Annotated in this window: 56 protein-coding genes and 1 tRNA gene (1 of these 57 only partly in view); 33 read left to right on the top strand and 24 right to left on the bottom strand. The window is 63.5% G+C overall.

The annotated features are described in order from the left end of the window. The 4 genes from rpsK to KF719_RS02315 form a co-directional block, all read left to right on the top strand. Positions 1-50, top strand: the 3' portion of a protein-coding gene (gene rpsK, locus KF719_RS02330; RefSeq protein ID WP_293506764.1) for a 30S ribosomal protein S11. Its footprint begins 340 nt before the window's first position; only the last 50 of its 390 coding nucleotides appear in the window; its start codon lies beyond the left edge, outside the window; the stop codon is at positions 48-50. A gap of 151 nt (positions 51-201) precedes the next feature. Further along, the gene (locus KF719_RS02325) at positions 202-1,218 is read left to right on the top strand and encodes a DNA-directed RNA polymerase subunit alpha (RefSeq protein ID WP_293506763.1); all 1,017 of its coding nucleotides are present in this window, start codon (positions 202-204) and stop codon (positions 1,216-1,218) included. Between the two features lie 55 nt (positions 1,219-1,273). Next, on the top strand, positions 1,274-1,693 hold the full coding sequence (rplQ, locus tag KF719_RS02320; protein WP_293506762.1) for a 50S ribosomal protein L17: 420 nt from the start codon (positions 1,274-1,276) through the stop codon (positions 1,691-1,693). Between the two features lie 232 nt (positions 1,694-1,925). Continuing rightward, complete coding sequence (locus KF719_RS02315) at positions 1,926-3,335, top strand: DegQ family serine endoprotease (protein ID WP_293506761.1); 1,410 nt, start codon at positions 1,926-1,928, stop codon at positions 3,333-3,335. On the opposite strand, the gene bfr is transcribed toward KF719_RS02315, so the two are convergent. After that, a complete protein-coding gene (gene bfr, locus KF719_RS02310) occupies positions 3,332-3,814 on the bottom strand; it encodes a bacterioferritin (RefSeq protein WP_293506760.1) in 483 nt (160 codons plus the stop codon). The two genes, KF719_RS02315 and bfr, sit on opposite strands and share 4 nt — an antisense overlap. A gap of 133 nt (positions 3,815-3,947) precedes the next feature. After that, positions 3,948-4,154 carry a (2Fe-2S)-binding protein gene (locus tag KF719_RS02305; RefSeq protein WP_293506759.1) on the bottom strand — a complete coding sequence of 69 codons (207 nt, stop codon included), beginning with the start codon at positions 4,152-4,154 and terminating at the stop codon, positions 3,948-3,950. Positions 4,155-4,342: 188 nt separating this feature from the next. Here KF719_RS02305 and KF719_RS02300 point away from each other — a divergent pair, with 188 nt between their 5' ends. The 9 genes from KF719_RS02300 (at position 4,343) to KF719_RS02260 (ending at position 15,454) form a co-directional block, all read left to right on the top strand. Further along, positions 4,343-5,647 carry a replication-associated recombination protein A gene (locus KF719_RS02300; RefSeq protein ID WP_293506758.1) on the top strand — a complete coding sequence of 435 codons (1,305 nt, stop codon included), beginning with the start codon at positions 4,343-4,345 and terminating at the stop codon, positions 5,645-5,647. After that, on the top strand, positions 5,644-6,027 hold the full coding sequence (gene crcB / locus KF719_RS02295; protein ID WP_293506757.1) for a fluoride efflux transporter CrcB: 384 nt from the start codon (positions 5,644-5,646) through the stop codon (positions 6,025-6,027). Before KF719_RS02300 ends, crcB begins: the two co-directional genes overlap by 4 nt. Continuing rightward, the gene (locus KF719_RS02290; RefSeq protein WP_293506756.1) at positions 6,024-7,016 is read left to right on the top strand and encodes an RluA family pseudouridine synthase; all 993 of its coding nucleotides are present in this window, start codon (positions 6,024-6,026) and stop codon (positions 7,014-7,016) included. Before crcB ends, KF719_RS02290 begins: the two co-directional genes overlap by 4 nt. After that, positions 7,013-7,741, top strand: a complete 729-nt coding sequence (locus KF719_RS02285) for an HAD-IA family hydrolase (protein ID WP_293506755.1) — start codon at positions 7,013-7,015, stop codon at positions 7,739-7,741. Before KF719_RS02290 ends, KF719_RS02285 begins: the two co-directional genes overlap by 4 nt. Then, positions 7,738-9,516, top strand: coding sequence for an AsmA family protein (locus KF719_RS02280; RefSeq protein ID WP_293506753.1), 1,779 nt, complete (start codon positions 7,738-7,740; stop codon positions 9,514-9,516). The genes KF719_RS02285 and KF719_RS02280 overlap by 4 nt, the downstream gene beginning before the upstream one ends. Beyond that, complete coding sequence (locus KF719_RS02275) at positions 9,513-10,310, top strand: ATP12 family protein (protein WP_293506752.1); 798 nt, start codon at positions 9,513-9,515, stop codon at positions 10,308-10,310. Before KF719_RS02280 ends, KF719_RS02275 begins: the two co-directional genes overlap by 4 nt. Positions 10,311-10,458: 148 nt before the next feature. Beyond that, positions 10,459-11,991 (top strand): acyl-CoA carboxylase subunit beta, encoded by a 1,533-nt coding sequence (locus KF719_RS02270; RefSeq protein ID WP_293506750.1) that lies wholly within the window; start codon positions 10,459-10,461, stop codon positions 11,989-11,991. A 187-nt stretch (positions 11,992-12,178) separates the two neighbouring features. Then, the gene (gene accC / locus KF719_RS02265; RefSeq protein WP_293506748.1) at positions 12,179-14,194 is read left to right on the top strand and encodes an acetyl-CoA carboxylase biotin carboxylase subunit; all 2,016 of its coding nucleotides are present in this window, start codon (positions 12,179-12,181) and stop codon (positions 14,192-14,194) included. Between the two features lie 243 nt (positions 14,195-14,437). Further along, positions 14,438-15,454, top strand: a complete 1,017-nt coding sequence (locus KF719_RS02260; protein WP_293506746.1) for a polymer-forming cytoskeletal protein — start codon at positions 14,438-14,440, stop codon at positions 15,452-15,454. Between the two features lie 279 nt (positions 15,455-15,733). On the opposite strand, the gene lipB is transcribed toward KF719_RS02260, so the two are convergent. Continuing rightward, positions 15,734-16,411 carry a lipoyl(octanoyl) transferase LipB gene (gene lipB, locus KF719_RS02255; RefSeq protein WP_293506744.1) on the bottom strand — a complete coding sequence of 226 codons (678 nt, stop codon included), beginning with the start codon at positions 16,409-16,411 and terminating at the stop codon, positions 15,734-15,736. Between the two features lie 82 nt (positions 16,412-16,493). On the opposite strand from lipB, the gene KF719_RS02250 reads away from it, so the two are divergent. The 6 genes from KF719_RS02250 to KF719_RS02225 all read left to right on the top strand — a co-directional run bounded on the left by KF719_RS02250 (position 16,494) and on the right by KF719_RS02225 (position 21,049). Continuing rightward, positions 16,494-16,745 (top strand): FliM/FliN family flagellar motor switch protein, encoded by a 252-nt coding sequence (locus KF719_RS02250; protein WP_293506742.1) that lies wholly within the window; start codon positions 16,494-16,496, stop codon positions 16,743-16,745. Positions 16,746-16,928: 183 nt separating this feature from the next. Next, positions 16,929-17,477, top strand: a complete 549-nt coding sequence (locus KF719_RS02245) for an NAD(P)-dependent oxidoreductase (protein WP_293506740.1) — start codon at positions 16,929-16,931, stop codon at positions 17,475-17,477. Continuing rightward, positions 17,474-18,298, top strand: a complete 825-nt coding sequence (locus KF719_RS02240; RefSeq protein ID WP_293506739.1) for a phosphoadenylyl-sulfate reductase — start codon at positions 17,474-17,476, stop codon at positions 18,296-18,298. Before KF719_RS02245 ends, KF719_RS02240 begins: the two co-directional genes overlap by 4 nt. An 87-nt stretch (positions 18,299-18,385) precedes the next feature. Beyond that, positions 18,386-18,472, top strand: a tRNA-Leu gene (locus tag KF719_RS02235). A gap of 145 nt (positions 18,473-18,617) precedes the next feature. After that, complete coding sequence (gene mgtE, locus KF719_RS02230; protein WP_293506737.1) at positions 18,618-20,003, top strand: magnesium transporter; 1,386 nt, start codon at positions 18,618-18,620, stop codon at positions 20,001-20,003. Between the two features lie 29 nt (positions 20,004-20,032). Then, positions 20,033-21,049, top strand: a complete 1,017-nt coding sequence (locus KF719_RS02225) for a kelch repeat-containing protein (protein WP_293506735.1) — start codon at positions 20,033-20,035, stop codon at positions 21,047-21,049. A 7-nt stretch (positions 21,050-21,056) separates the two neighbouring features. On the opposite strand, the gene KF719_RS02220 is transcribed toward KF719_RS02225, so the two are convergent. Further along, positions 21,057-21,947: a phosphatase PAP2 family protein gene (locus tag KF719_RS02220; RefSeq protein ID WP_293506734.1), complete on the bottom strand. Its 891-nt coding sequence runs from the start codon at positions 21,945-21,947 to the stop codon at positions 21,057-21,059. 107 nt (positions 21,948-22,054) lie between these two features. Between KF719_RS02220 and KF719_RS02215 the strand changes: the two genes are divergently transcribed. Continuing rightward, positions 22,055-23,254: an acetyl-CoA C-acyltransferase gene (locus KF719_RS02215; RefSeq protein ID WP_293506732.1), complete on the top strand. Its 1,200-nt coding sequence runs from the start codon at positions 22,055-22,057 to the stop codon at positions 23,252-23,254. Here KF719_RS02215 and KF719_RS02210 read toward each other — a convergent pair. After that, positions 23,251-23,646 (bottom strand): nuclear transport factor 2 family protein, encoded by a 396-nt coding sequence (locus KF719_RS02210; protein ID WP_293506730.1) that lies wholly within the window; start codon positions 23,644-23,646, stop codon positions 23,251-23,253. The two genes, KF719_RS02215 and KF719_RS02210, sit on opposite strands and share 4 nt — an antisense overlap. 63 nt (positions 23,647-23,709) lie before the next feature. Between KF719_RS02210 and KF719_RS02205 the strand changes: the two genes are divergently transcribed. Together KF719_RS02205 and KF719_RS02200 are read left to right on the top strand one after the other, a co-directional pair. After that, complete coding sequence (locus tag KF719_RS02205; RefSeq protein WP_293506728.1) at positions 23,710-24,144, top strand: DUF1489 domain-containing protein; 435 nt, start codon at positions 23,710-23,712, stop codon at positions 24,142-24,144. A 75-nt stretch (positions 24,145-24,219) separates the two neighbouring features. Further along, entirely contained in the window at positions 24,220-25,116 is an 897-nt protein-coding gene (locus tag KF719_RS02200; protein ID WP_293506727.1) for an alpha/beta hydrolase, read from the top strand. 4 nt (positions 25,117-25,120) lie between these two features. Here the strand turns inward: KF719_RS02200 and panC are convergent, their stop codons facing one another. Genes panC through KF719_RS02180 form a run of 4 tightly spaced genes read right to left on the bottom strand, consistent with a single transcriptional unit; the run spans position 25,121 to position 29,922 of the window. Further along, a complete protein-coding gene (gene panC / locus KF719_RS02195) occupies positions 25,121-25,987 on the bottom strand; it encodes a pantoate--beta-alanine ligase (protein WP_293506725.1) in 867 nt (288 codons plus the stop codon). A gap of 1 nt (position 25,988) precedes the next feature. Then, entirely contained in the window at positions 25,989-27,167 is a 1,179-nt protein-coding gene (locus KF719_RS02190; RefSeq protein ID WP_293506723.1) for an iron-containing alcohol dehydrogenase, read from the bottom strand. Next, complete coding sequence (locus KF719_RS02185) at positions 27,164-28,558, bottom strand: aldehyde dehydrogenase family protein (protein ID WP_293506721.1); 1,395 nt, start codon at positions 28,556-28,558, stop codon at positions 27,164-27,166. Before KF719_RS02185 ends, KF719_RS02190 begins: the two co-directional genes overlap by 4 nt. Continuing rightward, positions 28,555-29,922: a glutamine synthetase family protein gene (locus KF719_RS02180; protein WP_293506719.1), complete on the bottom strand. Its 1,368-nt coding sequence runs from the start codon at positions 29,920-29,922 to the stop codon at positions 28,555-28,557. Before KF719_RS02180 ends, KF719_RS02185 begins: the two co-directional genes overlap by 4 nt. A 214-nt stretch (positions 29,923-30,136) precedes the next feature. Between KF719_RS02180 and KF719_RS02175 the strand changes: the two genes are divergently transcribed. Then, entirely contained in the window at positions 30,137-30,982 is an 846-nt protein-coding gene (locus KF719_RS02175; protein WP_293506718.1) for a division plane positioning ATPase MipZ, read from the top strand. Here KF719_RS02175 and KF719_RS02170 read toward each other — a convergent pair. Then, on the bottom strand, positions 30,979-32,544 hold the full coding sequence (locus KF719_RS02170; RefSeq protein WP_293506716.1) for a D-alanyl-D-alanine carboxypeptidase: 1,566 nt from the start codon (positions 32,542-32,544) through the stop codon (positions 30,979-30,981). The two genes, KF719_RS02175 and KF719_RS02170, sit on opposite strands and share 4 nt — an antisense overlap. A gap of 344 nt (positions 32,545-32,888) precedes the next feature. Between KF719_RS02170 and KF719_RS02165 the strand changes: the two genes are divergently transcribed. From KF719_RS02165 to KF719_RS02150, 4 genes are all read left to right on the top strand, one after another. Further along, positions 32,889-33,281 (top strand): DUF1499 domain-containing protein, encoded by a 393-nt coding sequence (locus KF719_RS02165; RefSeq protein ID WP_293506714.1) that lies wholly within the window; start codon positions 32,889-32,891, stop codon positions 33,279-33,281. 141 nt (positions 33,282-33,422) lie between these two features. Then, positions 33,423-33,755, top strand: coding sequence for an ATP-dependent Clp protease adapter ClpS (gene clpS, locus KF719_RS02160; protein WP_293506712.1), 333 nt, complete (start codon positions 33,423-33,425; stop codon positions 33,753-33,755). 37 nt (positions 33,756-33,792) lie between these two features. Further along, positions 33,793-36,186, top strand: coding sequence for an ATP-dependent Clp protease ATP-binding subunit ClpA (gene clpA, locus KF719_RS02155; RefSeq protein WP_293506710.1), 2,394 nt, complete (start codon positions 33,793-33,795; stop codon positions 36,184-36,186). Positions 36,187-36,305: 119 nt separating this feature from the next. Further along, complete coding sequence (locus tag KF719_RS02150; RefSeq protein WP_293506709.1) at positions 36,306-36,674, top strand: VOC family protein; 369 nt, start codon at positions 36,306-36,308, stop codon at positions 36,672-36,674. 63 nt (positions 36,675-36,737) lie between these two features. On the opposite strand, the gene KF719_RS02145 is transcribed toward KF719_RS02150, so the two are convergent. From KF719_RS02145 to KF719_RS02130, 4 genes are read right to left on the bottom strand one after another with little or no spacing between them, the layout of a single operon-like run. Further along, entirely contained in the window at positions 36,738-38,348 is a 1,611-nt protein-coding gene (locus KF719_RS02145) for an SMP-30/gluconolactonase/LRE family protein (protein ID WP_293506707.1), read from the bottom strand. Between the two features lie 42 nt (positions 38,349-38,390). Next, positions 38,391-38,819 carry an HIT domain-containing protein gene (locus tag KF719_RS02140; protein ID WP_293510560.1) on the bottom strand — a complete coding sequence of 143 codons (429 nt, stop codon included), beginning with the start codon at positions 38,817-38,819 and terminating at the stop codon, positions 38,391-38,393. Continuing rightward, positions 38,813-40,012 carry a GNAT family N-acetyltransferase gene (locus KF719_RS02135; RefSeq protein WP_293506705.1) on the bottom strand — a complete coding sequence of 400 codons (1,200 nt, stop codon included), beginning with the start codon at positions 40,010-40,012 and terminating at the stop codon, positions 38,813-38,815. The genes KF719_RS02140 and KF719_RS02135 overlap by 7 nt, the downstream gene beginning before the upstream one ends. A gap of 27 nt (positions 40,013-40,039) precedes the next feature. Further along, complete coding sequence (locus KF719_RS02130) at positions 40,040-40,507, bottom strand: RidA family protein (protein ID WP_293506703.1); 468 nt, start codon at positions 40,505-40,507, stop codon at positions 40,040-40,042. 107 nt (positions 40,508-40,614) lie between these two features. Here KF719_RS02130 and KF719_RS02125 point away from each other — a divergent pair, with 107 nt between their 5' ends. Continuing rightward, a complete protein-coding gene (locus KF719_RS02125) occupies positions 40,615-41,655 on the top strand; it encodes an agmatine deiminase family protein (RefSeq protein ID WP_293506702.1) in 1,041 nt (346 codons plus the stop codon). 5 nt (positions 41,656-41,660) lie between these two features. Here the strand turns inward: KF719_RS02125 and KF719_RS02120 are convergent, their stop codons facing one another. The 3 genes from KF719_RS02120 to KF719_RS02110 all read right to left on the bottom strand — a co-directional run bounded on the left by KF719_RS02120 (position 41,661) and on the right by KF719_RS02110 (position 44,413). Next, complete coding sequence (locus KF719_RS02120; protein ID WP_293506700.1) at positions 41,661-42,380, bottom strand: GGDEF domain-containing protein; 720 nt, start codon at positions 42,378-42,380, stop codon at positions 41,661-41,663. A gap of 177 nt (positions 42,381-42,557) precedes the next feature. Beyond that, a complete protein-coding gene (locus KF719_RS02115) occupies positions 42,558-43,451 on the bottom strand; it encodes a formylglycine-generating enzyme family protein (protein WP_293506698.1) in 894 nt (297 codons plus the stop codon). Then, positions 43,448-44,413: a D-glycerate dehydrogenase gene (locus tag KF719_RS02110; protein WP_293506696.1), complete on the bottom strand. Its 966-nt coding sequence runs from the start codon at positions 44,411-44,413 to the stop codon at positions 43,448-43,450. The genes KF719_RS02115 and KF719_RS02110 overlap by 4 nt, the downstream gene beginning before the upstream one ends. Positions 44,414-44,488: 75 nt before the next feature. Here KF719_RS02110 and KF719_RS02105 point away from each other — a divergent pair, with 75 nt between their 5' ends. Continuing rightward, positions 44,489-45,334, top strand: coding sequence for a cell envelope integrity EipB family protein (locus tag KF719_RS02105; RefSeq protein WP_293506694.1), 846 nt, complete (start codon positions 44,489-44,491; stop codon positions 45,332-45,334). Between the two features lie 81 nt (positions 45,335-45,415). On the opposite strand, the gene KF719_RS02100 is transcribed toward KF719_RS02105, so the two are convergent. Together KF719_RS02100 and KF719_RS02095 are read right to left on the bottom strand one after the other, a co-directional pair. After that, positions 45,416-46,675: a DNA polymerase IV gene (locus tag KF719_RS02100; protein ID WP_293506692.1), complete on the bottom strand. Its 1,260-nt coding sequence runs from the start codon at positions 46,673-46,675 to the stop codon at positions 45,416-45,418. Beyond that, positions 46,672-47,580 carry an ROK family protein gene (locus KF719_RS02095; RefSeq protein WP_293506690.1) on the bottom strand — a complete coding sequence of 303 codons (909 nt, stop codon included), beginning with the start codon at positions 47,578-47,580 and terminating at the stop codon, positions 46,672-46,674. The genes KF719_RS02100 and KF719_RS02095 overlap by 4 nt, the downstream gene beginning before the upstream one ends. 210 nt (positions 47,581-47,790) lie before the next feature. Here KF719_RS02095 and KF719_RS02090 point away from each other — a divergent pair, with 210 nt between their 5' ends. After that, a complete protein-coding gene (locus KF719_RS02090) occupies positions 47,791-48,969 on the top strand; it encodes a CapA family protein (protein WP_293506689.1) in 1,179 nt (392 codons plus the stop codon). Between the two features lie 69 nt (positions 48,970-49,038). Here the strand turns inward: KF719_RS02090 and KF719_RS02085 are convergent, their stop codons facing one another. Next, positions 49,039-49,485 (bottom strand): MarR family transcriptional regulator, encoded by a 447-nt coding sequence (locus KF719_RS02085; protein ID WP_293506687.1) that lies wholly within the window; start codon positions 49,483-49,485, stop codon positions 49,039-49,041. Between the two features lie 87 nt (positions 49,486-49,572). Between KF719_RS02085 and KF719_RS02080 the strand changes: the two genes are divergently transcribed. Beyond that, the gene (locus tag KF719_RS02080; protein WP_293506686.1) at positions 49,573-50,004 is read left to right on the top strand and encodes an ABA4-like family protein; all 432 of its coding nucleotides are present in this window, start codon (positions 49,573-49,575) and stop codon (positions 50,002-50,004) included. 132 nt (positions 50,005-50,136) lie between these two features. On the opposite strand, the gene KF719_RS02075 is transcribed toward KF719_RS02080, so the two are convergent. Next, positions 50,137-50,841 carry a hypothetical protein gene (locus KF719_RS02075; protein ID WP_293506684.1) on the bottom strand — a complete coding sequence of 235 codons (705 nt, stop codon included), beginning with the start codon at positions 50,839-50,841 and terminating at the stop codon, positions 50,137-50,139. Further along, positions 50,838-51,116, bottom strand: a complete 279-nt coding sequence (locus tag KF719_RS02070) for a DUF3572 domain-containing protein (RefSeq protein ID WP_293506682.1) — start codon at positions 51,114-51,116, stop codon at positions 50,838-50,840. Before KF719_RS02070 ends, KF719_RS02075 begins: the two co-directional genes overlap by 4 nt. A 221-nt stretch (positions 51,117-51,337) precedes the next feature. On the opposite strand from KF719_RS02070, the gene KF719_RS02065 reads away from it, so the two are divergent. Together KF719_RS02065 and KF719_RS02060 are read left to right on the top strand one after the other, a co-directional pair. Next, positions 51,338-51,703 (top strand): response regulator, encoded by a 366-nt coding sequence (locus tag KF719_RS02065; protein ID WP_293506680.1) that lies wholly within the window; start codon positions 51,338-51,340, stop codon positions 51,701-51,703. 30 nt (positions 51,704-51,733) lie between these two features. Beyond that, positions 51,734-53,107, top strand: a complete 1,374-nt coding sequence (locus tag KF719_RS02060; protein ID WP_293506677.1) for a PleD family two-component system response regulator — start codon at positions 51,734-51,736, stop codon at positions 53,105-53,107. A gap of 433 nt (positions 53,108-53,540) precedes the next feature. Here the strand turns inward: KF719_RS02060 and rpmG are convergent, their stop codons facing one another. Next, a complete protein-coding gene (gene rpmG / locus KF719_RS02055) occupies positions 53,541-53,708 on the bottom strand; it encodes a 50S ribosomal protein L33 (RefSeq protein WP_111883271.1) in 168 nt (55 codons plus the stop codon). 596 nt (positions 53,709-54,304) lie between these two features. Beyond that, complete coding sequence (locus KF719_RS02050; protein WP_293506673.1) at positions 54,305-55,318, bottom strand: P63C domain-containing protein; 1,014 nt, start codon at positions 55,316-55,318, stop codon at positions 54,305-54,307. Positions 55,319-55,391 lie beyond the last annotated feature (73 nt).

The following is a 55,391-nucleotide window of genomic DNA, read 5'->3' as shown; positions in this document are numbered from 1 at the left end:
CGCCGATCCCGCACAATGGCTGCCGCCCGCCCAAGCGGCGTCGCGTCTAGACCGGTATCCGGCCGGCTGCCCTCCGGGGTCTTTGCCGGCCACGTCCGCTCGCACGATTGAATGGTGGGGTGGACGTTAAAGAGATCAGGTGGCGGATGTCTCCCGCCCGGCGCCCGCAAGACGCGCCGCAAACGACACGAGGTTATCAACGTGATCCAGAAAAACTGGGAAGAGCTTATCAAACCGAACAAGCTCGAAATCAATCCGGGCCACGACGCGCAGCGTTTCGCGACCGTCGTTGCCGAGCCGCTGGAGCGCGGCTTTGGCCTGACGCTCGGCAATTCGCTGCGTCGTGTGCTGATGTCGTCGCTGCAGGGCGCGGCCGTCACCGCCGTCCAGATCGACGGCGTGCTGCATGAGTTCTCGTCGATCGCCGGCGTGCGCGAAGACGTGACCGACATCGTCCTCAATATCAAGCAGCTTGCGCTGCGCCTTCATGCCGAAGGCCCCAAGCGCATGTCGCTGTCGAAGAAGGGCCCGGGCGTCGTCACCGCCAGCGACATCGTGGCCGGTGCCGACATCGAAGTGCTCAATCCCGACCTCGTGCTCTGCACGCTCGACGAGGGCGCCGAAATCCGCATGGAATTCACGGTCGCGCTCGGCAAGGGCTATGTCGCGTCGGATCGCAACCGTCCGGAAGATGCGCCGATCGGCCTGATCCCGGTCGACAGTCTCTACAGCCCGGTGCGCCGCGTTTCCTACAAGGTGGAAAACACGCGCGAAGGCCAGATTCTCGATTACGACAAGCTGACCATGCAGATCGAGACCAACGGCGCGATCACGCCGGACGATGCGGTCGCCTATGCCGCGCGCATCCTGCAGGACCAGCTCCAGACCTTCGTCAATTTCGACGAGCCGGAGCAGAAGCATGTCGAGGAGAGCCGCCCCGAACTCGAATTCAACGCGGCGCTTCTGAAGAAGGTGGACGAGCTCGAGCTTTCGGTGCGCTCGGCCAACTGCCTGAAGAACGACAACATCGTCTATATCGGCGACCTGATCCAGAAGACGGAAGGCGAGATGCTCCGCACGCCGAACTTCGGCCGCAAGTCGCTGAACGAGATCAAGGAAGTGCTGGCGCAGATGGGGCTCCATCTCGGCATGGAAGTGCCGAACTGGCCGCCGGAGAATATCGAAGAGCTGGCCAAGCGCTACGAAGACCAGTACTGAGTTTTAAAGAAACGCCGCGTCCCGGAGACGCCGCAGGTAACGAGGAGAAGGGCACATGCGTCACGGTAATTCCGGCCGCAAGCTCAACAGGACGGCAAGCCACCGCAAGGCCATGCTGGCGAACATGGCGGTCGCGCTCATCAAGCATGAGCAGATCGTCACGACGCTGCCCAAGGCCAAGGAGCTTCGTCCCTATGTCGAAAAGCTGGTGACGCTGGGCAAGCGCGGCGACCTGCATGCGCGCCGTCAGGCCTATGCGGCGCTGCCGGACAAGGTCTGGGCGGCGAAGCTGTTCGACGTGCTCGGCCCCCGCTACCAGGAACGCGCCGGCGGCTATATCCGCGTCCTCAAGGCCGGCTTCCGGCATGGCGACAGCGCGCCGATGGCCGTCATCGAGTTCGTCGACCGCGACGAGAGCGCCAAGGGCCAGGATTCCGGCCCGGTGCTGGTCGAGGCGGACGAAGACGCCGCCTGAGCGGCTTTCCGCCGACGATTTGAAGGGCAGCCCCGGTCTCCGGCGCTGCCCTTTTCGTTTGCCGTCCCGTTTCCGGTCATTTCGGTCTTGTCAGCGCCGCCGTCAGGCCACAGAATTTTGCCGGCGGCGGGGTGGTGTCCGGGCGTGGGGTCGATTAGCCCGTCCTTGTATCAGGGCGCGGGTCATGGTGGTTGAGATGTTGTCCGAGTCTTCCTGGGCCGGGGCGTTGTCGATGGCGCTGGCCGCAATTGTACTCACGGCTTCGCTGGTCTTCCTGTCGTCGGGCGCCGCCGCGCAGGAGCGGCAGGTGCCCGGCAGTCTCGGCGAGGTGCAGCTTTCCTATGCGCCGGTCGTCAAGCGCGTCGCGCCCGCCGTCGTCAATGTCTATTCCAAGCGCGTCGTGCAGGAGCAGGCCCGCTCGCCCTTCGCCAACGATCCCTTCTTCCAGCAGTTCTTCGGCAACCGCTTCAGCTTCGGCATGCCGCGCGAGCGTGTGCAGCAGTCGCTCGGCTCGGGCGTCATCGTCGATCCCTCCGGCCTCATCGTCACCAATCATCATGTCATCAAGGGCGGGCAGCAGTTCACGGTGGCGCTGTCCGACCGGCGCGAATTCGACGCGCAACTGGTGCTGGCCGACGAGCGCACCGACCTTGCGGTGCTGAAGATCGAGGCCGGCGCCGGCAAGCTGCCGCATCTCACCTTCAAGAACTCCGACAGCATCGAAGTCGGCGACCTCGTGCTTGCGATCGGCAACCCGTTCGGCGTCGGTCAGACGGTGACGTCGGGCATCGTCTCGGCGCTGGCGCGCACCCATGTCGGCGTTTCGGACTACCAGTTCTTCATCCAGACGGACGCGGCGATCAATCCCGGCAATTCGGGCGGCGCGCTGGTCACCATGGATGGCGGTCTTGTCGGCATCAACAGCGCCATCTATTCGCAGTCCGGCGGCAGCATCGGCATCGGCTTTGCGATCCCCTCCAACATGGTCGAGAGCGTCGTCGCCTCGGCGCGCGACGGCGGCCATGTCAAACGGCCGTGGTTCGGCGCGCAATTGCAGGCCGTCGACAACGATCTCGCGCAATCGCTCGGGCTCGACCGGCCGGGCGGCGGCATCGTGCGCGACGTGCATCCGGGCGGGCCCGCCGACAAGGCGGGCTTGCGCGTCGGCGACGTCATCCGCTCGATCGACGGTTTCGATGTCGAGGATCCGCAAGCGGTGCGCTACCGCCTCGCGACCAAGGGTCTCGGCGGCGAGGCGCGCATTGGCTATCTGCGCGACGGGCGGACGGGCGAGGCGCGTGTCGCATTGATAGCGCCGCCCGAGGAACCGGCGGCCGAGGAAACCGAAATCGACGGGCGCAATCCCTTTGCCGGCGCGACGGTCGCCAATCTTTCGCCGGCCGTTGCCGACAGGCTGGGGCTCGACGCGATGGCGTCGCGCGGTGTCGTCGTCACCAATGTCGGCTTCGGGTCGCCGGCGGGGCGCATGCAGCTTCAGCGCGGCGACATCATTGTCGAAGTCGCGGGCACCAAGATCGCCACCGTGCGCGATCTCGTCCGCGTCACGGCGACGCCGCGCGCGCAATGGGATTTCTCGATCAAGCGCGGCGACCGCACATTTCAGGCGACGGTCGGCGGCTAGCTCGCGCCCCCGTCGCCCATCTGCGATTGCAGGTAATTCTCCAGCCCGACCTTCTTCACCAGTTCAAGCTGCGTTTCGAGGAAGTCGATATGTTCTTCCTCGTCCTCCAGAATGTCCTCGAAGATTTCGCGACTGACATAGTCGCGCGCCTGCTCGCAATGGGCGACGGCCTCCTTGTAAAAGGCGTGGCCGGCATATTCGAGCTTCAGGTCGCATTCCATGCACTCGACGACATTCTCGCCGATCAAGAGCTTGTCGAGGTCCTGCAGGTTCGGCAGGCCCTCAAGGAACAGGATGCGCTCGATCAGCTTGTCGGCATGCTTCATCTCGTCGATCGATTCGCGGTATTCGATCTCGCCGAGCCGCGTGAAGCCCCAGTTCCTGAACATGCGCGCATGCAGGAAATACTGATTGATGGCCGTCAGTTCGAGCCTCAGGGCCTTGTTGAGATATTCGATGACCTTGGCGTCGCCGCGCATGTGCCGCTCCTTGTGACTCGGAATGCGTCATGGTCGTCCCGCGTGCGCGCGACGTCAAACGCAATTCGAAAAAAATCGAATGCCGGCAAGAAGTTGCAATTGATCTTGAGAGTATCTCGCGAAAGCCGTGGCGTCAGTCCGCGGCGGCCATCAGGCCCGCAAGCGTTTCGTCGGCGCGCGCTTCGGCGATCAGTTCGGCCAGCGAGGGCAGGCAGCGGCCGCATTGCGGCTTGCAGCCCATTGCGCGGTGCAGGGCGGCGGGCGTGTCGACATGCGGTGCGTCGGCCAGCGTCGTGCGGACGGTCTGGCAGTTCTTGGCGTTGCACACACACACGATCATCTGGATGGGTTTCCTGCCCGGATTTTCTTGCCCTTGCCCCCGGGCGAGGCCCGAGGAGGCCAACCTGCCACCCTTGAGAATGGTTTGCAAGTGCGTTGTGAATGCGAATCCATTGCAAAATTGTCGCAGGGTTAAGAGGGGCTTGCGGGGCCGGTGAGGGCCGCCCCGAAACGTGCTAAAGAGCCCCCATGAACAATCTTTTCGAGGCGGCGGGGATGGATGAGGGGGCGCCGCGCCCGCTCGCCGACCGGCTGCGCCCGAAGGTTCTGGAGGAGGTTGTCGGCCAGGAACACCTGATCGGGCCCAAGGGGCCGCTCGGGCGGATGCTGACCGCCGGGCACCTCTCCTCGATCGTCTTCTGGGGGCCGCCCGGCACCGGCAAGACCACCATCGCCCGCCTGCTGGCCGACCGGGTCGGGCTTCATTTCGAGCCGATGTCGGCGATTTTTTCGGGCGTCGCCGACCTCAAGAAAGTGTTCGAGGCCGCCCGCGCCCGCCGCTCGACCGGCAAGGGCACGCTGCTCTTTGTGGATGAGATTCATCGCTTCAACCGCGCTCAGCAGGACGGCTTTCTGCCGGTCATGGAAGACGGCACCGTCACGCTGATCGGCGCGACCACCGAAAACCCCTCCTTCGAGCTCAACGCCGCGCTGCTGTCGCGCGCGCAGGTCATGGTGCTGAACCGGCTCGACGACGCGGCGCTGGAAGAACTGCTCACCCGCGCCGAAGCCTTCTACGAAAAGAAACTGCCGCTGACCGACGATGCCCGCGCCTCGCTTCGCGCGATGGCCGATGGCGACGGGCGTTATGCGCTCAATCTCGCCGAGGAGATTTTCGCGCTGGCGCCGGCCGAGCCCTTCGACACGGCCGGCCTCATCGCCGCCGTGCAGCGCCGCGCGCCCCTCTACGACAAGGGCAGGGAAGGGCACTACAACCTCATCAGCGCACTCCACAAGTCGATCCGCGGCTCGGATTGCGACGCGGCGCTCTACTGGCTGGCGCGCATGCTGGCCGGCGGCGAAGACCCGCTCTATATCGCGCGCCGTCTTGTGCGCGCCGCCATCGAGGATATCGGCCTCGCCGACCCGGAGGCCGTGCATCAGGCGCTGGCGGCGAAAGACGTGTTCGATTTCCTCGGCGCACCGGAGGGCGAGCTGGCGCTGGCGCAGGCGGTGATCTATCTCGCCACCGCGCCGAAATCGAATGCGTCCTACACGGCCTTCGGCGCGGCGAAGCGCTCGGCGCGCGACACGGGCTCCGTCGCGCCGCCCGCCCACATCCTCAACGCGCCGACGCGGCTGATGAAAGACCTTGGCTACGGCGCCGGATACGAATACGACCACGACGCGCCGAATGCCTTTTCGGGCCAGGACTACTTCCCCGAGGAAGTCGGCCGCCGGAATTTCTATCGCCCCGAGGAGCGCGGCTTCGAACGCGAGATCGGCAAGCGGCTCGCCTACTGGCAGAAACTGAGAGAGGAACGGCAGGGATGAACCATCTGTTCGCGGTCGCCATCGGCGGCGCCATCGGCGCGAGCGGGCGCTACCTGCTCAACGCGCAAATGCTCCGGCTGCTCGGGCCCAATTTTCCGTGGGGTATTTTGACGATCAACATTGCCGGTTCGCTGGCGATGGGTCTCCTCGCGGGCGCCTTCGCGCTGAAATACGATCTGTCGCCCGAGATGCGCAGCTTCCTCACCACCGGCATTCTCGGCGGCTTCACCACCTTCTCGGCCTTTTCACTCGACGCCGCCAACATGATCGAGCGCGGCGATATCGGCCTTGCCGGTCTCTATATGGCGGGCTCGGTCGCCGGCGCCGTCGGCGCACTCTTCGTTGGTTTGTGGATTGCGCGGATGTTGTTTTCAGCATGAAGGAAGTCGCGCAGATCGGTGTTTCCGCGGATGAAGACGGCATCCGTCTCGACCGCTGGTTCAAGCGGCGTTTCCCGGCGCTGACGCATGGCCGCCTCGAAAAGCTGTTGCGCACCGGTCAGGTGCGTGTCGATGGCGCGCGAGCCAAGGCCAATGCGCGGCTTGCCGCCGGGCAGACCGTGCGCGTGCCGCCGCTCGGCGAGGAAATCGACACCCCGGCGCCGAAGCCCGAACGCGCGCTCAACGACAAGGACGCGGCCTTTGTCCGCTCGCTTGTCATCCACAAGGACAAGTCGCTGATCGTGCTCAACAAGCCGGCGGGTCTTGCCGTGCAGGGCGGCACCAAGACCGAACGCCATCTCGACGGCATGCTCGATGCGCTCGCATTCGAAGCGGCGGAGCGTCCGCGTCTCGTGCATCGTCTCGACCGCGACACGTCCGGCGTCATCGTGCTGGCGCGCAGCGCGAAATCCGCCGCTGCGCTCGGCCGCGCCTTCCAGCAGAAGGATGCGCGCAAGATTTACTGGGCGCTGGTCATCGGCACGCCCGCACCGCTTCAGGGCACGATCGATCTGGCACTCGCCAAGCAAGGCGGCCCACGCGCCGAGCGCGTGTCGCCGGCGGATGCAGGCGACGAGGACGCACAGCACGCGGTCACGCATTATTCGGTCGTTACCAGCGTCTCGACCAAATTCGCCTGGGTCGCCTTCATGCCGGTTACTGGCCGCACGCACCAGATCCGCGCCCATGCGCGCGCCATCGGCACGCCCATAGTGGGCGACGGCAAATATGGCGGCGTCACCGCGCATCCCGGCGGCGAAATCCCGCGCCAGCTTCACCTTCATGCCCGCTCCATCGACCTCGCGCACCCGGACGGCGGGCGCTTCTTCATCGAGGCCGATTTGCCGCCGCACATGAAGAAAAGCTGGAAACTCCTCGGCCTCGAAGAACGCGACGCCGAAGGGGCGTTTGAGGGGCTGGAGGAGTGACCGCTCCCCTCCGCCTCGTCGTCTTCGATTGCGACGGTACGCTGATCGACAGCCAGCACATGATCGTGGCGGCGATGGCGCACGTCTTTGCGGCGCATGGGCTGGCGGCGTTGCCGCGCGCGGACGTGCTTTCGATTGTCGGCCTGTCGCTCGACGAGGCGCTGGCGGCATTGCTGCCCGATACCGAGCCGGGCATTCGCCGCCGCATTACGCAGAGCTACAAGGACGCGTTTTTCGAGATCCGGCATCGCGCCGATCTGGCCGAGCCGCTCTTTCCCGGCGTCCGCGAGGCATTGGCGGCGCTTCATGCCCGGCCCGGCACCGTGCTCGGCATCGCCACCGGCAAGTCGCAGCGCGGCCTTGCCCATGCGCTCGAAACGCATGGTCTTCGCGACTATTTCGTGACGCTGCAGACGGCCGACGACGCGCCCTCCAAACCCCACCCGGAAATGCTGCGCCGCGCCATGCGCGCGGTCGGGGCGGCGGCGGCCGACACGGCGCTGGTCGGCGACACCAGCTACGACATCGAGATGGCGCGGGCTGCCGGCGCCCATGCGTTCGGCGTCGATTGGGGCTATCATGCGCCCGAGACCCTCCGGTCGAGCGGCGCGCATTTCGTCTTGTCCGATTTCGCGGCGCTGGCGCCCGCGCTCGATGCGCTGTGGACCGGGGAGCCTCGCCAGGCCGTCCGGGAAGCAACGGTTCACGGGAGACGGGAACCATGAAAAAACTGCTGCGTTTCATCGTCGTCGTCGCGCTGCTTCTGGCGGGCGCGCTATACGCACTGACCGTCGTCGATCTCGGCCGCTTCGCGCCGCAGATCGAGGCGGCGGCAAAGGATGCCACAGGCCGCACGTTGAAAATCGAGGGCGGACTTCATATCGGCTTTTCGTTGGTGCCGACCGTCGTTGCCGAAAAGGTCAGCTTCGGCAATGCCGATTGGGGCACGCGCCCGCAAATGCTGACGGCGGACGAGCTCGGCCTGCAACTGGCGCTGCTGCCGCTTTTTTCGGGCAATGTCGATCTGCGCGAAGTGAAGCTGAGCGGCGCCGACATTTATCTCGAAACCGACCGCCGGGGTCGCGGCAATTGGGAATTCGGCGACGCACAGGCTGCGCCTGCGTCGGCGGGCGAGGGCGGCGGCATGTCGCTTGCCGGCATTCCGCGGGTCGCGCTTTCCGCCATCAAGATCGCCTATCGCGACGGCGCAACGGGGCAGGTCACGGAAGCGACGCTGGATGAGGTGACGGTGCAGCCGAAAGGCGCCGGCGTCCATGCCGTTGTCGGCGGCAAGGTCAACGGTTCGGCGGTCGCTTTCTCCGCCGACGTCTCGGGCGATGCCGCCCGCATGGCGCTCGACAATGCCTCGCTCGATGTCGCCGGCACCAGCGTCGGCGGCGACCTCGCGCTCGATCTCTCCGGCCGTCCGAAACTCACAGGCGCCCTGTCGAGCCCGAAATTCGACGTGACGCCCTTCCTTGGCGGCGGTGGTGGCGGTACCAGTAGCAAAAAGGAGGGCGGGCCGGTCTTCAGCCGCGACCCGCTGCCGCTCGACGCGCTGGAAGCGCTCGATGCCGATCTCACTTTCGCGCTGGGTGCGCTGCATTACGGCAAGCTCGTTCTCGCCGACATCAAGCTGCCGGTGAAAATCGCCAACGGCAAGCTGTCGGCGCCGCTCACGGCGGCCTATCGCGACACGCCGCTGAAACTTTCGCTGTCGGCGGACGGCAAGGCGAAGTCGGTTTCGGTCGATGCGGGCGCCACCAATTTCGATCTCGGGCGTCTTCTTGCCGATCTCGACCTCACAGACATGCTGACGGCGCGGGCCGATTTCGGAGCGAAGCTTTCGGGGCGCGGCAACTCGCTGCACGCGATTGCCGCGTCGCTTGGCGGCCAGACCAATCTGGCGGTCGGCGCGGGCACGATCAATTCGCGCGCGCTCGCGATCGTGTCCGACGATCTCGTCAACGTGCTCGCCCCCGGTGGCAAGACCGGCGACCGGGCAAAGCTTGTCTGCGCCATCAGCGCGTTCGATTTCGCCGGCGGCGTCGGCACGTCGAAGGCGCTGGCGCTCGAAACCGACACGCTGATAACCACCGGCTCCGGCACGGTCGATCTCGGCCGCGAGCGGCTCGACCTCCTGTTCAAACCGAAGCCGAAGCAGGCGAGCCTGCTCAGCCTTGCTTTCCCGGTGCGCCTGTCGGGTCCGCTCAATGCGCCGTCCGCCGGTCTCGACCGCGCCGGTGCGGCGACCGGCATTGCGACGGCGGTGGGCGGCGCGGCGTTGACCGGCGGTGTCGGCGCGCTGCTGCCGTTGATGAGCACCGGCGCGGGTTCGGTTGCCGGCGGCGGCGAATGCGGCGCGGCGGCGGCAGCCGCACAGGAAGAGTCGCGCGGCGTCACTGGCACGGTCAAGGATGTCGGCGGCGCCATCGGCGGTGCGGCGGAAGATGCCGCCAAGGGTATCGGCGGCGCCGTGCGCGGAATTTTCGGACGATGAGCGGCGAGGAAGAGACCGCCGCCATTTTCGATCTGGCGCGCAACCGCACGCTCGACGAGCAGCCGCCGCATCCGGGGCGCGACGGCCCACGTCTGCCGAAGCGTTTCTACAAGGAGGCTGCCGCCGGCGAAACGCCGGACGGATACACGATCCTGCTCGACGGCCGCGCTGTCAAGACGCCGTCGAAGCAGGTGCTTGCCGTGCCGCATGCGGCGCTTGCCCGCGCGATGGCAGCGGAGTGGGCCGGGCAGGGCGAATATATCGACCCGCGTTCGATGTGGCTGACGAAGCTCGCCAATACCGCGCTCGATCTCGTCAAGCCGCGCCGCGCCGCCGTCGTCGCCGAGATCGTCAATTTCGCCGGCACCGACCTCCTGTGCTACCGCGCCGAGGCGCCGGCCGCTCTCGTCGCGCGTCAGGCGGCCGAATGGGATCCGTTGCTCGAATGGGTGGCGGCGCATGGCATCCGCCTCAAGGTCACCACCGGCATCGTCCATGTCGCGCAGGACGAAGCGGCGCTCGCTGCCTATGGCCGGGCGCTTGAACGCCTCGACCATTTCCGTCTCGCCGCGCTCCACAATGCGGTCACGCTGACCGGCTCGGCCGTCATCGGGCTGGCGCTCCTCGAGCGCCGTCTCGATGTGGCGGCCGCCATTGCCGCCGCGCATCTCGACGAGACCTGGCAGATGGAGATTTCGGGCCGCGACGCGGAGGAGGAGGCGCGTCTCGCGCGCCGCCGCGCCGAGCTCGGCGAAACCGGCCGTTTCCTCGATTTGCTTACTGACGTAACGTAAACCCCGCCCTTTGGAATGGCGGCCAAGCCATTGGCAAAAAGGAGATTTCGGTGCTATTCAAAGCCCGCAACAGCCTGTTTGCGACACTTTTGGCGCCGGGGGTTTTTCTCCGTTCGACGGCGCGAATTCTCCGGTTTCAGGGGGTGGTATGAAGGACATTCTTCGTCGGCTTGAGGAGCGGCGCGCGGTGGCGCGGCTCGGCGGCGGCAGCAAGCGGATCGACGCGCAGCACGCCAAGGGCAAGCTGACGGCGCGCGAGCGCATCGAACTCCTGCTCGACGAGGGCTCCTTCGAGGAGTTCGACATGTTCGTCGAACATGACAGCCACGAATTCGGCATGGAGAAGCAGAAGATCCCCGGCGACGGCGTCGTCACCGGCTGGGGCACGGTCAACGGACGTCCGGTCTATCTCTTCGTCAAGGACTTCACGGTGTTCGGCGGCTCGCTGTCGCGTGCCCACGCCAAGAAGATGACCAAGGTCCAGGACATGGCGCTGAAGACCGGCGCCCCGATCATCGGTCTGTTCGACGCCGGCGGCGCGCGCATCCAGGAAGGCGTCGATGCGCTGGGCGGCTATGGCGATGTCTTTACGCGCAACGTCATGGCGTCGGGCGTCATTCCGCAAATCTCGGTCATTATGGGGCCCTGCGCCGGCGGCGACGTTTACTCGCCGGCCATGACCGACTTCATCTTCATGGTGCGCGACACATCCTACATGTTCGTCACCGGCCCCGATGTCGTCAAAACCGTCACCAACGAAACCGTGACGTCGGAACAGCTTGGCGGCGCTTCCATCCACACCACCAAATCCTCCGTCGCCGACGGCGCCTGGGACAATGACGTGATCGCGATGACGCAGATCCGCCGTCTCATCGATTTCCTGCCGTCTTCCAACCGCGACGATGTGCCGGAGCGCCCGTTCTTCGACGATGCGCTGCGCATCGAGAGTTCGCTCGACACGCTGATCCCCGCCAATCCCAACATGCCCTACGACATGAAGGAGCTGATCCTGAAGGTCGTGGACGAGGCCGACTTCTTCGAAATCCAGGAGAGCTTTGCCAAGAACATCGTCACCGGCTTTGCGCGCATCGAGGGCCGCACCGTCGGCATCGTCGCCAACCAGCCGATGGTGCTGGCCGGCGTGCTCGACTCGGATGCCAGCCGTAAGGCGGCGCGCTTCGTGCGCTTCTGCGATTGCTTCTCCATCCCCATCGTCACTTTCGTCGATGTGCCGGGCTTCCTGCCGGGCACCGCGCAGGAATATGGCGGCCTCATCAAACATGGCGCGAAGCTCCTCTTCGCCTATACCGAAGCGACCGTGCCGAAAGTCACCGTCATCACGCGCAAGGCCTATGGCGGCGCCTATGACGTGATGGCGTCGAAGCATATTCGCGGCGACATCAACTATGCCTGGCCCACCGCCGAAATCGCGGTGATGGGCGCCAAGGGCGCGGTCGAGATCATCCATCGCGCCGACATCGGCGACCCGGACAAGATCGCCGCCCACACCAAAACCTACGAAGACCGCTTCCTCAATCCCTTCGTCGCGGCCGAACGCGGCTATATCGACGAAGTCATCATGCCGCATTCCACGCGCATCCGCATCGCGCGGGCGCTCGCGCTCCTCCGCCACAAGGAGCTCGAGAATCCGTGGAAGAAGCACGACAACATTCCGCTGTGAGGAGCGAGGGGATGCAACGTGCCTTGACAACTTTCACCTCCCCCTCGCGGGGAGGTCGGCGCGCGCAGCGGGCCGAGTGGGGGGCTTGTGAGGCAGCGGTTGTTTTTCCGAAGAGACCCCCCACCCCAACCCCTCCCCGCAAGGGGGAGGGGCTTTTGTCCGCCCCCGCTTCGCAAGGTCACCGCTGATGTTCAAGAAAATCCTGATCGCCAACCGGGGCGAAATTGCCTGCCGCGTCATCAAGACGGCGAAGAAAATGGGCATTGCGACGGTTGCGGTCTATTCGGCCGCCGACAAGGACGCGCTGCATGTCGAGATGGCGGATGAAGCTGTCGCCATCGGCGCGGCGCCGGCGTCGGAATCCTATCTGGTGATCGATAAAATCATCGCCGCCTGCAAGGAGACGGGCGCGGAAGCCGTGCATCCGGGCTATGGCTTCCTGTCGGAGAATGCGAAATTCGCGCAGGCGCTCGCCGACAACGGCATCGCCTTCATCGGCCCCAACATCAAGGCCGTCGAGGTGATGGGCGACAAGATCGAGTCGAAGAAATTCGCCAACGCCGCCAAGGTCAACACGGTGCCGGGCTATCTCGGCGTGATCAAGGACGTGGCGGAAGCGACCAAGATCGCCAACGAGATCGGCTATCCGGTGATGATCAAGGCGTCGGCCGGCGGCGGCGGCAAGGGCATGCGCATCGCCTGGTCCGAAAAGGAAGTCGCCGACGGCTTCACCTCGTCCATGTCGGAAGCCAAGTCCTCCTTCGGCGACGACCGCGTCTTCATCGAGAAATTCGTCACGCAGCCGCGCCACATCGAAATCCAGGTGCTGGGCGACCGCCACGGCAATGCGATCTATGTGATGGAGCGCGAATGCTCGATCCAGCGCCGCAACCAGAAGGTCATCGAAGAAGCGCCGTCGCCGTTCCTCGACGAGAAGACGCGCAAGGCGATGGGCGAGCAGGCGGTGGCGCTGGCGAAAGCGGTGGACTATGAAAGCGCCGGCACCGTCGAATTCATCGTCGACAAGGACCGCAATTTCTATTTCCTCGAAATGAACACGCGTCTCCAGGTCGAGCATCCCGTCACCGAGCTCATCACCGGCATCGATCTTGTCGAACAGATGATCCGCGTCGCCGCCGGCGAAAAGCTCGCCATCAAGCAGTCGGACGTCAAGATCAAGGGCTGGGCGATCGAGAGCCGCGTCTATGCCGAAGACCCCTACCGCAATTTCCTGCCCTCCACCGGCCGTCTCGTGCGCTACCAGCCGCCGGCCGAAGGCACGGCGAACGGTCTCACGGTGCGCAACGACACCGGCGTCTATGAAGGCGGCGAGATTTCGATGTTCTACGATCCGATGATCGCCAAGCTCTGCACGCATGGGCCGGACCGCCTCGCCGCCATCGACCGCATGGCGCTGGCGCTCGACGAGTTCCACATCGAGGGCATCCAGCACAACATTCCCTTCGTCAACGCGATCATGGAGCATCCGCGTTTCCGCTCCGGCAACATCACCACCGGCTTCATCGCCGAGGAATATCCGGACGGCTTCCACGGCGTTCCGCTGGCGGATGAGCGCGCGGTGCGTTTCGCGGCCATCGCCGTTTTCATCAACGCGATCCATGCGGCGCGCGCGGTGCAGATTTCCGGCCAGCTTTCGGGCCGCCCGCGCAAGCTTCCCAGCGAATGGGTCGTCTCGGTCGGCGACTGGAACCAGCGCGTGACGGCGGAAGACGCGAACGGTGCGTTGCGCGTCGTCTTCCTCGACGACAAGGGCGCGAAGGGCGAAAGCCATCTGGTGCGCAGCCAGTGGGTGCCGGGGCAGGCCGTCTTCCGCGGCGAGGTCGATGGCGTGCCCATGACGGTCGAAATCGTTCGCGCCAAGCAGGGCTACATCCTGCGCTATCGCGGCGCGTCCGCCCATGCCGTTGTCCGCACGGTTGTCGGGCATCGCCTGAACGCGTTGATGCCGGAAAAGATCGCGGCCGACACTTCGAAACTTCTGCTCTGCCCGATGCCGGGTCTCGTGAAAGCCATTCACGTCAGCGAAGGCCAGGAAGTCAAAGCCGGCGAGGCGCTCGCCGTCGTCGAGGCGATGAAAATGGAAAACATCCTGCGCGCCGAATTCGACTGCACCGTCGAAAAAGTCAACGCCGCGCCGGGCGACAGCCTCGCGGTAGACGCGGTGATCATGGAGTTCGCGTAAGAGGGGTGGTCCGCCTCGGTGTTTGCCGCTGCGCTTGCCCAAAATAAAAATGTCACCCCGGCGAAAGCCGGGGTCCACGGGCTTCACCTTGTGCCGCGCCGCCCATGGTTCCCGGCTTTCGCCGGGATGACACCTCATGTTTGGGGCAGGTCCGGGGCAGACGACACCCCCGCACCCCATGCGCCTGCCACATTCCCGCGCTATAGTCCTCTCCGGGGCTGAGGGAAAATGCGAGGAGAGGCCATGCGAACCGCGATCCTGTCTTGCCTGTTTGCCGTGACGACGCTTGCCGCCGCCCATGCCGAGCCGGCCTCGGGCCGCGCGGTCGAGTGGGTCAGCGGCAAGGATGTCTTCGCGGCGGCGGAAGAACTCACCATCGACCGCCGGGTCGACGGCGCGCTGACGGCGGCCGGCCAGATCGTCATTCTGACGCGCGATGCGCATGTGAAGGGCGATGCCTGGATCGCGGCGCGGCGCGCGGCGATCGAGGGCGAACTCGAAGGCGATCTCTCGATCCGCGGGCAGGAAGCCCTCATCAACGGCCATGTGAAAGGCGACGTCACCTTCTACGGCGTCGAGCTGTCGCTCGGGCCGGATGCGCGCATCGACGGCGATCTCGACTATTTCTCGGCCTCGACGGCGAAGATCGACAAAGGCGCCGTCGTCAAGGGCGAGGTCAATGGCAATGCCTTCCGCATCGGCGGCGACACCGTCGCGCGCGACGACACGCGCGAACGCTGGCGCGACAGCCACATGCGCGAACGCGGCGGCGGTCTCTCGGCGCCCGGCTATCACATGTCGGCGGGCGGCGCGGTCGTGTTCGGCGGCCTCGCCCTGCTGCTCGGTCTCGTCGCGCCGGGTGCTGCGGCGCGGATGCGCGATGCCGCCGTCGCCGAGCCGTGGCAGGCGCTCGGCCTCGGCATGGTCTGGCTCATTGGTGTGCCGGTGCTGGCGGTCGCCACCGCGATCACGCTGGTCGGGCTGCCGGTCGCCTTCCTGCTGATGCTGCTTTATCCGCTCGGCATCGTCTTCGGCCTCGTTGCGGCGCTCACCGCGCTTGGCGGTCTCATCGCGGCGCGCATCGGCTCGGCGGGCGAGGGCGCGCTCGGCCTTGTCGTCGGCATCGTGCTGGCCGCGGCCCTGCTCTGGCTCGCCATCTCGATCCCGGTCATCGGCGCCATCGTCTGGCTCGCCGCCGTCGCCGCCGGCCTCGGCCTCGTCGTCATGGCGCTGTGGGGGCCGGAACGGGCGGCTTCATAGCGCGGCGCCAAAACCGGGGATAAGTATTTTTGCCTTTCCGTGCGGAAAAACTTGTCCCCGGTTTTTCGCCGTCGGCCGGCGCGGTGCGTCAAGGCGGGGATAAACCCGAGGACAAATTGAATATCAGTCCGTACACGGATATTTATTCTTGCGGTTTGTGACAGATTTTTGACAGTCGTGTAACAGTTCTTCGTCCGGAATCTGCGTTCGGGTGGCGAAGTCCTTCAGGTCACAACAAAACTCCGGATTATCCCCGATACCGTCTGTGTACGGATGTTTTTAGCGCGCGCCGAAGACGCTGTCGAAGGTTTCGCGCAGCGCGGCGTCCACGTCCGCCATCGTCGCCTTGCGGCCGAGATCGGCGAGGCTGGTGACGCCGTGTTGTGCGATCCCGCACGGCACGATCCCCGAAAAATGATCGAGGTCGGGGTCGACGTTGAGGCTAACCCCATGAAACGTCACCCATTTCCGCAAGCGCACGCCGATGGCGGCGATCTTGTCTTCGGCCGTCAGCCCGCGCTCGGGCCGCCGCACCCAGACGCCGACACGGTCTGCCCGCGTCTCGCCGGTCACGTCGAAGCGCGCCAGCGTGGCGATCAGCCAGGCTTCGAGGTCCTGCACATAGGCGCGCACGTCGGGCTTGCGCCGCTTCAGGTCGAGCATCACATAGGCCACCCGCTGGCCGGGCCCGTGATAGGTGTACTGACCGCCGCGCCCGGTCTTGAAGACGGGAAAGCGTTTGGGATCAATGAGATCGGCGTCGTCGGCGCTGGTCCCGGCGGTATAGAGCGCCGGGTGTTCGAGCAGCCAGACGAGCTCCGGGGCGGTCCCGTCGGCGATCGCCGCCACCCGCGCCTCCATCTCCGCCACCGCCGTTTCATAAGGTACCGGCGCATCCGCAACACGCCATTCGACGTTTTGCGTGCTCGTGTCGGGGAGCGGCAGGGGCTTAACCATCGGGTAACTCTAGCATGGCAATTTGGTAGTCCGGTAAAGCACTTGGGGCCCTTTCGGCTCCCCGGGTCAAGTGGGGTTGCGCGTGAATTCGGTCAACAATGTCTTCGTTGAAATCTCGGTTGTCCTCGGGCGGACGACGCTGCCGATCCATCAGCTTTTGCGGATGGGGCGCGGTGCGGTCATCGAGCTCGGCACTGTGCAGGACGAGGAAGTCTGGATCCTCGCCAACAACGTGCCGATCGCGCGCGGCGAGATCGTGGTCAAGGGCGAACGCGTCGCCGTCTCGATCACGTCGATCGTTTCCAGCATTGAGGCGGGCGAGCGACAGGACTGAAATCATTCAGCTATTTCGTTTCGGCAGGGGCTCCATCCGGAGCCCTTTTTTATTGTTCTACATTTATATTTGTGTGAATTATAGAATTATACGGACTTAAGTTGAATTATTCGGCACAATCGCTATCTCTAACGGGAATTGGAAGGCTTGCTGCCCCCGGAGGTGCGCACCGTGTTTCCAGTCATGCTCGATCTCGGCTCCCTCAAGGCGATGCTCGTCGGTGAGGGGGAGCTGGCCGAAAGGCGGCTCGCGGCGCTCGACGCCTCGGGCGCGGCCCATCTGGAGGTCTATTCCGGGTCGCCCACGCCGGCGCTCGTCAAGCAGGCCGGGAAGCGCCTCAAGGGCGCGCGGCCCACAGGCGAGGCATTCCGGGGCGCTCGCGTCGTGTTTATCGCGGGTCTGGGCGATGCCGAAAGCGTGGCGCTGGCCGGGCAGGCGCGGGCGGCAGGGGCCTTGGTCAATACAGAGGATGTGAAGCCGCTCTGCGACTTTCACGTGCCCTCGGTCATGCGGCGCGGCGACCTGACGATCACCGTTTCGACGGGCGGCAAGGCGCCGGGCCTGTCGCGGCGGTTGCGGCGGCATCTGGAAGGATTGTTCGGGTCCGAATGGGCCGGGCGTCTTGACGAACTGGGCCGGCAGCGCAAAACGTGGCGCATGCAGGGTCTCGAAGCGGCCGATGTCGGTCGCCGCGTCGATGCCTATATCGAAGAGAAAGGCTGGTTGCCATGACGGCACTGGATTTGAGCCGGCGTCCCCGCGCCGCCGCGGTCACCGAAAGCCGCGCCGCGATCATGGACGCGCCGACGCTCGTTTCGCCGCGGCTGACCGCATTGCGCGAGGCCCATCAAGGGCTTACGGGGCAGGCGCTGCTCGAGCAGATGATCCGCACGGAGTTTTCCGGCCGCATCGCCGTGGTCTCGTCCTTCGGTGCCGAGTCCGCCGTGCTCCTACACATGGTCGCCGAGATCGATCCGTCGACGCCGGTGATTTTTCTCAACACCGGCAAGCTCTTCGGCGAAACGCTGCGCTATCGTGACCGCCTTCAGGAGAAGCTCGGCCTCACCGATCTGCGCGCTGTCGGCCCGCATCCGGCCGACCTTGCCGCGAAGGATCCCAATGGCGGTCTGTGGAACAGCGATCCCGATGCCTGCTGCCATGTCCGCAAGGTGCTGCCGCTGGAGCGGGCGCTGAAAGGCTTCGACGCCTCGATCACCGGCCGGAAGCGCTTCCAGACCTCCACCCGCGCGACCATGGACCCGATCGAGGAAGAGCGCGTGCGCGGCACCGGCGAGCCGGGGTCCGCCGCCGGAAGCCGCTTTAAAATCAACCCGCTGGCCTTCTGGGGCGAGGCGGAGCTCGACGCCTATGTCGATGCGCACAAGCTGCCGCGCCATCCGCTGGTCAAGGACAACTACCTCTCCATCGGCTGCATGCCCTGCACCGAGCGCGTGCCCGAAGGCGGGTCCTATCGCGACGGCCGTTGGGTTGGCCGCGACAAGGACGAGTGCGGCATCCACCTGCCGGCCAATCTGGACGGCGACGGGATTTGATCGGTTTCCGCTAAACCCCTGTACCGCCTCAATTTGCAGCTTGAGCAAGCCATCCGGATTTGTTACATCGGCGCGGCTTGCGAACATGCGGTCGTGGCGGAATTGGTAGACGCGCAGCGTTGAGGTCGCTGTGGGGTAACTCCCGTGGAAGTTCGAGTCTTCTCGACCGCACCATATTCAGGCAAGCCTCCAAAGCCGGTCGCCGGCGCTTCCCGAAGCGCTGGTGCCGGTTTTTTGTTTCAAGGCCCGGCAGTGGCGGGAACCGGCCAAATAACGCACACTCGCGTTCCGTTTCAGGATCAGGATTCGCAGGCGCCGATTGACCGAAATTTCGACACCACATGCGAGCGAAGAAACGACCGACGAGGCGTTGTCGCCTGCCTTCGTGCGCTCGGTCGTCGATGCGGTCGACCGGGGCGACAAGGCGCAGGCGCGCGAGCTCGTATTGCCGTTGCGCTCGGCCGATACCGCGGAACTCCTTGAACTTTTGCGCAGCGACGAGCGCCGCGACCTTGTCGAGATGCTCGGTTCCGATCTCAATCCGGAGGTGCTGAGCGAGCTTGACGAGAGTGTCCGCGACCATGTGATGGAGTTGCTCGATCCGAAGGACATCGCCGCCGCGCTGACGGAAATGGATTCGGACGACGCCGTCTATCTGCTCGAGGACATGGACGAGGCCGAGCAGCGCGAAATCCTCGATCAGTTGCCGGCGAGCGAGCGCGCGGCACTCGAACAATCGCTCGACTATCCGGAGTACAGCGCCGGCCGGCTGATGCAGCGCGAGCTTGTTGCCGTGCCGCCGTTCTGGGATGTTGGCCAGACGCTCGACTATCTGCGCGAAGCCGAGGAACTGCCGCACGAATTCTACGAAATCTTCGTTGTCGATGCCGGTCACAAACCGATCGGCACCGTGCCGCTGTCGCGCGTCACGCGCTCGAAGCGGCCGGTCAAGATATCGGAAATCATGGAGACCGAGCAGACGCTGATCCCGGTCGCGATGGATCAGGAAGAGGTGGCGCTGCAATTCACCAAATACGATTTGATCTCGGCGGCTGTCGTCGACGACGACGGCCGTCTCGCCGGCGTCATCACGGTTGACGACATCGTGGAAGTCATCAGCGATGAAGCAGCCGAAGACATCCGCCTGCTTGCCGGTGTCGGTGAGGAAGCGATTTCCGACACGGTGCTGCAGACGAGCCGCAGCCGCGTTCCCTGGCTTGCCGTCAATCTGGTGACGGCGGTCATCGCCGCATCTGTGATCGCGCTGTTCGATGCGGCGATCGAAAAGATGGTTGCGCTCGCCGTTCTGATGCCGATCGTCGCCTCGATGGGTGGCAATGCTGGCACGCAAACGATGACCGTGACGGTGCGCGCACTGGCGACGCGCGATCTCGTCCATTTCAACGCGCGTCGAACCATCCTGCGCGAGATGCTGGTCGGATTGCTGAACGGCCTGATTTTCGCCGGTCTGCTTGGGGGTATTGGCGGGCTGATATTCCAGAATGCCTGGCTTGGCGGTGTTTTGGCGGCGGCGATGATGATTAACCTCGTGGTCGCCAGCCTGACGGGCATTCTCGTTCCGCTGGGTCTTGATAAACTCGGGGCGGACCCGGCCGTTTCGTCGCCTGTCTTTGTGACAACGACGACGGATGTGGTCGGTTTCTTTGCGTTCCTGGGACTCGCGGCGGTGATCCTGTTTTACTGAGCGTGCTGGCGGGGTAGGAGAGTTGAGCGATGCGTAGTGCGAGCGGTTCCGGTGTTTCAGCAATTATTCTGGGCGTGGGGCTTTGTCTCGCCGCGGCACCGGCCCTGGCCGAAGGCTGGCGCGACGGGACGCCGATGACGACGGCGCGCGCCTTCGCCGGCGCGGCATTGATTGGCGACGACCTCTATGTGGTCGGCGGCGACAGTACGTCGGGGCCGCGCTCGGTCGCGGAGATCTACGATGTGCGCGGCGACATCTGGCGTGCGGCCGTGGCGTTGCCGGTCGGGTTGCAGCAATTCGGCATGGCCGAACTCAATGGCCGGCTCTTCGTCGCCGGTGGACACGAGGCGCCGCCGCCCCGGCGCGCCGACGGATTGTTCGGGTCGGACGGTGCTTCTGCTGCCGATGCGACGACAGACGGCGGCGATACGGACAATGTCTGGATCTTCGATCCGAAAATCGGAACCTGGATTTCCGGTCCGTCGATGCCGGCGGCGCGCGCCGGTCACGGTCTTGTCGCCGTCGATGGCAAGCTCTACGCAATCGGCGGGCGCGGCGAGGGCGCGTCGCGGGTTTTCGTCTACGATCCGGGCCGCGACCGCTGGAGCGTATCGGGGTCGCCAATGCCGTCGCCGCGCCTTGCCTCCGCCTATGTGGCGGCGGGCGGCCTCATCTATGCAATCGGCGGGCTCGACAGCAGCGGGGCGGCGTCGTCGCGGGTCGACATTTTCGATCCGTCGAACGGCAACTGGCGGACGGGGCCATCGTTGCCCGAGCCTCGCGCCGGGCATGTCGCGGCCGTTCTCGGCGGCAAGCTGCATGTCACGGGCGGCGAACAGCGGCGTCCGTTGCGCACCCATGCCGATCATTTCGTGTTCGATCTGGCGGCCGGCACATGGCGCCGCGCACCCTCAATGCCGACGCCGCGCCACGGCGCCGTTGCGGCGGCCTCGGACGGCCGCTTCATTGTGGTCGGCGGCAGTCCGGGCGCCGGTGTCTACACGGTCTTCACCGAGTCCGACATGGTCGACATCTACTCGGAGTGAGGCATTCCTATTTCATCAGCCGCAATGCCCTGAAGCCCATCGGGGCAAGGCCGGTCATGTAGAAGCCGAGAATGGCCGCGCCGAGATAAAGCGTGGCAACCCGCGGCAGACCGGCGGCTGCGCCGCCTGTGTCGATGGCCCCGCGCAGCGCGAAAAGCACCACGATGCCGCCGACGGCCATGACGGCCATCTGCCAGATCGCCGGGCGCGGTCCGCGTCTGGGGACCAGCCGATAGTCGAGTGTCTGTCCGGCGACCCAACCGAAAAGCAGGAACAGGACCGAGGTGTGGCCGTAGAAGCTGCTTCCCGCCTCGCCTTCGGGCGGCCAGACCAGCCAGAGCAGCGGCACCAGCGCCACAAGGACCGCCATGTGGACGAGGACGGGCAGGCGCCGCCAGAAATCGAATGACGGGCCGAGAAGCCAGATGAAGAGGACGATGCTTGCCAGGCCGAGGGCGATGCCGGTCAGGACGTCGTCGACATCATGGACGCCGACATAGAGCCGGCTCAGCGCCACGCCGGCGGCGATCAGGATGGCCGCGACCCAGGCCCAGCGGCGGCGCATTTCATAGGCGAGCCACAGCCACATGGCGGCGGCGACCTGTGCATGGCCCGACGGGCGGCCCGGCGAACCTTCGACGCGATTGTCGATCCAGTAGCGCGGGTCGGGACGGGCGTCCTGCCAGAAATCCTTCAGCCAGCCGTTGATGACGGCGGTGATGGCGATGAGGACCGCAAGGCGCGTGAATATCGCGCGGTCCCAGAGCCAGTATCCCAGCGGCAGGAACATCAGGAAAAACGGCGTATAGCCGAGCCAGGTGAAGCCGTTGGCGATCGGCGTCGCCCAGTCGTGGCGCAGCGGCAGCACCCAATCCATGCTGTGCAGGAAATCTTCCACCGAGCGTCCCCCCATAGGCGCGGCCGGTTTGGCGGCCGCTTGTTTTAGGCTAGGGTTCTGCCCCGAATCCCGGCCTCGGTTGCCAGTCTAAGCGCGGAAACAGCCTCATGTCACAAAACCGTCACGAAACCGATCCCGTCGTTATCGTCAGCGCCGCGCGTACGCCTATGGGCGGCTTTCAAGGCGCGTTGTCGGGCCTCACCGGGCCGGAGCTTGGCGCGGCGGCCGTCCGGGGCGCGGTGGCACGGGCGTCGCTCGGACCGAAGGAAATCGACGAAGTGCTGATGGGCTGTGTGCTTTCGGCCGGCGCAAAGCAGGCGCCGGCGCGCCAAGCGGCGCTGAAGGCGGGTCTCGACGAGAAAACGCCCTGCACGACGGTCAACAAGATGTGCGGCTCGGGCATGAAAGCCGTGATGATGGCGCATGACGCGATCGTCGCCGGTCACGGCGATGTCGTTGTTGCGGGCGGTCTCGAAAGCATGACCAATGCACCTTACCTGCTGCCGAAAGCGCGCGGCGGGTTGCGGCTCGGGCATGGCGAGATCAAGGACCACATGTTCCTCGACGGTCTCGAAGATGCCTATGAAGGGCGGTTGATGGGCTCCTATGCCGAGGATACCGCGCAGCACTATCAGTTCACGCGCGACGCGCAGGATGCCTATGCGTTGGAGTCGCTGAAGCGGGCGAAGCAGGCGGTCGAGGGCGGCACGTTCGCACCGGAAATCGTGACCGTCAGCGCGCCGGGCCGGAAGGGTGCCGTCGATGTCGCGCAGGACGAGCAGCCGCTGACGGCGGATGCATCGAAAATCCCGACACTGAAGCCCGCCTTCGCGAAGGACGGCACGGTGACGGCGGCCAATTCAAGCTCGATTTCCGATGGCGCGGCGGCGCTGGTGTTGATGCGTTTGTCGGAGGCCGGGAAGCGCGGTCTTGCGCCACTTGCCGCCATTCGCGGTCATACGATGCATGCGCAGGCGCCGGCCTGGTTTTCGACCGCACCGGTCGGCGCGATCTCGAAGCTGCTGGAACGCACCGGCTGGACGACCAAGGATGTCGATCTGTGGGAGGTCAACGAGGCTTTTGCCGTGGTCGCGATGGCCGCGATCAAGGAACTCAACCTCAGCCACGACAACATGAACATTTATGGCGGCGCCTGCGCGCTCGGTCATCCGATCGGTGCTTCGGGGGCGCGCATCCTCGTGACGCTGCTCAACGCTTTGCAGCAGACCGGCGGCAAGCGCGGCGTCGCCTCGCTCTGCATCGGCGGCGGCGAGGCGACGGCGGTAGCGATCGAACGGCTGAACTAGGCGGCAGCCTGCCCGAGCGACGCTTTCACATGTTCGGCGAGCGCGATCAGGCCGTTCAGCGGACGGATCAGCACTTCGATATGGCTCATCCGGCCGTCTGCGTCGACGGTGATGCGGTCGATGCCCTTCAGCTTCGTGTCGCCGATGCGCGACTCGAATTCGAGGATGATCTCATTGCCGTCGATCCACTCCTTCGTGTAGGTGAAATCCTCGAAACCGGCGACAACGGTGGTCAGAATGGCGATCACATAATCCTTCGAGGTCTTCGGCTTGTAGAAGGCGGGGGAGGAGATCGTGGCGCCGTCGGCGACAATGGTCTGCAGCAGCGCCGGGTCGTGGTTCTCGACATAGGCGTACCAGCGGGTCAGAAAGGTCTGGGCGGGATCGCTCATCTGTCAGGCTCCTGTCCGGTGCATTTATAACGGTGTTATAGTTTAGGAAGAAGTGCCCCGTCAATGCCTCTTCACCTGATCAAGCTTTGCGTTGGCGCAGATGATATTGCGGATCTGGCGACATGGCAGGCGGCGCGGCTCGCCGACATGAAAAAACGCCGTCAGCCGCAGAAACTCGTTCACATCACGCGCATGGTGCCGAAGCGCGCCGACGAAATCCTGGCCGGCGGCTCGCTCTATTGGGTGATGAAGGGCGTCATTCGCTGTCGCCAGCGTCTGATCGGCATCGAACCGTTCAAGGACGGCGAGGGCATCGGTCGCTGCCGCCTCGTGCTCGACAAGGAAATCGTGGCGACACGCCGGCAGGAACGGCGGCCCTTTCAGGGCTGGCGTTATTTCGAGGCGAAGGACGTGCCGCCCGACGTGAAGAAGGGCGATGCGGGTGCGGACATGCCGGATGAGATGCGGCGCGAACTGGAAGAGCTCGGGCTGATCTGACGTCCCGCCCGTCCGGGCGGGTGACAGGGCTTGCCGTCTATGGTGGGCTTTGGAAAACGGAGCGGGGGAAGAGCGATGCGCCGGGATATCGAATTCAAGACCGAAGACGGCGTGACGTTGCGCGGCTGGTTCTATCCGGCGAAAGGCGTGGCGGGGCCTGCTCCAACCGTTGTCATGGCGCATGGCTTTTCCGCCGTGAAGGAAATGTATCTCGACGATTTCGCTGCTTTCTTTGCCGAGGCTGGCGTGGCGGCGCTGGTTTATGACCATCGCAATCTCGGGGCGAGCGATGGCGAGCCGCGCGGACATATCGACCCGCGGCAGCAGATCGACGGATATCGCGATGCGATCACTCATGCGCAATCGATGAAGGAAGTCGATCCGGACCGCATCGGCATTTGGGGTTCGAGCTATTCGGGCGGGCATGTGCTGGTGGTGGCCGCTATCGACAGGCGCGTCAAATGCGTGATTGCGCAGGTACCGCTGGTCGCCGGGCTCGAGACCGCGCGGCGGCTGATCCGGGGCGATCATTGGAAGGGCCTGCGCGCGGGTTTCGATGCCGACCGCGCGGCGCGGATGGGAGGCGCGGCGCCCGCCCGTATGCCCGTCACCGCGCCGGAGGGCGAACCCTCGGCGTTGCCGACAGCCGACACTTTTGAGTTTTTCACGACATTCAGCAAAGAGCGCGAGACGTCGTGGCGGAACGACGTGACGCTGCAATCGGTGGAGCTCTTCACCGAATACGAACCCGGCATCTACATTCCGCGCATTTCGCCGACACCGCTGCTGATGGTGGGGGCGCTCGAAGACCATCTGACGCCATTCGACATGACGGCGGCTGCCTATGAAACGGCGCTGGAGCCGAAGAAATTCCTGGCGCTGCCCTGCATGCATTTTGAGGCCTACACCGGGGATATGTTCGCGATGTCCGCGCCGGTGCAGCGCGACTGGCTGACGACGCATCTCAAGTGAGGCGTCAGACCGGCATGTTGTCGATCAGGCGCGTCTTGCCGATTTTCGCGGCGACCAGAATGCGCGCCGAGCTTGTCGGACGATCGTCCGGAAAAGCGGCCAGTGAGGCGGCGTCGCGGATTTCGAGATAGTCGAGCTTGTCGAAACCGAGGGCGAGGATTCTTGCAGCGCCGGCTTTCGCCGCTTCAGAAATAAGTGTGCCGGCAGAAACACTTGCAGCCGTTTCCCGAAGGACCACATTCAATTGTCCGGCGGCTTTTCGTTCGCCGGGCGTCAGATAGACATTGCGCGACGACATGGCGAGACCGTCGGTTTCACGCATGATCGGGCCGCCGAGGATTTCGACCGGGATGTCGAGATCGGCGACCATGCGGCGGATCACCGCGAGCTGCTGCCAGTCCTTCTCGCCGAAGATCGCAATGTCGGGCATGGCGCGCAGGAGCAGTTTGGCTACAACCGTCGCGACGCCGGCAAAATGCGTAGGCCGGAACTGTCCTTCGAGCGGCTCGGAGACGCCGCTGAGCGAAATCGTCGTCGAGAAGCCTTGCGGGTACATATCGGCAGCGTCCGGCGCGAAAATCAGGTCGGCCTTGCCGTCGAGCTTCGCCGCGTCGGCCGCCTCGGTGCGGGGATAAGCCGAGAAATCCTCATGTGGCGCGAACTGAGTCGGGTTGACGAAGATCGAAACGACGACACGCTCCGTCTTCGCCCGTGCGAGGTCGGCCAGCGACAGATGCCCCTCGTGAAGGGCGCCCATCGTCGGCACCAGCGCGACGGTCTCGCCCCTCGTGCGCCATTCGGCGACGGCGGCGCGCAGGTCGGCGGCGTTGCGGGCGACGGGGATTTTGTGGCTCGCGGTGTCGAGCGGCATCTCAGGCGAGCTTGCCTTCGATCGCCCGCGCGAACAGATCCTCATAGACCGGTACGCTCATCGGCAATGGATTGCCGCCGGTGCAGGGATCTTCCTGCGCCATGGCCGCGAGTTGCGGGATGATGCCGCTATCGACGCCGATCTCGTTCAGTGTGTTCGGAATGCCGATCTCCTCACGCAACGCCAGAACCCAATCGACGAAGCCATTGAAACTGCGGTCCTTCAGGGCGAGGTAGTTGGCGGCCGCGACGATCTTTTCCTCGATGGCCTTGCGATTGTGCAGCAGCACATAGGGCATCACGACAGCGTTGGTGAGCCCATGATGGGTTCCGCGCAACGACGAGCAGGGGTGGCTCATCGCATGCATCGAGCCGAGACCTTTCTGGAACGCCGTCGCACCCATCGAAGAGGCGGCGAGCATGAACGAGCGCGCCTCGACGTTGCTGCCGCGCTTGACGGCTTCCGGCAGCCATTCCTTGCATAGCCGCATGCCTTCAAGCGACACGCCCTGCGCCAGCGGGTGCCAGAAGGGCGCGCAATAGGCTTCGAGATTGTGGGAGAGTGCGTCCATGCCGGTTGCCGCCGTGATGTTCGGTGGCAGGCCGATGGTCAGTTCCGGATCGCAGATCACATCGACCGGCATCATTTTCGGATGGAAGATGATCTTCTTGGTGTGATCGCTCTCGTCCGTGATGACCGCGGCGCGGCCGACTTCCGAGCCGGTGCCTGCTGTTGTCGGCACGGCGATGACCGGCGCGATGCCCTTGGGGTCAGCGCGGGTCCACCAGTCCTCGCGATCTTCGTAGTCCCACATCGGCCGCGTCTGGCCCGACATGAAGGCAACGGCTTTGCCCGCATCCATGGCGCTGCCGCCGCCGAACACGATCACGCCGTCATGCTTGCCGCGTTGATATGCCTTCAGGCCCGCCTCGACATCGGCGCCGACAGGGTTGGGATGTACGTCGGCGAAAAGTGCGGCAGCGAGACCGTTCCTTTCGAGGAGGGCGAGCGCCTCGGCGATCATCGGCAGCGGCTTCAGGCCGGGGTCGGTGACCAGCAAGGGCCGTTCTATGCCGGCGGCGCCGCAGGCTTCGGCCAGTTCCTTGATGCGACCGGCGCCAAAGCGCATTTTGGTCGGGAAGTTCCAATTGCCGACAAGATTGGGATAGATGTCGATCATTTTGTTTGCGTTCTCAGGTGATAGCTCTTGGGGCGCGTCAGGCTTTCATAGCCGACAGGCGACAGCGTGGCGCCGCGGCCGGTGTTCTTGACGCCGGTCCAGGCGAGCGCAGGATCGAGGTAGTCGCAGCGGTTGAGGAAGAATGTACCGGTTTCGAGCCGGTTGCCGAGCTTTTCGCCGGTTTCCGTATCTTCCGTCCAGACAGAGGCGGTAAGTCCATAGGGGCTGTCGTTCATCAGTGCGACGGCCTCGTCGTCCGACGACACTTTCATGATGCCGATCACCGGGCCGAAAGTTTCCTCGCGCATCACTTCCATCTGGTGGTTGACGCCCACCAGCACTTCAGGGCCAAGATACGGCGTGCCCGGCAGCGAAGCCGGAAAATGCGCTTCGCCGATCAGTGCTTTCGCGCCGCTGCGCACGGCCTGAGCGATCTGGCCGCGCACGAACGTGGCGGCGGAAGTGCGCACCATCGGGCCGATTGTCGTTTCGGGATCGAGGGGATCGCCGAGTTTGTACTTTTTCGTCAGGTCGACGAAACCTTCGACGAAATCGTCATAGACATCGGCATGGACGTAGAGCCGTTCCTTGCCGCAGCAGGACTGGCCGGAATTGAAATAAGCGCCGTCGACCAGGTTTTCGACGGCGAAGGGAAGGTTGGCGTCGGCACGGACATAGGCCGGGTCCTTGCCGCCGAGTTCGAGCCCGATGCCGATGAAGCGGTTGACGGCGGCTTTCACCACCGAACGTCCGCCGGCGACCGAGCCGGTAAACTGCACAAAATCGACGCGCGAATCGCCGATCGTTCGCTCGGTCATGTCATGGCTCATATGGATCGCCTGAAAGAGGCCGTCCGGCGCGCCGGCCTTTTCGAAGGCCATGGCGAAGCGCTCGGCGCAAAGCGGCGTCTGGCCGGAGTGCTTCAGGATGATCGCATTGCCGGCCGTGATTGCCGGGACGACCGAATTTACGGCGATCAGATAGGGGTAGTTCCAGGCGGCGATCGCGAGCACCGTGCCGACCGGCTCGCGGCGCACCCAGCGGCGGAAGCCCTCCTTCGGTCCAGCGTCGATATCGGCGAGTGTTTTCGGCGCAATGCCGATCATGTAGCGCGCACGTTCCTCGAAACCGCGCAACTCGCCGGCGCCATAGGCGACGGGCCGGCCCATCTGCCAGGCAAGCTCCGGCACGACTTCGTCTTTCATCGCGACGAAAGCTTCGGTGAAACGGGTGCAAAGCGCGGCGCGCTCGGCGAGGGGCACAAGCTTCCATGCAGCCTGTGCGGCGCGCGCAGCATTCAGCGCGCCGTCGACTTCCTCCCACGAGGCAAGGGGCCGCTCGGCATAGACTGTGCCGTCGACCGGCGAAATAACCTTCAGTGTATCGCTCATCCGCGCTCGAAGCCTCTCTTCAATTCCCAATCCGTCACCCGCCGCTCGTATTCGAATTGCTCCCAGCGGCCGGTGTGGAGATAGTGCTCGACGACGTCGTCGCCGAGAGCGGCGCGGAGCGTATCCGACTTTTCCAGTTCGGTCAGGGCGTCGCGCAGGTTCTTCGCCAGCGACGGAATGCCGCTGCTGACATAGGCATCGCCGGAAAACTCGGGCTCCAGAGCCATTTTCTTTTCGACCCCGTCAAGGCCGGCCGCCAGCAACGAGGCAAAGGCGAGATAGGGGTTCAGGTCGGCGCCGCCGATGCGGCATTCGATGCGCAGGCTCTTGCCCTGACCGCACATCCGGAAGCCGGCCGTTCGATTGTCGTTGGACCAGACGATGTTGGTCGGCGCGAAGGAGCCGTTGACGAAGCGCTTGTAGGAATTGACCTGCGGCGCCAGGAAATAAGTCAGTTCGCGCGCGTGCCGAAGCTGGCCGGCCAGGAATTGCTGACACAGCTCCGACATGCCGTGCGGTTTGGCGTCCTTGTCGAAGAAATGCGCCTCCTTGGCCTTCTCATCCCAGAGCGACATATGGATATGGCAGGATGAACCGGCCAGTTCGTAGTTCCATTTGGCCATGAAGGTAATTGCCTTGCCGTGCAGCCAGGCGATCTCCTTGATGCCGTTTTTCAGGATTGTATGCCGGTCGGCCATTTCGAGCGCCTCGGCATAGCGGATATTGATTTCCTCCTGTCCGGGCCCCCACTCACCCTTCGAGTTTTCGACGGGAATGCCCGCGCCCTCGAGACCGTTGCGGATCGCGCGCATGATGCCTTCCTCTTTCGAGGTGGCGAGCACGTGGTAGTCCTCGATGTACCAATTGGCGGTCTTGAGCCCCTGATAGCGCTTTTCATGCGCCGCTTCGTAGGTGTCGTCGAAGAGATAGAATTCGAGCTCCGATGCGGTGAAGGCTTTCATCTTCATCGCGGCGACGCGCTTCAGCTGTTTTTTCAGAATGGCACGCGGCGCGTGGGGCACATCCTCGCCGTGATGATCGAGCGTGTCGCAAAGGACGAGGGCGGTTGCCGGCAGCCAAGGAATGCGGCGCAACGTTGCCATATCCGGCTTCAGCACGAAGTCGCCATAGCCCTGCGCCCAGCTTGCCGCCTTGTAGCCCGGCACCGGTTCCATGTCGGTGTCGACGGTCAGAAGATAATTGCATGCATGCGTTTCGTGGACGGCGGTGTCGAGGAAATATCCCGCCGCCATGCGTTTCCCGACCAGACGGCCCTGCATGTCCGGCATGGCCATGACCACCGTGTCGATTTCGCCGGCGGCGATGAGATCGGAGAGTTTGTCGAGCGTGAGCATGCCGTTCATTCGAAAAGACCCCTCGGGATTGCCGCTTCAGGGAGTGGGGCGGAAATGCGGTTTCAGTGCGTTTCCGCCGGCAGAGCAGGCCGAGTGTAGCCGGACCGACGGGGGGGACCGCAAGTGCGACGCGTTGCTGCGTTTCGGGGCTGGAACGGTTGACGCTCATGGCCGTACTACCCACACTCCGCTCGCGATTCGAGTGCTGGTTTTGTGGGGGCATATGACTGAATCCGGGGGCGGGCGCCGGCCTGCCCATGTGATCGTTCTGGGCAATGAAAAAGGCGGGTCGGGCAAAACGACCACCGCCATGCATGTGATTGCGTTGCTGTTGCATGAGGGGCTGCGCGTCGGATCGATCGACCTCGACGGGCGGCAACGTTCGCTGACGCGCTACGTCGAGAACCGCCGGGCCTGGGCCGAGGCTGCGGGGGTCAAGCTCGTGATGCCCGACCATGAGGTGATCGCGCGTTCGACGCATGGAACGGTCAGCGAGGCCAATGCGGCGGACGAGGCGGCGCTCGACGCCGTCATGGCGCGGCTTGCGGCGGCGAACGACTTCATCGTCATCGATTGTCCGGGTAGCGACAACCATCTATCGCGGCTCGGCCATGCCCGAGCGGACACGCTCGTTACGCCGATGAACGACAGTTTCGTCGATTTCGACCTCTTGGGACGTGTCGACCCGCAGACCTATCGCATCAAGGGGCCCAGCGTTTACAGCGAGATGGTGTGGGAGAGCCGCAAGCGGCGGGCGATGCGCGACGGCGGCGAAATCGACTGGATCGTGATCCGCAACCGTCTTTCGCATCTCGACGCCAAGAACAAGCGCCGCGTCGAGGCGGTGCTTGATGCGTTGGCGGACCGGATCGGCTTTCGCACCGGACCGGGTTTCGGCGAACGCGTCATCTTTCGCGAGATGTTTCCATCAGGCCTGACACTGCTCGATTTGCGGGAAGAGGGGGTCGAGGCGCCGATGTCGATGTCGCATGTCGCGGCGCGCGCCGAAGTGCGGGCGCTGATCGACGCTTTGGCGTTGCCTGTCGAAGAACGGCGAATGCCGGCCTAGCCGCGGCCTTCGGCTTTGGCGGTCTGGGGCATGGCCCAGTTTGCCGGCGGAATGGCGATGCAGGGGATGCTTTGACGCGCGAGACGCCCGCAAGCGGTCTTTGCCGCCGTTTCATTGTCGAAGCCACCGAAGCGCGAGCGATAGAGCGTGCGATTGTCGGCGGTCTTGACCGGGATCGTGACCGGAACGGCGGTGCCAAGTTCACCCGGCGCGGCGCGAAGCGCCTTGCGGATGCTGCCGACGGCGTCGGCCTGATCGGCATAGGCGCCGATCTGGATGATCCATGTGCCATCGGGAATAAGGGGGTCGCCCTCGCGCCAGGACTGTTTGGCGGCCGGCGCTGTGCGTGCAGGATCGAGTGCCGCTTCGCGGATCAACGGATTGGCGGGCGCGTCAGGACTGATACTGGCGTTTGCCGGTGCGACGAGGAAATTGCCAATCTCGCGGCCGGCATTGCGGCCTGCATCTTCGGCGGTGCGAAGTGCCGCCACCGCGTAGGCGGTGACATTGTCGACAGGCGCCGCGGGCTTTGCGGCGGCCGGCGCCGTTTCGGTGAGGGCTGCCGTCATGACGGGCGCAGGTGACGGAAGAGGCGTCGCGGCGCTGGCGTCGCCTTCGGCGATGATCCCATCGCCGGTGTCGGCGCTTTCGTCAACGGCCGCAGCAAGCTGGAGCAGCGCCGCACGGTCTTCCGCGGGAATGAGGCTGGCGGGTGCATCGGGTCTTACGACGGGAACGGGCGGCGGGGCTGCAGCGATTTGAGTCCGCCCGGTCTTCATTGCGACCGCCTGCGGGAAGGCGCGATCGAGAATCTCGACCATATGCTGGTCGCGCGACTTGGCTTTTTCACCGCCGATGACGACGCCGATCAAAAACTTGTCATCGCGTTCGACGATGGCCGTCAGGTTGAAGCCCGACGCATTGGTGTAGCCGGTCTTGAGACCGGTCGTGCCCCGGTACTCGCTCAGAAGGCGGTTGTGATTGCGGATATGAGACCGGCCCCAGGTGAACTGCTCGGTACCGAAATAGTGATAGTACTGCGGAAAGTCCTGATACATCCGCAGCGCCAGCGTTGCCTGATCCCGGGCGGTCGTCATCTGCGCACTGTTGGGCAGACCCGAAGCATTTTTGTAGGTCGTGCGCGTCATCCCCAGTTCGCGCGCCTTTTTTGTCATCAGATCGGCGAAGTTGGCCTCGGTGCCGGCGATGAAGGCACCTGTCGCCGAAGCGACGTCGTTGGCGGAGCGGGTGACGAGGGAGAGGATCGCATCCTCGACGCTGATCGTCTGCCCCGGACGCAGGCCAAGCTTCGACGGCGGCTGGTTGGCGCCGCGCTGTGTCATGGTGATCCGGGATTTGAGTGTCGCTTCGCGCTTCTCGAGTTTCTCGAAAAGGAGATAGAGCGTCATCACCTTGGTGAGGGAAGCCGGATAACGAAGTTCGTCGGCGCTGCGCGAATAGAGAATCTTGCCCGTATGGGCATCCATCACGAGAGCGGCGGTTTTGGGCTTTGCGGCATGGGCCGGGACAGCGGTCAGGACCGCGAGCAGGACTGCCGCCATAATGAAGGCGCCGCTCCTCAATCCATGAGAGACGCGCACGATACTCGCAAGCGCAGACCCCGACATCGTCCCGAAAACCCCTCTTGCCGGCAAATTCGGGTTAACCCGAACGTACCATTCCGACATCAACCCCACGAAACTGTAGCGCCGGGACCACAGTTTGCGAAGAGGCTTCGGTTCGAAAACCGCAAAAAATCTTATATTTTCCCGACGCTTGCGCTGATTGACCCAAGATAGACCCTAAGTGTTACCATTTGATTAATAGCGTTAAGGATTCGTTAACGAGATGGATGAGGGTGCCAGAATCGACGTATCCCACTATCCGGGGAGTTGTGCGAGGTGCGATGGATTTCCAGACTTTGAGGCTCACAGCGAAGCCTAACCAATATCTTGTGGCCCCCGCGGGCCTCTGCGCGCAGGCGAAGCCCCATCTTGCTGCACCCGAATTCGCCATCGCGCCCGCCGCGCTCAGGGCGATATTCCGCGACGTGGCGCTGGCGCAGCCGCGTGTCGTTCAGACCGGCGCCGACGATGCGACCCTTACGGATACCTATGTGCAGCGCAGCGCGTTTCTTGGTTTTCCGGACACCATCACGGTCCGGTTTCTCGCTGCGGGCAGCGGCCGGTCGAGCCTCGCGATCTATAGCCGCTCGCGCTACGGCTATTCGGATCTGGGTGTCAACAAGGCGCGTATCGATGCCTGGCTGCGCGATCTGGCCTCAAAATGCCCGGTTTGATTGGGTTAGGCTTTGAAATTCGCTATGGTCGACTATGTAATAGTGAACGTTGATGCTGACCGGGATGCCGATTGTCCGGCAGCAACGTGTCCCGGCACAGGTGGATACGGGATCGACACGACGATTTGGCAGGAACGGGGAATGTCGGACGACAGGCGGCGCGGCGATGAAGACGGTGGTACAGGCGCCGGGGTCATCACCCAGACGAAGCCGAAGACAAAGAAGCCCTCGCTCTACAAGGTTCTGCTGCTCAACGACGACTACACACCGATGGAGTTCGTCGTTCACGTTCTGGAGCGGTTTTTCAACAAGGGGAGGGACGAAGCGACTGTCATCATGCTTCATGTGCATCAACATGGGGTAGGCATTTGCGGCCTCTATACCTACGAGGTGGCGGAAACCAAGGTGACGCAGGTGATGGATTTCGCACAGCAGCATCAACATCCGTTGCAGTGCACGATGGAGCGAGAGTAGCGTTCAGGCTGTAGCCCAGCAGAAGGGAAGGTTCGGAGTGCCGACGTTTTCACGCAGTCTCGAGGAGGGACTTCACCGCGCGCTGGCGCTCGCCAATGAACGCAATCACGAATATGCGACGCTCGAACACCTCCTGCTGTCGCTGGTCGACGATCAGGATGCGGCGGCCGTGATGCGGGCCTGCAATGTCGACATGGACCTGCTTCGTCAGCAATTGACCAATTATGTCGACAATGAGCTTTCGAGCCTCGTCATCGACGATGGACAGGAATCGAAGCCGACGGCCGGTTTCCAGCGCGTAATCCAGCGCGCCGTCATTCACGTTCAGTCGTCCGGGCGCGAGGAAGTGACGGGCGCGAATGTGCTTGTCGCGATGTTTGCCGAGCGTGAGAGCCACGCCGCCTATTTCCTGCAAGAACAGGACATGACGCGTTACGACGCGGTCAACTACATCAGCCATGGCATCGCCAAACGGGCCGACATGACCGAGACCCGTCCGGTGCGCGGCGCGCAGGAAGAACCGGAAGCCGGCGAACGCGGCAATCGCAAGGAGCGCGCGACGGAAGCGCTCGACAATTACTGCGTCAATCTCAACGAGAAGGCCCGGCAGGGGAAGATCGATCCGCTGATCGGGCGTGAGCGCGAGGTCGAGCGGACGATCCAGATTCTGTGCCGCCGCTCGAAGAACAATCCGCTTTTCGTCGGCGATCCGGGTGTCGGCAAGACGGCAATCGCCGAGGGGCTCGCACGGCGCATCGTCAAGGGCGAGGTGCCAGACGTGTTGCGGAATGCGACCATCTTTTCGCTCGACATGGGGACGCTGCTGGCGGGCACACGCTATCGCGGCGATTTCGAGGAGCGCATCAAGGCGGTCATCAAGGAGATCGAGGCCTATCCCGGCGCAATCATGTTCATCGACGAAATCCATACGGTGATCGGCGCCGGCGCGACGAGCGGCGGGGCGATGGATGCGTCCAACCTGTTGAAGCCGGCGCTGGCCAGCGGCAATGTGCGTTGCATCGGGTCGACGACCTACAAGGAATACCGGCAGCACTTCGAGAAGGACCGGGCGCTGGTGCGCCGGTTCCAGAAGATCGACGTCGCGGAGCCTTCGGTGCCCGACACGATCAAGATTCTGAAGGGGCTAAAGCCTTATTTCGAAGACTTCCACAAGGTACGCTACACCAACGATGCGGTGAAGGCGGCGGTGGACCTCTCGGCAAAATACATGCATGACCGGAAATTGCCGGACAAGGCGATCGACGTGATCGACGAAGCGGGCGCATCGCAGATGTTGCTGCCGGAGTCGCGGCGCAAGAAGACGATCGGGGTCGGCGAGATTGAGGCCGTGGTGGCGACGATGGCGCGGATTCCGCCGAAGTCTGTGTCGAAGAGCGATACCGAGAAGCTGAAAGACCTCGACACGGAACTGAAGCGGGTGGTGTTCGGTCAGGATACGGCGATCGAGGCCCTGGCTGCGTCGATCAAACTGGCTCGCGCCGGGTTGCGTGAAGCGGAAAAGCCCATCGGCTGCTACCTGTTTTCCGGACCGACGGGAGTCGGCAAGACGGAAGTGGCGCGGCAGCTCGCTTCCGTCCTTGGCGTTGAAATGCTGCGGTTCGATATGTCGGAATATATGGAGCGGCATACGGTGTCGCGCCTGATCGGTGCTCCACCCGGATATGTCGGCTTCGATCAGGGCGGGCTGCTGACCGATGGTGTCGACCAGCATCCGCATTGCGTATTGCTGCTCGACGAAATCGAGAAGGCGCATCCGGACCTGTTCAATATTCTCTTGCAGGTAATGGATCACGGCAAGCTGACCGATCACAATGGCAAGAAGATCGATTTCCGGAATGTCGTTCTCATCATGACGACGAATGCGGGCGCTGCGGACATGGCCAAGACACCGATCGGCTTTGCGCGCACCAAGCGCACGGGCGACGACGAAGACGCCATCAAGCGGCTCTTCACGCCCGAGTTCCGCAATCGTCTCGATGCGACGATACCTTTCGGTCATCTGCCCGAAGAGGTGATTGCGCAAGTCGTCGAGAAATTCGTACTGCAACTCGAGGCACAGCTGGCGGATCGCAATGTAACCATCGAGCTGACGCCCGAAGCCAACAAATGGCTGGCGACGCGGGGCTATGACGAACAGATGGGTGCGCGGCCGCTTGCTCGCGTGATCCAGGAGCACATCAAGAAGCCTCTGGCTGATGAAGTGCTGTTTGGGCGGCTGGTGAAGGGCGGCCATGTTCGCGTCGCGGTGAAGGACGATGTGCTCGATTTCGACATCGAGGCGGCAACGCCGCGCAGTGCAGGTTCCTCCGGCGAGGAGGGGCCAAAGAAGCCGAGGGTTCGCAAGCCGAAGGATCGGCCGGGCGACGGTTCGGGCGGCAGTGTGCCCAAGGTGCCCCTGCTCGTGGAATAAATGCGACCGGCATGCGGCCGGCGCGTGCAGATTGAAGGCGGCCATGGAGCGGTATGCTTCGTGGCCGTTTTCGGTGAGAGAATACGGAAGACAAAAACAACCCCAGGGAGACTGAAAGAATGATCGGTTATGTGATGGTCGGAACCAATGATCTCGACCGTGCGGTGAAATTCTACGATGAACTTCTCGGCGAAATCGGCGCAAAGCGCGCGATGGCCGATCCCGGCCGCTTCCAGGGCTACAGCAATGGCGGCCCGATGCTCGCCGTGACGAAGCCTCACGATGGCGGCAAAGCCACTTTTGGCAATGGCACGATGATCGCACTGGCCGTTGGGTCGCGCGCCAATGTCGACAAGGTTCACGCGAAGGCGATGAGCCTTGGCGGCAAGGATGAAGGTGCGCCGGGTCTGCGCGGCGGCAATTTCTACGGCGGCTATTTCCGGGATCTGGACGGCAACAAGTTTGTCGCCTTCCACATGGGCGAATAAGAAACAGCTATTCGACACGAAGGCCGCCGTGCGCGCACGGCGGCCTTTTTTCTTTTCCTGCGATCAGTTTTTCTTCAGCCGGTAGATGGCGACGTCGATATCGGACGAGTAGTAGATGTCGCCATTGGCAGCGACGGCGACGCCGGTCGGAATGTAGAGGTCGGGTGCGCCGTCGGGCGCCTCGAAGCCGATCGGAAGACCGGATTTCAGGACCTTCGTCTTGCCGTCCGCCATGTCGATTGCGGATATGCGCTTTGCACCGACCTCGGCAACGATGATCCGACCGTCGGGGGCGATGTCGAAACCTTCCGGTTCGGCGAGGCCTTGGGCGATCACCGTGAGTTCGCCGCTTTCCGGGTTCAAACGCGAAATGCGACCGCCTGTTCTCTCGCCGACATAAAGCGAGCCATCGAGCCCGAGCTTCATCATGGCCGGGCCGGAGAGGCCCGTGGCGATGTCGGTGCGGTTGGACCAGTCGTCGCCGTCGACGCGAACAATCGCGCCGCGCGTATATTCCGTGACCAGAACGCTGCCGTCGGACATTGCCAGCGCCTCCGCCGGTGTCGTAAAGCCGTGGTGGATGCCGAGCGAAACGCCCGATTCTTCGTCGAACAGGTGGACGGCGCCCGCCGTCAGTGCGGCAAAGGCGATACGTCCATTGGCAACCGAAACGCTTAGCGGATAGTCGATGTCGGAGGCGAAGACGCGGCCAAGCTCCGTCACATCGCCCGTGGCCGGGTCGGCCATGCGCGCGGCAAATAGATCGGCGACATAGAGGGCGCCGGTGTCCGACATCTCGATATCGCCGGCGACAGCTAATGCGCCGGAAACAATCGTGCGCGCCTCGCCGGTTTCCGTGTCGATGGCGATGACGGCGTTGTCGGCCATATTGGTGATGTAGAGATTGTCGTCGGCGTCGAGCGCCAGATTGTCGATTGCCGGTGCGACCTCGGAGATCAATGTCTTCTCGCCGCTTGCCACGTCGATGCGGTAGACGTGGCCGGCCGCCGTATCGACCGCATAGAGATTGCCTTTTGAATCGAAGTTCACGGCCGCGGGCACCTCAAATCCGGTGGCTACGACTTCGATCGTCGCCGCCTCGACATCGACGCGGACGACCTGCTTCTTGAACCAGAGGGGGCCGTAGAGTTTGCCATCCTGTCCGAAGTCGAAGCCGTTGAGGCCGCCCATGCCTTCCATGATCTTGCGTGGCGGGTTGGTGCCGGAGGGATCGAGTTCGTAAAGCGCGTCGCCCAGAAATACCTGTGTCGCAAAGAGGCGACCGTCGTCGGTCCATGCCAGCGAATTCATGCCGGGCAAGCCTTCGGCCAGCGTCAGCAGACGACCGTCGAGTTTGCGCGCGAAGACCTTGCCGTCGAGGAAGGCCGTCCAGGCGATGGTGCCGTCCGGACCCTGTTCGACGTCGTCGGCCATGCCTTCAGGGGGGCCTTCGACGATGCTCGTCTCGCCTGTGTCGCGATTCACCTCATAGAGTGCCCGCCCGACGACGCTGCCGGCGAGCAATCGTCCATCGGCGGTAATCGTCAGCCCATGGATACCGTGGAACGGCGAAGGTGCGACGACGGTCTCTTGCGTGTAGCTCTCGCTTTCAGAGCAAGCTGCCGCGAATGAAAATGCGACGGCGAGTGCCGCCGCCGTGCGAACGATCTTCATTGGATATTCCCCCCTCCCATTGGCGCCCGGCGTGCCTTGCGTTCAGTTCATTGCCGCCTTTATGCGCTCGGCGTGTTTCTTCAGCTCGTCAAAGTCGGCCATCTGACGCGCGTGCAGCTTGAGGTCGATGCCCTGTGAACGCGGGATGATGTGGGTGTGGATATGAAAGACGGTCTGGCCGGCCGGCGCGCCGTTGAGCTGCGCAACCAGGATGCCCGGCGCGTCGAAGGCTTTCTTCACCGCTGCGGCGATCTTCTTGACTGTTTTGGCCATGGCGGCCGCATATTCCGGATCGAGGTCGAGCAAATCCTCCGCCGGGTATTTCGGGATCACCAGCGTGTGTCCTTCGGCCTGCGGCATCACATCCATGAAGGCGAAGGTCATCTCGTCTTCGTAGACCTGGAAGCAGGGGGCCTCGCCCCGGAGAATTTTGGCGAAAATGTTGTTCGGATCGTAAGCCACGGTCAGAATTCATCCTCTCGGTGTTCGTTATTTCCGTCATCGTGCCGGAAGGGCGCGAATTCGCCAAGTGCAGCGATGTCCCGATCGACATATTCGCGTTCCCGGCTCAGATATTCGGCCACGGCTTCTCGGAACGACGGGTTGGCAATCCAATGGGCGGAATGGGTTCGGGCCGGCAGGTAGCCACGGGCCAGCTTGTGCTCACCCTGTGCGCCGGCCTCGACCCGCGCCAGGCCCCGTGAAATGGCGAATTCGATTGCCTGGTAGTAGCAGCACTCGAAGTGCAGGAACGGGTGATGTTCGAGGGCGCCCCAGTTGCGGCCGTAGAGCGCGTCGCCGCCGATGAAGTTCAGCGCGCCGGCAATGAGGCGTCCGTCGCGGCGGGCCATCACCAGAAGTGTTTCCTGTGCCATGCGCTCGCCGATCAGGCTGAAAAATTCGCGGCTGAGATAGGGCGACCCCCATTTGCGCGAGCCGGTGTCCATGTAGAACGCAAAAAATGCATCCCAGTGATCCTCGGTGAGGTCGGCACCGGTGACCCATTCGACGGTGATGCCGTTTTCCTTCGCTCGCTCGCGCTCCCTGCGGACCATCTTGCGCTTGCGCGACGAGAGGTCGGCCAGGAAGTCATCGAACGAACCATAGCCGCGATTGCGCCAGTGGAATTGCTGATCGGTGCGCTGCAGAAAGCCGAGCCGGCCGAGCCGCTCCCATTGCCGCTGTGCGAGAAAGGTAATGTGGAGCGACGAGACGCCGAGACGTGTTGCAAGTTCGACTGCGCCGGTCGCGAGTGCGTCTTCGACTGCCTCGCGGCCGGGCCCTGTCGGAACCAGCAAGCGCGGACCCGTTGCGGGTGTGAAGGGAACCGAGGCTTGCAGCTTGGGGTAGTAACGGCCGCCGGCGTTTTCAAGCGCATTGGCCCAACCGTGATCGAAGACATATTCGCCGCGGCTGTGGCTTTTCAGATAGAGCGGCATGGCGCCGGCCAGCCGGCCTCGATCGTCTTCCAGCAACAGGTGTTGGGGCAGCCAGCCCGTGCGGCGTGTCGCCGATCCGCTTTCCTCGAGCGCCGACAGGAAGGCGTGCGACACGAACGGATTGGCCGGTTCGCCCGGCGGGTTGGCGCAGGCGTCCCATGCAACGGCATCGACGCCGGCAAGGCCTTCGACGACGCGGATGATGGCTTGCTCGCTGTCTCCCATGTGGCAATTCTAGAGAAGGGCGCCGTCTCACGCGATCTCGAAAATGGCCTCGATTTCGACCGTGATCTGGAAGGGGAGGCTCGGCGCGGCGACGGCAGAGCGGGCATGACGTCCGGCGTCGCCGAAAATCTCGACAAGGAGGTCGGACGCCCCGTTGATGACGGCCGGTTGCTGGTCGAAGTCGGGCGTTGCGTTGACGAAGCCGAGAATTTTTACGGCGCGCTTTACGCGGTCGAGATCGCCGCCACACGCGGCTTTCAGTTGCGCCAGCACATTGAGCATGGTCAGGCGGGCGGCGGCCTTGCCGGCGTCGATGTCATGGTCCTTGCCGAGCTTGCCCTGATAGGCGATGCCCGAGCCACCCATCGGGCCTTGACCGGATATGAAGACCAGATTTCCGGTGACGACATAGGGCACGTAGGTGCCGGCGGGCCCGGCGGGCGCCGGAAGTTCGATACCCAATTCTTTCAGGCGTCCGTCGATTTTTCCGGCCATCGGTATTCTCCCGTCGCTGCTCGTGCTTGCCGCGTGTGTTCCAGAAGCTATACCTAACCTTTCGGATGACCGGGCGAAAGCCCGGCGGACATGAGAGGGGTCGCATAATGAGCGAAACACGCAGGCCGATGGATGATGGCCTTTTCATGCCCGCCGAATGGGAGCCGCATGAACGGTGCTGGATGCAGTGGCCGAGCCGCGGCGAGTTGTGGGGCGAACGCCTGCCACAGGCCTATGCGGCCTATGCCCAGGTTGCGCGGACGATTGCGGGCTTCGAGCCGGTATCGATGATCTGCCGCCCGGAGGATGAAGCGCAGGCGCGGCTGGCTTGTGGCCGCGACGTCGAGATCGTGCCGCTGCCGATCGACGACAGCTGGGCGCGGGATTCCGGACCAATTTTCGTTGTCGACGGCAAGGGCGGTGTTGCCGGGACGCATTGGCGTTTCAATGCCTGGGGTAACGCCTATCAGAACTACGACCACGACGCGGCGGTGGGCGGCCTCGTTCTCGAACGGCTCGGCATGCGGGTCTACAAAGGGGGCATGGTGCTGGAGGGCGGCTCCATATGTGCGGATGGATACGGAACGCTTCTGACGACCGAGGAATGTCTGCTCAACGACAATCGGAATCCGGAACTGACGCGCCAGCAGATCGAGGAGAATCTCGCGCTCAATCTCGGCGTGTCGCGCATTGTCTGGCTCGACCGGGGGCTTGAGGATGACGAGACGAGCGGTCATGTTGATATGATTGCCTGTTTTGCCGGCGAGGGCCGTGTGTTGCTGCACATGCCGGAAGATCGCAACGACCCGAATTACGCCCGGATGCAGGACAATCGCGCGCGGATCGAAGCGGTGCGCGATGCCCGCGGCAAAAAACTCGAGGTCATTGAAATTCCGCAACCGCGGCGCAATCTGCTGCGGCCGGACGGCCGGCGGCTCTGCACGTCCTATGTCAATGCCTATATCGCGAATGGCGGCGTCGTGATGCCGACCTATGACGATCCAAACGACGGCAAGGCGGCCGAGATTATGGCGGAGGCTTTTCCGGGACGGCAGGTGATGCAGGTGCCGGCGCTTGAAATCGCGCAAGGTGGCGGGTCGATCCACTGCATCACGCAGCAGCAACCGAAGGGAATGGCGCTGAAGTGAGCGGATTAGCCGTGCGTTGTCAGGCGCGCCGCGCGACCGCCGTTTTTCTTGTCCGCATACATGGCGCGATCGGCACGGTCGAGCAGCTCCTTCGGCGAGGTTTCGCCCGTGTATGAGGCGAGGCCGAGACTGGCGCTGACCGAAATCTTGTGCGACTTGCAAGCGATTTCAAGCTGCGCGATGCCGCGTACCATCTCGCGGGCGCGTTCGCGGGCGCGCTTGTGGTCCGCGCGTACGAAAAGAATAGCGAATTCGTCGCCGCCGAGGCGCGCGGCATAGTCCGTGGCACGGATGCTCTTGCTGAGAAATGTACCCACCGCGCGCAAAACTTCATCGCCTGCCACGTGTCCGCAACGATCGTTGATTGCCTTGAAACCGTCGAGATCGATATAGGCGAGCAGCCCGGCCTCTTCGTGACGTGCGGCGCTCAGCAGGTTACGTCGCAGCACTTCGTCGAAGCCGCGACGGTTGAGCAGGCCGGTCAATTCGTCGGTCTGGGTCAGGGCTTCGAGCCGGCGTACGCGCTCATTGAGTTCGACAATGCGCAATTCGGCCTCGTCGGCATAGGCGAGTGCCCGGTTAACAAGTTCGCGGCTTGCCGGTCCGCGCGGGACCGCGCCGATGCTCCGGCGGAATCGCTCCGTCGGCGGATCGACTTGCAGCGCCCCTTCGCCCAGCGAAGACGGCCGCGTTCCGGTGCCTGCCATGCGCTTCACGTAGCCCATCGTTCCCCTCGCAATTCTCTTGCGATCCCTTTCAAGGCCGGTTCATCCCGCTATGGGAAATGCAAAGGCTTTGCCACGAAAAAAATCTATTGAATTCAGTGGGTTGAGCAAGGAAGCCGACGCGAATGCCCGGCAAAAAATTCCGTGTGACTCAGCTTTGCCGGGTCAAACGGGCCGCTATTCGAGATCGCGAACGAGGCGGAATCCGGCGATCGAAAGCCGCTCGCCGGGTACGCGGCTTTCGCGCGCCCCGATCCGAACGGGCCCCGGCGTGTCAGTCCATGAGCCGCCGCGGAGGACGCGGATGCCGCAATTTTCGGCGGCGTTCGGGCTGCCGTCGCGTGGCCCGAGCCTGTAGTCGCCGAGCCAGCAATCGGCGAGCCAGACCCAGGCGTTGCCGACGACGTCATAGAGACCGAAGGGATTGGGGCGGAAGCTGCCGACCGGGCTTGTGTACATGAAACCGTCGTCGCAGGGCTCGGCGACCTTTGCCACCTTGTTCTTGGCGGTAATGTCGTTGACGCTGGCGTAGTCGCAGGTGAGGCTGTCGTCGTCGCCCCAGAAGTTCATGCCTGTCGTGCCGCCGCGCGCCGCGTATTCCCATTCGGCCTCGCTCGGCAGGCGGTAGGGCTTGCCGGTTCGTTCGGTCATCCATGCCGCATAGGCGGTTGCGTCGTGCCATGAGACGCAGACGACGGGATGTGACGGGTCTTGTGGGAAGCCGGGGTTGCGCCAGCTCGCGGTTTCGTCAACGCGCCAGCCATCGTCCGTCAGCGTGTAGCAACCGCCGGGAGGCTCGTGTCCCGTGGCATCGGCGAAGACCGTAAATTCCGCGACGGTGACGGCGACGGTTGCCATCGCGAACGGTTTTGAAATTTGAACTTCGTGGCGCGGATGCTCGCTGATGTCGGCGGCCGGGTCGGTTTCGTCGGCACCCCGCATGAACGATCCCGGCGGCAAGACGATGAGCGTGGGACAGTCGTCGCAATCGCGCATTGTCTTGAAGGCGTCGGGTGCATCGCCGCAGGCGGCGAGCCCGATCAATGCTCCTGCCAGAAGGATACGAATCATGGCGTCACCCGATCGCGCGGCGGGCGGCCGGTAAAGAAATCGTCGAGATTGTCGAGCGCGCGAAAGCCCATGGCATTGCGCGTTTCGAGCGTTGCGCTTCCCAGATGCGGCAGCAGAAAAGCGTTTGGCAATCCGAGATAACCCGGATGCAAGTTCGGCTCGTTGTTGAACACATCGAGGCCGGCGGCAGCGACGCGGCCGGACGCAAGCGCGGCAATCAGTGCATCGTCGTCCACGATGTCGCCGCGCGCCGTGTTGACGACGACGGCGCCCGGCGGCAGCAGCGCCAGGGTTTCGGCATTGACGATGCGGCGCGTCTCGGGTGTCGAGGCACAATGGATCGACAGTATGTCCGACGAACGAAACAACGATGCAACGTCTTCGTGGAAGATCGCGCCTTCTTCGGCATCGGACGCCAGGCGTTTGCGATTGTGATAATGGATCGTCATACCGAAGGCGCGGGCGCGCCGGGCGGTAGCCTGGCCGATGCGTCCGAGGCCGAGAATGCCGAGGCGTTTGCCGGAAATTTCGCGGCCGAGCATGCCGGTCGGCGCCCAGTTTTTCCAGCGTCCTTCGCGAATGGTTGCAGCGCCGGCGGCCGCGCCGCGCGCCGCGCCGAGCATCAGCAGCATCGCGATTTCAGCCGTTGCGTCGGTGAGTACATCGGGCGTGTTGGTGACGATGATGTTGCGCGCCGCGGCGGCGGCGACATCGATGTGGTCGTAGCCGACCGAGAAGGTGGCGATGACACGGATGCTTTGCGGCAGGGCGGCGATCAGTTTTGCGTCGATCCGGTCGGTCACTGTGGCGAGAAGTGCTTCCTTGTTTGCCGCGCGCGCCAGCAATTCCTCGCGCGTGTAGAGGCAATCGCCGGAATTCAGTTCGGCTTCGTAGTCGCGGGTTGCGCGGGCTTCGACGTCGGGCGGCAGTTTGCGGGTCAGCAGGATAGGGGGACGAGACATCGGAGCCTTGAGGTGTTCGGTTGACGATCCGGTTTAGCCGATGATGTAGGATCGCAACAGACCGGGGATAAGTAAGTGAAGAAAGCCCGAAAAATGCCAATAACGCGAACGATTTCGATTGTCGTCTTTCTTTCCGCCATCGCATCGGTTTCAACTGCCGCAGCGATTGGCGCGGATTTGCAGATGCATCGTGCCGTCTACGATTTGTCGCTGGGGCGCTCGCAACCGGTCAGCGACGTTGCCGGCATCGAAGGGCGGATGGTTGTCGAATGGCGCGGTGGTGTGGCGTGCGGTGGCTATACGTCGACGCAGCGGGTGGTGACGCATGTGACGGGTGGCGACGATGCGTCGGTCAGCAACGATGTGCGCCTGAGTACCTGGGAGGCGGCGGACGGGGATGAATTCCGGTTCACGCGGACGGAATATTTGAATGGCCAACTCATTGAAACTGAAAGCGGATTCGCCCGGCGCGACGCCGCGAAGGGGAAGACAACCGTTGAGCGGGAGGGCGAGGCGCCGATCGAAATGTCCGGCGATGTGCTGTTTCCGGTTGCCCATGGACTGGCGCTGATGGCGGCGGCGGAGGCCGGCAAACAGATCTTCACGGCACCGCTTTTCGACGGTACGGAGGAGACCGAAAACCCGACAAATGCCTTTATTGGCAAGGCCTTAGCGGTGCCACGCGCGGTCGCGGAGGCGGCGATTGTGACAGGTGAGGGTGCGCGGCTTGCCGATATGAAGGCCTGGCCGGTGCGGCTCAGCTATTTCGACGGCGACAATCTGGAGGGGCTGCCCGATTTCGAAATGGGCTATCTCCTTTTCCCCAATGGGGTTTCGGCCGCGCTGGTGCTGGATTACTCGGATGTCGAGATGGTCGGGGAACTCACCGAGCTGCATTATTTCGAACCCGGCTCGTGCTGAAACGGTGCGACTGTCATCGATCTGTCAAAAAACTGTCACAAATCGATTTGGCCCCGGGGATAAGTCGAACTTATCCCCGCCTCAGCGCCGCAATCCACGACCCTTGCCGATCGACTTATCCCCGAATTTGGCACGGAGCCTGTCCATTGCCCGCTCGGCCGTGGCACGCCGGGTCGCCGCCGGGTCGAGCATGTCGGGCGGGTCGGCGAGATCGCCGTCGGTCAGTTGCGAAATGCCGACGCCAAGCAGGCGGAAGGCGGTGCCGGTCGCTTCTCTGGCCAGCAGGGGCGCGGCGATGCGGTAGATCACCTCGGCAAGCTGCGTCGGATCGTGGAGGGTCTGGTTGCGGGTGCGGGTCTTGAAGTCGGCGGTCTTCAGTTTCAGGACGACGGTCGCGCCGGACAGGCCGGCGGCCTTGGCGCGGCGCGAGACTTTTTCGCAGAGCGGCCAGAGGATGCGGTCGAGCGCGGCGGCATCCGAGATATCGTCCGTGAACGTCGTTTCGGCGGAGATGCTTTTCGCGCCTTGCGACGGTTCGACGGTGCGTACGTCAAGGCCGCGGGCGAGACGCCAGAGCCGGCTTCCCATCGAGCCGTAGCGCGCCATCAACTCATTTTCCTCCATGCGCTGTAGTTGCGAAATGCGCGTGATGCCGTCGCGGGCGAGCTTCGCCTCGAAAGCCTTGCCGACACCCCAGATCAGCGACACGGGCTTTGCGGCGAGGAAGGAAAGCGTCTCGGCGCGGCCGATGACCGAGAAGCCGCGCGGCTTGTCGAGGTCGGAGGCGATTTTCGCCAGAAACTTGTTGTGGCTGAGGCCGACCGAAACGGTGATGCCGATTTCCTTTTCGATGCGGTTGACCAGGCGGGCCATGCTGAGTGCGGGCGAGCCGTGATGCAGACGCTCGGTGCCGGCGAGATCGAGAAAGGCCTCGTCGATCGACAGCGGCTCGACCAGCGGCGTCAGCTCGCGCATCAACTGGCGGACCTCGCGGCCGACCTCGGCGTATTTCGCCATGTTCGGCGGCATGACGACAGCCTCGGGGCAGGCGGCCAGCGCCTTGAACATCGGCATGGCGGAGCGCACGCCGCGAATGCGCGCGATGTAGCAGCATGTCGAGACGACGCCGCGCTTGCCGCCGCCGATGATCAGCGGCTTGTCGCGCAAGGAAGGATCGTCGCGCTTTTCGACCGCGGCATAGAAAGCGTCGCAATCGAGATGGGCGATGGCGAGTTCGTGAATCTCGGGATGGAATTTCAGGCGCGGTCGCTTACAGGACGGACAACGCGTCGCGCCTTCGGGGGCGGCAGAGAGACAATCGCGGCAGAAGCCGTCGCTCATGCGCTGCTCCCTTCCGGCCAGAGCCATGCCGCGCCGCGGACGCCGCTGGCGTCGCCGTGCTTGTTGCGGCGCAAGCGGGTTTCGACTGTGTCGGAGAAGACATAGGCGCTCCAGCGCGCCGGGACTTCGTCGTAGAGGGCTTCGATGTTCGACATGCCGCCGCCGAGGACGATCACTTCGGGATCGAGAATGTTGATCGCGTGGGCGAGCGCCCGGGCGAGGCGGTCGGCATAGCGGCGGAGCGCGAGGCGGGCAGGGCGTTTGCCCGCTTGCGCGGCGGCGACGATTTCCTCGGGCGTTTGCGCCTCGCCTTCTTCCTCCTTGTAGAGGCGGGCGAAGGCGGGGCCCGAAAGCCATGTTTCGATGCAGCCTTTCCTGCCGCAATAGCAATCCGCGCCCGGATATTCGTCCGGGTGCATCCAGGGTAGCGGGTTGTGGCCCCATTCGCCGGCGATGGCGTTGGGGCCGGACAGAAGCGCGCCGTTGACGACGATGCCGCCGCCGACGCCGGTGCCGAGGATGACGCCGAAGACGGAAGCGGCGTTCGCGCCCGCGCCGTCGGCCGCTTCGGAGAGGGCGAAACAGTCGGCGTCGTTGGCGAGGCGGACGGGACGGGCAAGGGCCGCTTCGAGATCGCGCCCAAAGGGATGGCCGATCAGCCAGGTGCTGTTGGCATTCTTGACGAGGCCGGTTGCAGGCGAAATGGCGCCGGGCATGCCGATGCCGACGGTCCCTTGCTCGCCGGTTTCGGATTCGAGGGCGGCGAGGAGATCGCGGATCGCGGCGACGGTGGCGTCGTAGTTCCCTTGCGGAGCGGCGATGCGGCGGCGCGCCAGTTCGCGGCCTTCAGCGTCGAGGGCGAGGGCTTCGATTTTGGTGCCGCCGAGGTCGATGCCGATGCGCATGGGGGATTTCGCGATTCAGGTTCCGAGGGGTGTTTATATTACGATGAAGGAAGGCGTGGATGGCCCGAATAAATCGGGCCATGACGGTTTTGGGGGATGGGGTGCATGACGTTTGTTGTGTTCGATGTGGAGAGGGGAGTCCCCCGCCCCGAAAAATTCCGGCTGCGCCTGAATTTTTCGACCCGCCCCCCAGGGGCGGGTGGGATTGTGATGCTCGCTTTGTTTTTTATTCTGATGCTACCTGCCCAAGCGGATGAGCGGCTGATGGTAGTGCTGGCGGGCGACACGGGGCTCAATGCGAGCGGGGCGCCGCTGGATGCGCGGGGCGGGTGGAAGGGCGGGCAGCGGGTGGCGGGGGCCGAGGCGCTGGCCGGGATCGCGCCCTGGCTTCAGGGCGATGTCGTGTTCGCCAATCTCGAAACGGTTGTGACCGACCGCAGCGACATTGCGGCGCGCGACAAGATGTTTGTGTTCCGCATGCACCCGCAAGGGGTGCGGGAATTTGCGGAAGCGGGGATCAATGTTTTCTCGCTCGCCAACAATCATGCGCTCGACTACGGGACGCGCGGGGCGGGCGAGACGCTGGCCCATGTGGCGGCGGTGCCGGGCTTGCGCGCCTCGCCGGGGCTCGGGCGGACGCGCGACGAAGCGATGCGGCCGCATGTGTTCGAGTTGCGCGGGCTCACGGTCGCGGTGTCGGCGGTCGGCAATGCGGGCGGCGGGCTGCCGGCGCGCGAGGGCCATGCGGGGATGTTGCAGGAGCGGGTGGATTTTTCAGAGGTCGCGGCGCGGCTGAAGGCGGAGGCGGCCGATCTGCGGATCCTGTCGGTACATTACGGGCGCGAATTCGATCCGCTGACCGATGCGGCGGATGTCGAGCGGTTCCGGCGCGTGGCGGCAGGCGGCGGCGCGACGATCGTTGCCGGGCATCATGCGCATGTCGCCAAGGGGGTCGAGATTTCGGGGTCGCATCTCGTTGCTTATGGACTGGGGAATTTTCTGCATCTCGGTACGCAGAACATGGCGCGGTTCGACATCTGCCGCGATTTCGGGCTGCTGCTGCGCGTGGGGCTGGTGCGGGGCGAGACGGGGCTCGCCGTCGAGACGGTGGAGGCGGTGCCGCTCAAGGGCATGCATTTGCGGGTGGCGCCGATGGACGGCGAGGCGGCGCGGCTCAGACTTGAGGTGTTGAACTATCTGGGACGCAGGCTCGGCGGGGCGGATGCGCGGGGCTTGCGGTTTCGTCCGCAGGCGGACGGGTCGGGGCTCTGGTGCGCGGACGGGGCTGCGGATGCGCGGTGTGCGGGGTGGACGGAACCGGAGGCTTCGGCGCGAGAGGCGGAGATTGCGGCGGCTTGCGGACGGGTGGTGACGCGGGGGAATTTTTGAGGGTCAGGACCCGCAACCGAGCGAAAGTTTCGGACGATAGCTTCGAACCCTTCTCCAGCATTCGTTCAACTAGGTCAGGTTCGACAAACTGCCCGCGACAAGGCGGTGGAGAAGTTCGGAGAGATGTTCCAACTCGGAATCTTTCCAGCGGTCCTGGAACAAGTAACCCGCTTGTTTCTCAAAGGTTGCGCGCGCTTCACTCAATCTGGTTCGACCGGCCTTCGTTATGACAACGAAGGCGAACCTTGCGTCGTGAGCGTCGATCTCGCGCGCCACGATTCCGATCTTTTCCATAGGCGCGACCATCCGGGTCACTGTGGACGCACTGACGTGCATTCGCTTGGCCAGGTCGACGCGAGACAATCGCCGGTTGGTTGCGCGCTCCAGGTGCATGAGCAGAAAAAACTCATTCACCGAGAGGCCGTGTACGGCAGCAAATTCTCCGGAAAGCCTAGCCTGGAATTCATCCGCTGACTGAAGAAGCCGGAGGGCGTTTATGGTTTGTAATCTGGTCATGCATCAAATATGAACCATATTACTTGCATATGCAAGTAGTATGGTTCATATAGGCGCCGCGGCACTTTCAGGGTGGAGGACCAGATAATGGATTTCGAACTTCTTTTCTCGATTGCGGGCTTAATCGCCATGGCCGGGTGGCTTGCGCTCTTGCTTTCACCATGGATGCCGCGGTGGTCCGATTACATCGCGGGCTTTCTGGTGCCGATTGTGCTTTCGATTGGCTACACCATCCTTCTGATCTTCTTCCCGGCTCAGAACGGCGGGGGCTTTGGAAGCCTTGCCGAGGTGAAGCAGCTGTTCTCCAGTTCCAGCGCAATGATGGCGGGGTGGGTCCACTTCCTCGCATTCGATCTGGTTGTCGGCGCATGGATTTGCCGCAGTGCCCGGCAGCAAGAAATCCGCTTCTGGATGATTGTCCCTTGTTTGCCGGTAACGTTTCTGTTCGGACCTGCCGGATTCCTTATGTTCACAGCAATCTGTGGACTGCATATGAGGTTTATGCGCGCGACACAGTGAAGCCGATTTGCGTCGCCGTGACCGCTATTCCGCAAGGGACGACATTTTTATTTTTGATTGAGTCAGAGCACGGCAGCAAGTGTCGCGGTGACGCTGAATTTTGGGGCGGCGGCAGTGGATTGCGCCGTCGCCCTAAAACCCGTCCACCTTCAATCGCTCCGAAATGAAATCTTCCGCGGCGCTCCACTCGGTTGTGTGAAAGTGGCTGTCGGGGGCCTGGCCCAGCAGTTTGGCGAGGCGGGGGTCGGCGATGAAGTGGATGAGGTGCGTGGGGGCGTGGGCCTTGGCGACCGATGAAATGTTGTGGGGGATGTCGTCGAGGAAGACGACCGGGGCCTTGACGCGCTCGGCCATGCGGCGGACGGCGCCGCCTTTCAGGCCCTTGTTGGCGACAACCGGATAGTCGATGCCCTGCGCGGCGAGGCTGGCGGCGCGGGCTTCGCGCGCCTCGAAGGGGACGTTGGTCAGGACAACGATCTGCGCGCGCTCCGAGAGGCGGGCCAGCGCTTCCGCCGCGCCGGGGACGACTAGCAGCGAATGGGTCTGGACGGCGAAGAAACCGTCGAGGAGCGCCGGCATGGCGGCGGGGAGCACGGGCTCGCCGGTTTCGCGGCTTTTGATGTTGCCGGTCAGCGCGAAACTTTGCAGGTCGAGCCAGAGGCCTTGCGTTTCGAGATAGAGCTCGAGGCCGGCGACGAACTGGATCAGCACTTCGTCGGCGTCGGAGACGACGAGCGGGCGGCCGGGAATGAGGTCGAGGGCGTCGAGCTGGGGGATGACGGCCTCGTCGATCGCCAGCGGGTCCGGTTTTGGGGGCTTCGGGCTTTCGGCGTTCATGCCCAATGATGCTCCTCACCGCCCGGCAGGGCCCGGCGGGCGGCCGCCGGAAGCTCGGGCGCGAGGCCGGCCGCCTCGCAGAAGGCGAGCAGGCGGGGCTCGTCGTTCAGCAGGTACTCGAGCACGAAACCGAGGAAAACCGGGTCGGCGGCGCGGGCGCGCAGCTCGTCCGGGGCGAGGCCCGAGCGGTCGAGAAAATCTCCCAATAAATCCTCGTCCCCCGCGATGTGCCCCAACGCATGGATCGCCACGAATTCCGCCTCGTCTCCGGTCATTTGCCGCTTCATCCGATTTGCACACGCAAACTTAATCATAGGCACAGTTTAATTAGAAACCGAAGGAAAGCCGGGGGTCAGATACCCCCCGTTAAAGACTTAGTTAAGGATATTCGGGTCATATGACCCATAGCGGCGTCCCTGTCGGGCGCCCGGAAGCCGGGGATTCGGTTCGCAGACGGGCGTGCCCGGCAAGGTGGAGTTCTGGAGCTATGGACGCAATGTCTAAGAAGGTCCTGATCGTTGAAGACAATGAGCTCAACATGAAGCTCTTCCACGATCTTTTGGACGCGCACGGCTATCAGACGCTGCAGACGCGGGACGGCATCGAGGCGCTCGAAATCGCGCGCACGAATCGCCCCGACCTGATCCTGATGGACATCCAGCTTCCGGAAGTGTCGGGGCTCGAAGTCACCAAGTGGATCAAGGAAGACGACAGCCTGCGCTCGATCCCGGTGGTGGCGGTGACGGCCTTCGCCATGAAGGGCGACGAAGAGAAGATTCGCGAGGGCGGCTGCGAGGCCTATATCTCGAAGCCGATCTCCGTGACGCAATTCCTGGAGACGGTTCAGCGTTTCCTTCGCTAATTTCCGTTCGCTCGGCAAGGATACGACCCTGTGACTGCTCGCGTTTTGATCGTCGATGACGTTCCGGCCAATCTGAAGCTGCTCGACGCCAAGCTCACATCCGAATATTTCGATGTGCTCAAGGCTTCGTCCGGCCCGGAGGCGCTGGAGGTCGCGCAGGAACAGCAGCCGGACATCATCCTGCTCGACGTGATGATGCCGGGCATGGACGGTTTCGAGGTCTGCCGCCGCCTGAAGGCGATGCCGGAGACCGAACATATTCCCGTCGTCATGGTGACCGCGCTCGACCAGCCGAAGGACCGGGTGCAGGGGCTTGAGGCCGGCGCCGACGACTTCCTGACAAAGTCGCTCAACGATCTCGCGTTGTTTGCGCGGGTGAAGAGCCTTGTGCGCCTGAAGATGGTGACCGACGAACTGCGCATGCGCGAGGCGACCGGCCAGCGCATCGGCGCGTTGAGCTCGAATGGCGGCGACAATTTCCTGATGAAGGAGCCGGGGCGCATCCTCGTGATCGACGACCGGCCGACTTCGCTGAAGCGCATCACCGAGACGCTTTCGAGCGAACATATGCTGACGGTGGCGGAAAGCCAGGACGAGCTGCTGGAGCTTGCCAATCAGGGCAGTTTCGACCTGCTGATCGTCAGCCTGACGCTGCAGGAATATGACGGCTTGCGGCTGTGCTCGCAGTTGCGCGCGCTGGAAGCGACGCGGCAGACGCCGATCCTCGCGATCGTCGAGGAAGGCGATACGGCGCGGCTCGTGCGGGCGCTCGACATGGGCGTCAACGACTATCTGGTGCGGCCGATGGAGCGCAACGAGCTGGTGGCGCGCGCCCGCAGCCAGTTGCGCCGCAAGCGCTATCAGGATTACCTGCGCGACAAATTCCAGCAGGGGCTCGAGCTTGCGATCACCGACGGGCTGACCGGGCTCTATAATCGCCGCTACATGGAAGGCCATCTGTCGACGCTGGTGGCCGACGGCATCAAGACCGGCAAGCCGGTGGCGCTGCTGATTTTCGATATCGATTACTTCAAGCCGGTCAACGACACCTATGGCCATGCGGCGGGCGACGCGGTGTTGAAGCAGTTCGGCGAACGCCTGTCGCAGAATGTGCGCGGCATCGATCTCGCCTGCCGGCTGGGCGGCGAAGAGTTTGTCGTCGTGATGCCCGACACCGATCTTGCCTTTGCGATGGCGGTGGCCGAACGGCTGCGCCAGTGCATCGCCATGCGGCCTTTCACGATCGACGATGCGGGCAAGACGCTCGACATCACCGTCAGCATCGGCATTGCGGTGACGGGCGGGGCGCTCGACTCGGCCTCGAAGCTGCTCGAACGCGCCGACCAGGGGCTCTACCGGGCCAAGCGCGACGGGCGCAACCGCGTGGTCGCCGAAGCCGCCTGACGGTTTTATTTTCCAGTTCAGTGTAGTTTCAGTCTTCGCGAGATTTTGCGCGGAGGTTTGTGCCGTTAACCTTGTATTTTCATGGTTAACGCGGTCGAGCCAAGAAAATCGGCGCGAATTCCTTTATTGGCACAACAGAGCGTGGTAGCGTTCTTCAAGGCACATCGGTTTCGCTGCCGGATGCGCGTCTGCTCTTGCTGGGGGGTGAGTCGGACGCGGTACACAGGCGGCGATGTGTGTCCTCGTGGGGCGCTCAGGTCCGCCGCATCTCCTGGGTCCGCGAGGCACGGCCGGTCGGGGCGTGGTTCATGGAGTGGCCTCCTCTGATAAGCCGCGATCACCCCGGCCGGCCACCTTTTCTTCTATACCGACAACGAAAAAGCCGGTCCTGAGGGACCGGCTTCTTTGCGTTCGGAGAGCCTGACGGCCGCTCTTACTTGATCTTGGTTTCCTTGAACTCGACATGCTTGCGCGCGATCGGGTCGTATTTCTTGATGACCATCTTTTCGGTCTTGGTGCGGCTGTTCTTCTTGGTGACGTAGAAGTAGCCGGTGTCGGCGGTGCTTTCGAGCTTGATCTTGATGGAGGCGGGCTTCGCCATGGCCGAAAATCCTTGCAGTTACAGGGGCTTGCAGGTCAGGCCCCGGAGACCGCGGCGGACTGACCGTGCGGCCGATTTGGGCGCAGACTACTCACAGGCGGGCCGAAGTCAAGCGGGGCCGGGGTGGGGGTGGTGGGTCAGCTTGAAATCTGACGGTATTGCTCCAACATGGTGTCCGACCGTCATCAACGATGGTTGAAAGGAGGTTCGCCATGAAGTTGCTAGCTGCACTTCTCACGAACCGCGCCGGATCAACCCTCGCGGTAGAGGGATAACCACGGCTTCCCGGTGTGCCCTAGTTAGGTGGGAGCAGAAGCAGTGACGTGGTAGGTCAGTGGAAAGCTGGTGCGTCGCAATAAGGCTCTACGGTGGGTTTGGTCTTGAAAACCTAAATCAATCACGACCAGACAAGTCGGCAAGAGCCGGAGGCCGGATTAAACCGGCCTCTTTCTATAGGGGCTGTGCTGAGCGACTCTTCAGCTTCCTTCGCGTCGATCAAGCGCGACAATGCCGGACGCTTCCCTGAGCTTGTCAGTTGAGCCAACCCCAACACTTTCCGGTGCGGTCTTACTTAGCATCAGGGACGAAATTTGGAGTTATTCATCAAGAAAGGACAATTGTGTCCCGGCTTGTGGAAAGCGTCGGGCGAATAGCTTTTTGAACTGCGTAACCGAGTCAGAAACTTTAATGAGTGTAAGAACTTCCCCTACCTGACGTTTTAGCTTTTCGATTCCGTAGCCGTTATTCAGGTGTTGGTGGAATCTAGCCTTGCGAGTTCCCTTTTTGTCGATCTTTGGATTCAAGCGATCGAGTTCCTCAAGAACAGCCCCATTCGCAAGAGGCTGGTAAACATAAGATCTTGTGAACTTTGCAAAGTGTTGCGGTCTATTTTGGATAATCGCTCCGGATCCAGTAGTAGTTAGCCGCTTGCTGCCGTAAAGACGGTTGAGCTCATCGTAGTATTCGTCTGGGAACTGCTTTTCCCATTCACGCCGTTCTTCCTCGACATACTGCTGCACAAGAACGCGAAGAGCATCAGGACTACGGACCTGCTGAAAGCCCGTGGCTTCGTCAATGAGTGCGGTGACGCCGACTTTGGCAAATGCAGTAAGAAGGATCTTTGCTTGCTCAGCTAATCCGTTCTGGGTCGTATGTAGCTTGCCGGATTCTTGTGCTCTTATAATTGCGCGGCAAATGTCGACGAGAACGCCAGCGTCATAGCCATGACCTAAATCCTGTGTCAGCGGCTTGAAAACAATGGGATTTTCTATTTTTTTGAGAAGCTTTTGGTCAATTTCGGATCCTAGCCCTTTGCGTTGGACGGCACGCAAAAACACATTCCCACCACCAGACTTCATTCCTAGAGCGCGGGCCATTCCGCGCTTGTGAAACAAGCGCCGCCCATCAGCAAGAACATAGCAATCGAGATCCAGGTCCCCGACGAGCATTTTGCCCTGATGGGTGGCTTTTATAAGGTCACCTGACTCCATCAAGCTCTTGACCTTCTCGCTGCGAGCGCGCCCCCCCGAAGAAGCGATATCTTGGATCCTGGCGGCGCTCAATTTGGTGGCTCTGGATTTTCCACCTTTACTTTGCGGGGTGTCGGTCATTTTTTTATGCTCTCGTCTGGGTGAACGAAAACACCATAAACGTTCTTGCTGATTTAGCAAGCACGTTTTTGCA

Origin of the sequence: Parvibaculum sp. (genome assembly GCF_019635935.1) — a bacterium.
Classification (GTDB): domain Bacteria; phylum Pseudomonadota; class Alphaproteobacteria; order Parvibaculales; family Parvibaculaceae; genus Parvibaculum.
This window is presented reverse-complemented; position numbering and strand designations above follow the sequence as displayed.

Excerpts from the sequence above, each read along its gene's own strand:
- KF719_RS02145 (WP_293506707.1), bottom strand. The coding sequence starts at position 38,348 with ATGAAGATCGTTCGCACGGCGGCGGCACTCGCCGTCGCATTTTCATTC.
- rplQ (WP_293506762.1), top strand. The coding sequence starts at position 1,274 with ATGCGTCACGGTAATTCCGGCCGCAAGCTCAACAGGACGGCAAGCCAC.
- KF719_RS02130 (WP_293506703.1), bottom strand. The coding sequence starts at position 40,507 with ATGGCCGGAAAAATCGACGGACGCCTGAAAGAATTGGGTATCGAACTT.
- bfr (WP_293506760.1), bottom strand. The coding sequence starts at position 3,814 with ATGCGCGGCGACGCCAAGGTCATCGAATATCTCAACAAGGCCCTGAGG.
- rpmG (WP_111883271.1), bottom strand. The coding sequence starts at position 53,708 with ATGGCGAAGCCCGCCTCCATCAAGATCAAGCTCGAAAGCACCGCCGAC.
- KF719_RS02190 (WP_293506723.1), bottom strand. The coding sequence starts at position 27,167 with ATGATCGACATCTATCCCAATCTTGTCGGCAATTGGAACTTCCCGACC.
- KF719_RS02080 (WP_293506686.1), top strand. The coding sequence starts at position 49,573 with ATGGATTTCGAACTTCTTTTCTCGATTGCGGGCTTAATCGCCATGGCC.
- KF719_RS02200 (WP_293506727.1), top strand. The coding sequence starts at position 24,220 with ATGCGCCGGGATATCGAATTCAAGACCGAAGACGGCGTGACGTTGCGC.
- KF719_RS02225 (WP_293506735.1), top strand. The coding sequence starts at position 20,033 with ATGCGTAGTGCGAGCGGTTCCGGTGTTTCAGCAATTATTCTGGGCGTG.
- KF719_RS02085 (WP_293506687.1), bottom strand. The coding sequence starts at position 49,485 with ATGACCAGATTACAAACCATAAACGCCCTCCGGCTTCTTCAGTCAGCG.
- KF719_RS02260 (WP_293506746.1), top strand. The coding sequence starts at position 14,438 with ATGCGAACCGCGATCCTGTCTTGCCTGTTTGCCGTGACGACGCTTGCC.
- KF719_RS02115 (WP_293506698.1), bottom strand. The coding sequence starts at position 43,451 with ATGATTCGTATCCTTCTGGCAGGAGCATTGATCGGGCTCGCCGCCTGC.
- KF719_RS02175 (WP_293506718.1), top strand. The coding sequence starts at position 30,137 with ATGACTGAATCCGGGGGCGGGCGCCGGCCTGCCCATGTGATCGTTCTG.
- crcB (WP_293506757.1), top strand. The coding sequence starts at position 5,644 with ATGAACCATCTGTTCGCGGTCGCCATCGGCGGCGCCATCGGCGCGAGC.
- KF719_RS02095 (WP_293506690.1), bottom strand. The coding sequence starts at position 47,580 with ATGCGCATCGGCATCGACCTCGGCGGCACCAAAATCGAAGCCCTCGCC.
- KF719_RS02110 (WP_293506696.1), bottom strand. The coding sequence starts at position 44,413 with ATGTCTCGTCCCCCTATCCTGCTGACCCGCAAACTGCCGCCCGACGTC.
- KF719_RS02135 (WP_293506705.1), bottom strand. The coding sequence starts at position 40,012 with ATGGGAGACAGCGAGCAAGCCATCATCCGCGTCGTCGAAGGCCTTGCC.
- KF719_RS02165 (WP_293506714.1), top strand. The coding sequence starts at position 32,889 with ATGGATTTCCAGACTTTGAGGCTCACAGCGAAGCCTAACCAATATCTT.
- KF719_RS02270 (WP_293506750.1), top strand. The coding sequence starts at position 10,459 with ATGAAGGACATTCTTCGTCGGCTTGAGGAGCGGCGCGCGGTGGCGCGG.
- KF719_RS02315 (WP_293506761.1), top strand. The coding sequence starts at position 1,926 with ATGGCGCTGGCCGCAATTGTACTCACGGCTTCGCTGGTCTTCCTGTCG.
- KF719_RS02185 (WP_293506721.1), bottom strand. The coding sequence starts at position 28,558 with ATGAGCGATACACTGAAGGTTATTTCGCCGGTCGACGGCACAGTCTAT.
- panC (WP_293506725.1), bottom strand. The coding sequence starts at position 25,987 with ATGCCGCTCGACACCGCGAGCCACAAAATCCCCGTCGCCCGCAACGCC.
- KF719_RS02065 (WP_293506680.1), top strand. The coding sequence starts at position 51,338 with ATGTCTAAGAAGGTCCTGATCGTTGAAGACAATGAGCTCAACATGAAG.
- KF719_RS02300 (WP_293506758.1), top strand. The coding sequence starts at position 4,343 with ATGAACAATCTTTTCGAGGCGGCGGGGATGGATGAGGGGGCGCCGCGC.
- KF719_RS02125 (WP_293506702.1), top strand. The coding sequence starts at position 40,615 with ATGAGCGAAACACGCAGGCCGATGGATGATGGCCTTTTCATGCCCGCC.
- KF719_RS02050 (WP_293506673.1), bottom strand. The coding sequence starts at position 55,318 with ATGACCGACACCCCGCAAAGTAAAGGTGGAAAATCCAGAGCCACCAAA.
- KF719_RS02170 (WP_293506716.1), bottom strand. The coding sequence starts at position 32,544 with ATGGCGGCAGTCCTGCTCGCGGTCCTGACCGCTGTCCCGGCCCATGCC.
- KF719_RS02180 (WP_293506719.1), bottom strand. The coding sequence starts at position 29,922 with ATGAACGGCATGCTCACGCTCGACAAACTCTCCGATCTCATCGCCGCC.
- lipB (WP_293506744.1), bottom strand. The coding sequence starts at position 16,411 with ATGGTTAAGCCCCTGCCGCTCCCCGACACGAGCACGCAAAACGTCGAA.
- KF719_RS02075 (WP_293506684.1), bottom strand. The coding sequence starts at position 50,841 with ATGAACGCCGAAAGCCCGAAGCCCCCAAAACCGGACCCGCTGGCGATC.
- KF719_RS02090 (WP_293506689.1), top strand. The coding sequence starts at position 47,791 with ATGCTCGCTTTGTTTTTTATTCTGATGCTACCTGCCCAAGCGGATGAG.
- KF719_RS02205 (WP_293506728.1), top strand. The coding sequence starts at position 23,710 with ATGCCTCTTCACCTGATCAAGCTTTGCGTTGGCGCAGATGATATTGCG.
- KF719_RS02240 (WP_293506739.1), top strand. The coding sequence starts at position 17,474 with ATGACGGCACTGGATTTGAGCCGGCGTCCCCGCGCCGCCGCGGTCACC.
- KF719_RS02070 (WP_293506682.1), bottom strand. The coding sequence starts at position 51,116 with ATGACCGGAGACGAGGCGGAATTCGTGGCGATCCATGCGTTGGGGCAC.
- accC (WP_293506748.1), top strand. The coding sequence starts at position 12,179 with ATGTTCAAGAAAATCCTGATCGCCAACCGGGGCGAAATTGCCTGCCGC.
- KF719_RS02245 (WP_293506740.1), top strand. The coding sequence starts at position 16,929 with ATGCTCGATCTCGGCTCCCTCAAGGCGATGCTCGTCGGTGAGGGGGAG.
- KF719_RS02305 (WP_293506759.1), bottom strand. The coding sequence starts at position 4,154 with ATGATCGTGTGTGTGTGCAACGCCAAGAACTGCCAGACCGTCCGCACG.
- clpS (WP_293506712.1), top strand. The coding sequence starts at position 33,423 with ATGTCGGACGACAGGCGGCGCGGCGATGAAGACGGTGGTACAGGCGCC.
- KF719_RS02150 (WP_293506709.1), top strand. The coding sequence starts at position 36,306 with ATGATCGGTTATGTGATGGTCGGAACCAATGATCTCGACCGTGCGGTG.
- KF719_RS02275 (WP_293506752.1), top strand. The coding sequence starts at position 9,513 with ATGAGCGGCGAGGAAGAGACCGCCGCCATTTTCGATCTGGCGCGCAAC.
- KF719_RS02100 (WP_293506692.1), bottom strand. The coding sequence starts at position 46,675 with ATGAGCGACGGCTTCTGCCGCGATTGTCTCTCTGCCGCCCCCGAAGGC.
- KF719_RS02280 (WP_293506753.1), top strand. The coding sequence starts at position 7,738 with ATGAAAAAACTGCTGCGTTTCATCGTCGTCGTCGCGCTGCTTCTGGCG.
- KF719_RS02290 (WP_293506756.1), top strand. The coding sequence starts at position 6,024 with ATGAAGGAAGTCGCGCAGATCGGTGTTTCCGCGGATGAAGACGGCATC.
- KF719_RS02215 (WP_293506732.1), top strand. The coding sequence starts at position 22,055 with ATGTCACAAAACCGTCACGAAACCGATCCCGTCGTTATCGTCAGCGCC.
- KF719_RS02210 (WP_293506730.1), bottom strand. The coding sequence starts at position 23,646 with ATGAGCGATCCCGCCCAGACCTTTCTGACCCGCTGGTACGCCTATGTC.
- KF719_RS02120 (WP_293506700.1), bottom strand. The coding sequence starts at position 42,380 with ATGGGCTACGTGAAGCGCATGGCAGGCACCGGAACGCGGCCGTCTTCG.